This is a genomic window from Methylobacterium sp. NEAU K (assembly GCF_030700285.1).
In the GTDB taxonomy this organism is placed as follows: Bacteria; Pseudomonadota; Alphaproteobacteria; order Rhizobiales; family Beijerinckiaceae; genus Methylobacterium.
In genome coordinates, this window is the sequence record NZ_JAUYZJ010000004.1 from 170400 (window position 1) to 223373 (window position 52974).

Annotated in this window: 50 protein-coding genes, 2 tRNA genes and 1 pseudogene (1 of these 53 cut by a window edge); 20 read left to right on the forward strand and 33 right to left on the reverse strand. The window is 68.3% G+C overall.

The window, feature by feature from the left end:
* On the forward strand, positions 1–90 hold the final stretch of the coding sequence (locus Q8W67_RS05160) for a gamma-glutamylcyclotransferase (protein WP_305541706.1). The gene continues 606 nt to the left of window position 1, outside the view; 90 of the gene's 696 nt are visible here — the last part of the coding sequence; its start codon lies off the left edge, out of view; its stop codon occupies positions 88–90.
* 3 nt (positions 91–93) lie between these two features.
* Here the strand turns inward: Q8W67_RS05160 and Q8W67_RS05165 are convergent, their stop codons facing one another.
* Positions 94–237, reverse strand: a complete 144-nt coding sequence (locus tag Q8W67_RS05165) for a hypothetical protein (protein ID WP_305541708.1) — start codon at positions 235–237, stop codon at positions 94–96.
* Positions 238–412: 175 nt separating this feature from the next.
* Here Q8W67_RS05165 and Q8W67_RS05170 point away from each other — a divergent pair, with 175 nt between their 5' ends.
* Positions 413–1039: a hypothetical protein gene (locus Q8W67_RS05170; RefSeq protein ID WP_305541711.1), complete on the forward strand. Its 627-nt coding sequence runs from the start codon at positions 413–415 to the stop codon at positions 1037–1039.
* Here Q8W67_RS05170 and dnaE read toward each other — a convergent pair.
* Entirely contained in the window at positions 1036–4554 is a 3519-nt protein-coding gene (gene dnaE, locus Q8W67_RS05175; protein WP_305541713.1) for a DNA polymerase III subunit alpha, read from the reverse strand. The two genes, Q8W67_RS05170 and dnaE, sit on opposite strands and share 4 nt — an antisense overlap.
* A gap of 564 nt (positions 4555–5118) precedes the next feature.
* Between dnaE and Q8W67_RS05180 the strand changes: the two genes are divergently transcribed.
* On the forward strand, positions 5119–6363 hold the full coding sequence (locus Q8W67_RS05180) for a glycosyltransferase (protein WP_305541715.1): 1245 nt from the start codon (positions 5119–5121) through the stop codon (positions 6361–6363).
* A gap of 57 nt (positions 6364–6420) precedes the next feature.
* Here the strand turns inward: Q8W67_RS05180 and Q8W67_RS05185 are convergent, their stop codons facing one another.
* The 3 genes from Q8W67_RS05185 to proS form a co-directional block, all read right to left on the reverse strand.
* Complete coding sequence (locus tag Q8W67_RS05185) at positions 6421–7134, reverse strand: ABC transporter ATP-binding protein (RefSeq protein WP_305541718.1); 714 nt, start codon at positions 7132–7134, stop codon at positions 6421–6423.
* Between the two features lie 13 nt (positions 7135–7147).
* Positions 7148–8446, reverse strand: a complete 1299-nt coding sequence (locus tag Q8W67_RS05190) for a lipoprotein-releasing ABC transporter permease subunit (RefSeq protein ID WP_305541721.1) — start codon at positions 8444–8446, stop codon at positions 7148–7150.
* A gap of 101 nt (positions 8447–8547) precedes the next feature.
* Positions 8548–9873, reverse strand: coding sequence for a proline--tRNA ligase (gene proS, locus Q8W67_RS05195; RefSeq protein ID WP_305541724.1), 1326 nt, complete (start codon positions 9871–9873; stop codon positions 8548–8550).
* Positions 9874–10553: 680 nt separating this feature from the next.
* On the opposite strand from proS, the gene Q8W67_RS05200 reads away from it, so the two are divergent.
* Positions 10554–10751, forward strand: coding sequence for a hypothetical protein (locus Q8W67_RS05200; RefSeq protein WP_305541726.1), 198 nt, complete (start codon positions 10554–10556; stop codon positions 10749–10751).
* Positions 10752–10762: 11 nt separating this feature from the next.
* On the opposite strand, the gene Q8W67_RS05205 is transcribed toward Q8W67_RS05200, so the two are convergent.
* From Q8W67_RS05205 to Q8W67_RS05295, 19 genes are all read right to left on the reverse strand, one after another.
* Positions 10763–11089, reverse strand: coding sequence for a DUF1467 family protein (locus tag Q8W67_RS05205; protein ID WP_305541729.1), 327 nt, complete (start codon positions 11087–11089; stop codon positions 10763–10765).
* Positions 11090–11094: 5 nt separating this feature from the next.
* Entirely contained in the window at positions 11095–11499 is a 405-nt protein-coding gene (gene mce, locus Q8W67_RS05210; protein ID WP_305541731.1) for a methylmalonyl-CoA epimerase, read from the reverse strand.
* Positions 11500–11677: 178 nt separating this feature from the next.
* Complete coding sequence (locus Q8W67_RS05215) at positions 11678–13351, reverse strand: ribonuclease J (RefSeq protein ID WP_305541734.1); 1674 nt, start codon at positions 13349–13351, stop codon at positions 11678–11680.
* 16 nt (positions 13352–13367) lie between these two features.
* The gene (locus tag Q8W67_RS05220) at positions 13368–14171 is read right to left on the reverse strand and encodes a biotin--[acetyl-CoA-carboxylase] ligase (RefSeq protein ID WP_305541737.1); all 804 of its coding nucleotides are present in this window, start codon (positions 14169–14171) and stop codon (positions 13368–13370) included.
* 66 nt (positions 14172–14237) lie between these two features.
* On the reverse strand, positions 14238–15683 hold the full coding sequence (gene nuoN / locus Q8W67_RS05225) for an NADH-quinone oxidoreductase subunit NuoN (RefSeq protein ID WP_305541740.1): 1446 nt from the start codon (positions 15681–15683) through the stop codon (positions 14238–14240).
* 113 nt (positions 15684–15796) lie between these two features.
* Positions 15797–17317 carry an NADH-quinone oxidoreductase subunit M gene (locus Q8W67_RS05230; RefSeq protein ID WP_305541743.1) on the reverse strand — a complete coding sequence of 507 codons (1521 nt, stop codon included), beginning with the start codon at positions 17315–17317 and terminating at the stop codon, positions 15797–15799.
* A gap of 1 nt (position 17318) precedes the next feature.
* Positions 17319–19442, reverse strand: coding sequence for an NADH-quinone oxidoreductase subunit L (gene nuoL / locus Q8W67_RS05235; RefSeq protein WP_305541746.1), 2124 nt, complete (start codon positions 19440–19442; stop codon positions 17319–17321).
* Positions 19443–19527: 85 nt separating this feature from the next.
* Entirely contained in the window at positions 19528–19833 is a 306-nt protein-coding gene (nuoK, locus tag Q8W67_RS05240) for an NADH-quinone oxidoreductase subunit NuoK (protein WP_043351891.1), read from the reverse strand.
* 22 nt (positions 19834–19855) lie between these two features.
* Positions 19856–20476, reverse strand: coding sequence for an NADH-quinone oxidoreductase subunit J (locus tag Q8W67_RS05245; protein WP_305541755.1), 621 nt, complete (start codon positions 20474–20476; stop codon positions 19856–19858).
* 120 nt (positions 20477–20596) lie between these two features.
* Positions 20597–21085 carry an NADH-quinone oxidoreductase subunit NuoI gene (gene nuoI / locus Q8W67_RS05250; RefSeq protein ID WP_007560744.1) on the reverse strand — a complete coding sequence of 163 codons (489 nt, stop codon included), beginning with the start codon at positions 21083–21085 and terminating at the stop codon, positions 20597–20599.
* 28 nt (positions 21086–21113) lie between these two features.
* Positions 21114–22136: an NADH-quinone oxidoreductase subunit NuoH gene (nuoH, locus tag Q8W67_RS05255; protein WP_007560745.1), complete on the reverse strand. Its 1023-nt coding sequence runs from the start codon at positions 22134–22136 to the stop codon at positions 21114–21116.
* Positions 22137–22146: 10 nt separating this feature from the next.
* Complete coding sequence (gene nuoG / locus Q8W67_RS05260; protein ID WP_305541767.1) at positions 22147–24228, reverse strand: NADH-quinone oxidoreductase subunit NuoG; 2082 nt, start codon at positions 24226–24228, stop codon at positions 22147–22149.
* 10 nt (positions 24229–24238) lie between these two features.
* A complete protein-coding gene (locus tag Q8W67_RS05265; RefSeq protein WP_305541770.1) occupies positions 24239–24439 on the reverse strand; it encodes a hypothetical protein in 201 nt (66 codons plus the stop codon).
* Positions 24440–24444: 5 nt separating this feature from the next.
* Positions 24445–25746, reverse strand: coding sequence for an NADH-quinone oxidoreductase subunit NuoF (gene nuoF, locus Q8W67_RS05270; RefSeq protein WP_305541773.1), 1302 nt, complete (start codon positions 25744–25746; stop codon positions 24445–24447).
* A gap of 9 nt (positions 25747–25755) precedes the next feature.
* The gene (nuoE, locus tag Q8W67_RS05275; protein ID WP_305541775.1) at positions 25756–27117 is read right to left on the reverse strand and encodes an NADH-quinone oxidoreductase subunit NuoE; all 1362 of its coding nucleotides are present in this window, start codon (positions 27115–27117) and stop codon (positions 25756–25758) included.
* A 12-nt stretch (positions 27118–27129) separates the two neighbouring features.
* On the reverse strand, positions 27130–28320 hold the full coding sequence (locus Q8W67_RS05280) for an NADH-quinone oxidoreductase subunit D (RefSeq protein ID WP_305541778.1): 1191 nt from the start codon (positions 28318–28320) through the stop codon (positions 27130–27132).
* Positions 28321–28335: 15 nt separating this feature from the next.
* Complete coding sequence (locus Q8W67_RS05285) at positions 28336–28983, reverse strand: NADH-quinone oxidoreductase subunit C (protein WP_305541780.1); 648 nt, start codon at positions 28981–28983, stop codon at positions 28336–28338.
* A 9-nt stretch (positions 28984–28992) separates the two neighbouring features.
* Positions 28993–29580: an NADH-quinone oxidoreductase subunit B family protein gene (locus tag Q8W67_RS05290; protein WP_010686017.1), complete on the reverse strand. Its 588-nt coding sequence runs from the start codon at positions 29578–29580 to the stop codon at positions 28993–28995.
* A 41-nt stretch (positions 29581–29621) separates the two neighbouring features.
* The gene (locus tag Q8W67_RS05295; protein ID WP_305541788.1) at positions 29622–29987 is read right to left on the reverse strand and encodes an NADH-quinone oxidoreductase subunit A; all 366 of its coding nucleotides are present in this window, start codon (positions 29985–29987) and stop codon (positions 29622–29624) included.
* A 339-nt stretch (positions 29988–30326) separates the two neighbouring features.
* On the opposite strand from Q8W67_RS05295, the gene Q8W67_RS05300 reads away from it, so the two are divergent.
* Positions 30327–30403, forward strand: a tRNA-Asp gene (locus Q8W67_RS05300).
* A gap of 131 nt (positions 30404–30534) precedes the next feature.
* On the opposite strand, the gene Q8W67_RS05305 is transcribed toward Q8W67_RS05300, so the two are convergent.
* A complete protein-coding gene (locus Q8W67_RS05305; RefSeq protein ID WP_305541790.1) occupies positions 30535–31443 on the reverse strand; it encodes an EamA family transporter in 909 nt (302 codons plus the stop codon).
* Positions 31444–31462: 19 nt separating this feature from the next.
* Entirely contained in the window at positions 31463–31765 is a 303-nt protein-coding gene (locus tag Q8W67_RS05310) for a DUF1127 domain-containing protein (RefSeq protein ID WP_305541792.1), read from the reverse strand.
* A gap of 113 nt (positions 31766–31878) precedes the next feature.
* On the opposite strand from Q8W67_RS05310, the gene Q8W67_RS05315 reads away from it, so the two are divergent.
* On the forward strand, positions 31879–33270 hold the full coding sequence (locus Q8W67_RS05315; RefSeq protein WP_305541794.1) for a PLP-dependent aminotransferase family protein: 1392 nt from the start codon (positions 31879–31881) through the stop codon (positions 33268–33270).
* Between the two features lie 119 nt (positions 33271–33389).
* Here Q8W67_RS05315 and Q8W67_RS05320 read toward each other — a convergent pair whose 3' ends face one another.
* The gene (locus Q8W67_RS05320; protein WP_305541796.1) at positions 33390–34745 is read right to left on the reverse strand and encodes a sensor histidine kinase; all 1356 of its coding nucleotides are present in this window, start codon (positions 34743–34745) and stop codon (positions 33390–33392) included.
* 41 nt (positions 34746–34786) lie between these two features.
* Positions 34787–35452, reverse strand: a complete 666-nt coding sequence (locus Q8W67_RS05325; protein WP_305541798.1) for a response regulator transcription factor — start codon at positions 35450–35452, stop codon at positions 34787–34789.
* 334 nt (positions 35453–35786) lie between these two features.
* Between Q8W67_RS05325 and Q8W67_RS05330 the strand changes: the two genes are divergently transcribed.
* The 7 genes from Q8W67_RS05330 to Q8W67_RS05360 all read left to right on the forward strand — a co-directional run bounded on the left by Q8W67_RS05330 (position 35787) and on the right by Q8W67_RS05360 (position 44748).
* Positions 35787–36464: a DNA-binding protein gene (locus tag Q8W67_RS05330; RefSeq protein WP_305541800.1), complete on the forward strand. Its 678-nt coding sequence runs from the start codon at positions 35787–35789 to the stop codon at positions 36462–36464.
* A 92-nt stretch (positions 36465–36556) separates the two neighbouring features.
* Entirely contained in the window at positions 36557–36838 is a 282-nt protein-coding gene (locus tag Q8W67_RS05335) for a hypothetical protein (RefSeq protein WP_305541868.1), read from the forward strand.
* Between the two features lie 434 nt (positions 36839–37272).
* Positions 37273–39024, forward strand: a complete 1752-nt coding sequence (locus tag Q8W67_RS05340) for an ABC transporter ATP-binding protein (protein ID WP_305541804.1) — start codon at positions 37273–37275, stop codon at positions 39022–39024.
* A 73-nt stretch (positions 39025–39097) separates the two neighbouring features.
* Positions 39098–39973 (forward strand): aldose 1-epimerase family protein, encoded by an 876-nt coding sequence (locus tag Q8W67_RS05345; RefSeq protein WP_305541806.1) that lies wholly within the window; start codon positions 39098–39100, stop codon positions 39971–39973.
* A 3-nt stretch (positions 39974–39976) separates the two neighbouring features.
* Positions 39977–40696, forward strand: a complete 720-nt coding sequence (locus Q8W67_RS05350; protein ID WP_305541809.1) for a uroporphyrinogen-III synthase — start codon at positions 39977–39979, stop codon at positions 40694–40696.
* Between the two features lie 94 nt (positions 40697–40790).
* The gene (locus Q8W67_RS05355) at positions 40791–43010 is read left to right on the forward strand and encodes a translation initiation factor 2 (protein ID WP_305541821.1); all 2220 of its coding nucleotides are present in this window, start codon (positions 40791–40793) and stop codon (positions 43008–43010) included.
* A 226-nt stretch (positions 43011–43236) separates the two neighbouring features.
* Positions 43237–44748: a heme biosynthesis protein HemY gene (locus Q8W67_RS05360; RefSeq protein WP_305541824.1), complete on the forward strand. Its 1512-nt coding sequence runs from the start codon at positions 43237–43239 to the stop codon at positions 44746–44748.
* Between the two features lie 70 nt (positions 44749–44818).
* On the opposite strand, the gene Q8W67_RS05365 is transcribed toward Q8W67_RS05360, so the two are convergent.
* Entirely contained in the window at positions 44819–45076 is a 258-nt protein-coding gene (locus tag Q8W67_RS05365; protein ID WP_305541871.1) for a hypothetical protein, read from the reverse strand.
* On the opposite strand from Q8W67_RS05365, the gene Q8W67_RS05370 reads away from it, so the two are divergent.
* The 3 genes from Q8W67_RS05370 to Q8W67_RS26765 all read left to right on the forward strand — a co-directional run bounded on the left by Q8W67_RS05370 (position 44993) and on the right by Q8W67_RS26765 (position 46981).
* Positions 44993–45448, forward strand: a complete 456-nt coding sequence (locus tag Q8W67_RS05370) for an NUDIX hydrolase (RefSeq protein WP_305541827.1) — start codon at positions 44993–44995, stop codon at positions 45446–45448. The two genes, Q8W67_RS05365 and Q8W67_RS05370, sit on opposite strands and share 84 nt — an antisense overlap.
* An 85-nt stretch (positions 45449–45533) precedes the next feature.
* Positions 45534–45608 (forward strand) — tRNA-Thr (locus Q8W67_RS05375).
* A 446-nt stretch (positions 45609–46054) separates the two neighbouring features.
* Positions 46055–46981: a tyrosine-type recombinase/integrase gene (locus Q8W67_RS26765; protein ID WP_370693816.1), complete on the forward strand. Its 927-nt coding sequence runs from the start codon at positions 46055–46057 to the stop codon at positions 46979–46981.
* A 31-nt stretch (positions 46982–47012) separates the two neighbouring features.
* On the opposite strand, the gene Q8W67_RS05380 is transcribed toward Q8W67_RS26765, so the two are convergent.
* Positions 47013–48272, reverse strand: coding sequence for an STAS-like domain-containing protein (locus tag Q8W67_RS05380; protein ID WP_305541830.1), 1260 nt, complete (start codon positions 48270–48272; stop codon positions 47013–47015).
* A 208-nt stretch (positions 48273–48480) separates the two neighbouring features.
* Between Q8W67_RS05380 and Q8W67_RS05385 the strand changes: the two are divergent.
* The 4 genes and pseudogenes from Q8W67_RS05385 (at position 48481) to Q8W67_RS05400 (ending at position 50677) form a co-directional block, all read left to right on the forward strand.
* Positions 48481–49005, forward strand: a pseudogene (locus Q8W67_RS05385) (recombinase family protein).
* Positions 49006–49121: 116 nt separating this feature from the next.
* A complete protein-coding gene (locus tag Q8W67_RS05390) occupies positions 49122–49745 on the forward strand; it encodes a cyclin-dependent kinase inhibitor 3 family protein (RefSeq protein WP_305541833.1) in 624 nt (207 codons plus the stop codon).
* Positions 49714–50394 carry an ADP-ribosylglycohydrolase family protein gene (locus Q8W67_RS05395; RefSeq protein WP_305541835.1) on the forward strand — a complete coding sequence of 227 codons (681 nt, stop codon included), beginning with the start codon at positions 49714–49716 and terminating at the stop codon, positions 50392–50394. The genes Q8W67_RS05390 and Q8W67_RS05395 overlap by 32 nt, the downstream gene beginning before the upstream one ends.
* A gap of 52 nt (positions 50395–50446) precedes the next feature.
* Entirely contained in the window at positions 50447–50677 is a 231-nt protein-coding gene (locus Q8W67_RS05400; protein ID WP_305541305.1) for a DUF6429 family protein, read from the forward strand.
* A 21-nt stretch (positions 50678–50698) separates the two neighbouring features.
* Here Q8W67_RS05400 and Q8W67_RS05405 read toward each other — a convergent pair whose 3' ends face one another.
* From Q8W67_RS05405 to Q8W67_RS26770, 3 genes are all read right to left on the reverse strand, one after another.
* Positions 50699–52222: an IS66 family transposase gene (locus tag Q8W67_RS05405; protein WP_305541302.1), complete on the reverse strand. Its 1524-nt coding sequence runs from the start codon at positions 52220–52222 to the stop codon at positions 50699–50701.
* A 68-nt stretch (positions 52223–52290) separates the two neighbouring features.
* Positions 52291–52647: an IS66 family insertion sequence element accessory protein TnpB gene (gene tnpB, locus Q8W67_RS05410; RefSeq protein ID WP_305541299.1), complete on the reverse strand. Its 357-nt coding sequence runs from the start codon at positions 52645–52647 to the stop codon at positions 52291–52293.
* A partial coding sequence (locus tag Q8W67_RS26770; RefSeq protein ID WP_370693814.1) for a transposase occupies positions 52644–52974 on the reverse strand: 331 nt, incomplete at its 5' end. The genes Q8W67_RS26770 and tnpB, both read right to left, overlap by 4 nt.

A 52974-nucleotide genomic window follows, 5' to 3' on the forward strand; every position in this document is an offset into this window, starting at 1 on the left:
TGCGAGCGGCTCGGCATCCGCGACCGGCACCTCTGGAGCCTCCAGGCCCTGGTGGCGGCACGGCTCAGGGCCTGCGCGGCGGAAGCGTGAGGCTCAGGCCCAGGCACGCTTCATGGCGATGACGACGCGCCCGCCCGCGTGCTCCGCGTCCGGATTGCGCGGCTCGCGGATGCCGGGCGCACGCCCGGTGGTGACGTAGACCACGAGGGTGAGGACGAGCAGGATTTTCGTGCGCATCGCGACGCTCAAGCTTGAGCGCCGGTGCATAAGATCGATCGGTTTTTATGGAGTTGTGGCAGCGCACATGAGTTCCGGTGCGGTGCACATCCTGCGATCAGGGTGAACGAAGGGTTGCGGAGACGCCGCGATCGTCTATGCCGCCGCCCCGGGATTTCCACAGGGGGAGGACAGGATGCGGCTCCGGATCGGCGTGGCTCTGGCGGTTGCGGTCATCGCGCTCGCCGCGCTCCTCGCGGGGCCCTGGAGCCGCGGGTACCGGCTGTCCGAGATCCTGACGGGAGGCGCCCCGCTGCTGCCCGACGGCACGCGGCCCGCCGGCGGCGCCGCGGATCTCTCCGGCAACGCCACGCTGGGCACGGGCCAGCGCCCGGTGACCCTGCACCTCGCCTGCGATCCAGGCGGCACCGGCCTGTCGGCGGCGCTGACGGTGCCGGGCTTCGCCGAGCTGGCACAGAGCTTCGACTTCGCCGGTCTCGAAGGCTCCGGCAGCGCGACGCTGCTCACCGGTATCCTGGTCTCCAATGCCGGCAGCGTGCGTTCCCTGCGAATGCCGGTGCAGGGCGTGGCGGCGACCGGCCCGGATGCAGGCTTCACCCTGACGGTGACAGCCGCGCGCCGCGGCGAGGATCCCCTGCACGGGGTCGCTCTGGCGCTGGTCCAGCCGGGGACCAAGCTCACCTGGACGCAGGCGAGCCCCCGGGCCGGCGATCCATCCCTGGTGGCGACGTTCACCATAGCCGAGAGCGACGCCGCCGCCCTGAAGACGGCCCTCGGCGGCTGTCTCCCGGCGCCGTTCTAACTCACCTCCACCTGCACGACCCCCGGCACGGTCCGAAGCTGGCCGGCCAGCGCCGGCGTCGCCTGGAACTTGCCCGGCAGCCGGATCTCGACCTCGCGGCCGCCGCCGTCGAGCTTGAGGATCAGCGAGACCTCGCTCTCCCCCCGCATCGACAGCCGCTGCTGCACGGGCCCGACCCCGCGGGGGTCGCTGAGATGGATGCGCATCCCCTTCTGGTGGCGGGCGACCGCCTGGTCGAGGGGCTCCGCGGTGAGGATGCGGGCGCGCACGTCCTCACCCTCCAGGTTCGCCTGGAGCTGGAGCACCAGCGGGCGCCCCGGTTCGAGGATGTCGCGGTACTGGCCCAGCCCCTCGGAGAAGATGATCGCCTCGAAATGCGCGGTCCGGTCCGAGAGGGTCACGATGCCCATCTTGTTGCCGGTCTTGGTGCGCCGCTCCGCCCGGTCGAGGACCGAGGCTGCCACGCGGCCGACGCTGCTGGTCCCGGCCCGCACCGAGCGGCAGAAATCGGCCCAGCTCTGCACCCGCAGCTTGTCGAGCAGGTCGCCGTACTCGTCGAGCGGGTGGCCCGAGACGAAGAAGCCGATCGCCGCGTATTCGCGCTTTAGCGTGTCGGCCATCGGCCAGATCTCGTGCGGCGGAATCCGCAGGGACACGTCGTCCGCGACCACGCCGCCGAACATGTCGGTCACGCCCGTGGAGGCGGCCTCGGCGGCGCTGGCGGCGAGCTTCATCATCGGTTCGACCGCCGCGAAGGCCCGGGCCCGGTCCGGCTCGATGCAATCCAGCGCCCCGGCCTGGACGAGGCTTTCCAGGGTGCGCTTGTTGATCATCCGCGGGTTGAGCCGGCGGGCGAGGCAGGCGAGATCCTTGAACGGGCGGTCGCCCCTCGCCTCGACCAGCGCGCGGACCGCCTCGCGGCCGACGCCCTTGATGGCGGCGAGCGCGTAGAAGATCTTGCCGTTGCGTACCTCGAACACCTCCCCGGAGGTGTTGATCGAGGGCGGCTCGACGGTGATCTTGAGGCGCTGCGCGTCCTGGCGGAATTCGGCGAGCTTGTCCGTGTTGTCGATGTCGAGGGTCATGGCGGCTGCCAGGAACTCGACCGGATGGTTCGCCTTCAGGTAGCCGGTCTGGTAGGTCAGCAGCGCGTAGGCCGCCGCGTGGCTCTTGTTGAATCCGTAATCGGCGAACTTGGCCAGGAGGTCGAAGATCTCGTTGGCCTTGGCCTTGGTCAGCCCGCGCTCGGTGCAGCCCTTGAGGAACCGGTCGCGCTGCGCGTCCATCTCGGCGCGGATCTTCTTGCCCATGGCGCGCCGGAGCATGTCGGCCTCGCCCAGCGAGTAGCCGGCCAGAACCTTGGCGATCTCCATCACCTGTTCCTGGTAGACGATGATCCCGAAGGTCTCCTTCAGCATCGGCTCCAGCTTCGGGTCCGGATACCAGGACGCCTCGTTGCCGGCATCGCGGCCGAGCTTGCGCTCGCAATAGACCGGGATGTTGGCCATCGGGCCCGGCCGGTAGAGGGCGACGAGCGCGATGATGTCCTCGAATCGGTCCGCCTGCATCTCGCAGAGCGCCTTGCGCATGCCGGCGGATTCCACCTGGAACACCCCGACCGTCTCGCCCCGGCCCATCGGTGTGTAGGTATTCTTGTCGTCGAGCGGCAGGCTCGCCAAGTCGATCGCGATGCCGCGCTGCTTCAGGAGGTCGGTGCAGCACCGCAGCATCGTAAGCGTCTTGAGGCCCAGGAAGTCGAACTTCACCAGGCCGGCCTGCTCGACCCACTTCATGTTGAACTGGGTCACTCGCATCCCGGTCTTCGGGTCTCGGTAGAGCGGGACCAGCTCCTCGAGGGGCCGGTCGCCGATCACCACGCCGGCGGCGTGTGTCGAGGCGTGGCGGTGCAGGCCCTCGAGCTTCTTGGCGATGTCGATGAGCCGCGCGACGATCGGCTCCTCCTCCATGGCCTGCTGGAGCTTGGGCTCGCCCTCGATCGCCTGGGCCAGCGTCACCGGGTTGGCGGGGTTCTGCGGCACCAGCTTGGTCAGCTTGTCGACCTGCCCGTAGGGCATCTCCAGCACGCGGCCGACATCGCGCAGCACGCCGCGGGCGAGCAGCGTACCGAAGGTGATGATCTGCCCGACCTGCCGCTCGCCGTAGCGCTGCTGCACGTAGCGGATCACCCGCTCGCGGCCCTCGACGCAGAAGTCGATGTCGAAATCCGGCATCGAGACGCGCTCGGGGTTGAGGAAGCGCTCGAACAGCAGGCCGAAGCGCAGCGGGTCGAGGTCGGTGATCAGCAGCGACCACGCCACCAGCGAGCCCGCACCGGAGCCGCGTCCCGGGCCGACCGGGATGTCGTGGTCCTTGGCCCACTTGATGAAGTCCGAGACGATCAGGAAGTAACCCGGGAACTTCATCTTGACGATGACGTCGAGCTCGAAGGCCAGGCGCTTGCGGTAATCCTCCTCCGAGAAGCCGGGTGCCGTGCCGTGCTGCTTCAGCCGCAGCTCCAGCCCGGCCTCGGCCTGCCGGCGCAGCTCGGTCGGCTCGTCGGCCGCCACCGCCTGCACGGGTGAATCCGACGCTTCCGCCAGCGCGTCCGCCATGGGCGGCGTTTCGCCCGCCGCCACCGAGCCGAAGTTCGGCAGGATCGGCTTGCGGGTCCGCGCCCGGACGGCGCAGCGCATCGCGATCTCGACGGTGGCGGAGAGGGCGTCCGGCAGGTCGCGGAACAGCTCGGCCATCTCGGCCCGGGTCTTGAAGGCATGGCGCGGGGTGAGCCGGCGGCGGCGCTCGTCCGAGACGAGGCGTCCGTCCGCGATGGCCAACAGCGCGTCATGCGCGTCGTAATCGTCGGGCTTGGCGAAGAACGGCTCGTTCGTCGCCGCGATGCCGAGGCCATGGCGGCCGGCGAGGTCGAGGAGCGCCGTCTCGACCCGCCCCTCCTCGGGCAGGCCGTGGCGCTGGATCTCGACGTAGAGCCTGTCCTCGCCGAAGGCCGTCTTGAGCTGCTTCAGGCGGCTCAGCGCCAATTCGGGCCGGCCCGCCCGGAAGGCGGCGTCGAGGGGGCCCGACATGCCGCCGGTGAGCGCGATCAGCCCGTCCCCGCAGTCCGCCAGCGCCGCGGCCTCGACCCGGGGCGCTTCGCCGAGCGCCGTGTCGAAATAGGCGCGGCTCGCCAGCCGCAGCAGGTTGGCGTAGCCGGTCTCGTCCTGGGCCAGCAGCACGACGCCATGGCTTGCCGGTGCGTTGCGCTGGTGCGGATCGGCGGGTTCGAACGCCACGGAGATCTGCGCGCCCGCGATCGGCTGGACGCCCTCCCCCGCCGCCTTCTCGGAGAATTCCAGCGCGCCGAACAGGTTGTTGGTGTCGGTGAGTGCAAGCGCTGGCTGCCGGTCGGCCACAGCGGCCTTGACCAGGGAGCCGACCTTCAGCGCCCCTTCGAGGAGAGAATAGGACGAATGGACGTGGAGGTGGACGAACCCGACCTCCTTGAGTTGGCGCGGCATGGGCTACCTTGTTCAGGGGTCGCCCAGCATCCCCGCTCGACCGCGCCGAGTCGACGTATGGCGGAGGCCAACCGGACGATATCCACCGGTCGTGCCCCGGACGCACCAGTCCGGCTACTCTCTGTGGATAATCGGCGCCGCGGGGCCGAACGCCTGTGTATAACAGGACGGCTGCGGGAGCCGGGCGCCATTTAGCAAAGTCCGGCTAACGAACCGGTGCCAGAGCTATCGCCCAGGCACCGACAGCCGCAAACAGCATTCCGAACGCCATGAACTCGACCATCCCGGTCAGGACCATCCGCTTCAGCATCGCCGTGCCTCCCGTGTTCCGGGACCAGTATGTTCATGTTTTGTTCTAATGATAGGGGGCGCGGGTGATATGCGCCCGCAGCCTCCAATGACAGTAAATAAATCGTGGCTTGATACGTCTCGTTCGGGCTGGCATGCCCCCGCCGAGACGGGTTCGTCATCTGATCGGGGGGTTCGAAGGAGCAGCCCATTCCCGCGCAAAGAACGGTCGGACGGCTCGACATCGCTCTCATCGCCGTCGGGACCCATGGCGACGTGTTGCCGTTCATCGCGCTGGGCCATGAACTCCTGGCGCGAGGCCACGGGGTTTCCCTGGCTGCGCCGGCCCCGTTCGAGCCGATGGCACTGCGGGCCGGCCTCGCCTTCCAGCCCCTCGGTTCGGCCGCCGATTACGAGGCGGTGATCCGCCAGCCCGACCTGTGGCACCCGCGCTGGGGCTTCCAGCTGATGTTCGACTTCGCCGTGCGCGTGGCCGAGACTGCCTGCCTCTGGCTCGGGGCCACGCGGGCGCGCGGGGTGGATCAGGTGGTGGTCGCCTCTCCCCTCGCCTGGGGGGCGCGGCTCGCGCAGGAACTCTACGCCATCCCGACTGCCACGTTGCACGTGATGCCGTTCCTGATCGAGAGCCGGTCCGATCCGCCCCGGCTGCCGGGGCTGCCGCTGCCGCGGATCCTTCCGGCCGCCCTGCGCGCCTACGTGAACCAGGGCGTCGACGCGGTCGCGGTCGGCCCGTTCACGCTGCCGCCCCTGAACGCCCTGCGCGCACGCCTCGGCCTCGATCCGGTCGGCCGGCTGCGGCATTGGTGGAACAGCCCGACGCGCATGCTTCTGATGTTCCCGGACTGGTACGCCGCGCCCCAGGCGGATTGGCCGGCCCAGGCGGTGCAGCTCGGCTTCCCGCTGGTGGACCGGTTCGGCGACGTAGCCGCGATGCCGCCGGAGCTGGAGGCTTTCCTGTCCGCCGGCGACGCTCCGATCGTATTCACCTACGGCTCGGCGATGCGCCAGGGCGCGGATTTCTTCGAGACCGCATTGCGGATCTGCCGCTCGATGGGCCGCCGCGGGGTCCTGCTCGCGCCGCAGGGCGGCCAGATCCCGGAGCGGCTGCCGGCCGGGGTCGTCCACCTGCCCTACGCGCCCTTGAGCGCCTTGCTGCCGCGCAGCGCCGCCTTGGTCCACCACGGCGGCGTCGGCACGGTGGCGCAGGCCCTGGCGGCGGGGATTCCGCAGCTCGTCGTGCCCGTGGCGTTCGACCATTTCGACGAGGGGCGGCGCCTCAAGGACCGGACGCTCGGCGCCACACTGAGCCGCCGCGCCTTCCGGCCCGCCCGCGCCGCCCGCGTCCTGGGCCGGTTGCTGGCCGATCCGGCGGTGGCGCGCGCCTGCGGTCAGGCCAAGGCGCGCATGGCCGAGAGTCGCGACGCGATCACCGAGGCTTGCGAACACGTCGAGGAACTCGCCGCCTCCGAGGCCCGGACCGAGTCTGCAGCGCACCGCTAGGCAGCCGGAGGCCGGTAGGAAACCTGAGACGCGACCGGACCGCCACGAAGGTCGCGCTCAGTCGAGGGGCGTGATCAGCCCGTCGCGGATCGTAACCCGGCGGTCCATGCGGGCGGCCAGCTCCAGGTTGTGGGTCGCCACGAGCGCGGCGAGGCCGGAGGCCCGCACGAGGGACAGCAGCACCGAGAAGACGTGGCCCGCCGTGCCGGGGTCGAGATTCCCGGTGGGCTCGTCGGCCAGCAGCAGCCGAGGTCCGTTGGCCACCGCCCGGGCGATGGCGACGCGCTGCTGCTCGCCCCCCGACAGCTCGGCCGGGCGGTGCGACAAGCGGTCCTTGAGGCCGAGGAAGCTCAAGAGCTCGGCGGCCCGGGCCTTGGCCTCCGCGCCCTTTAGGCCGCGGATGAGCTGGGGCATCACCACGTTCTCCAGCGCCGAGAATTCCGGCAGCAGGTGGTGGAACTGGTAGACGAAGCCCATCTCCTCGCGGCGCAGCCGGGTGCGCTCGGCATCCGCCATCGCGGCTGTCGGGTGGCCGCCGATATAGACCTCGCCCCCGTCCGGCCGCTCCAGCAGGCCGGCAAGGTGCAGCAGCGTCGACTTGCCGGCCCCCGAGGGGGCCACCAGCGCCACCAGCTCGCCCGGCCAGATCGCGAGGTCGGCTCCGCGCAGGATCTCCAGGGCGCCCTCGGCCTGGGGATATCGCCGCTCGACGCGGGCGAAGAACAGGGCCGGCACCGGCGGGGTGCCGGCCGGCTGGCTTGCATCGCTCATGGGGTGCTGACCGTCAGCCGTAGCGCAGGGCCTGCACCGGATCGAGCCGGGCGGCACGCCAGGAGGGATAGACCGTCGCCGCCAGCGACAGCAGCAGCGACGTGATCACCACGGCGGCGATCTCCTTCGGGTTCATCTGGGCCGGGATCTCGGCGAGGAATCGCACCGTCGGGTCCCAGGCGCCGGGAAACAGGACGTGCTGGATCGGCTTGATGTTTAGGGTGATCAGGATTCCGAGCCCGAGGCCGCTCAGGGTCCCGACCAGCCCGATCAGGGCGCCATTGATCAGGAACACCCGCATGATCGTGCCCGGCGTCGCCCCCATGGTCCGCAGTATCGCGATGTCGCTCGACTTGTCGCGCACCAGCAGGATCAGGCCCGAGACGATGTTGAGCGTCGCCACCACGACGATCAGGCTGAGGATCAGGAACATCACGTTGCGCTCGACCTCCAGCGCCCCGAAGAAGGTGCGGTTGCGCTGGCGCCAGTCGGTGAGCAGGATCGGGCGCTCGGCCGCCATCTCCAGCGGCTCGCGCATGTCGCCGACCTGATCGGGATTATCGACGTAGATCTCGATCATGCTGACGTCGCTGTCGCGGTTGAAGAACGCCTGGGCCTCGGTCAGCGGCATGAACACGAAGGTCTGGTCGAACTCGGTCATGCCGACCTCGAACACCGCCTTGACCGCATAGCTCTTGGTGCGTGGCGCGGTGCCGAAGGGTGTGGACGAGCCCTTGGGCGTCACCAGGGTGATGTTGTCCCCCGCCTGCAGGCCGAGGGTGTCGGCCAGCCGCCGGCCGATCAAGACGCCGGTGCCGTCATCGAAGCCCTCCAGGGTGCCGCCGCGGATCGAGCTGGAGACGGCCGCCAGGGCGTCGAGATCGGCAGCGCGCACGCCGCGCACGATCACCCCCGAGCCACCGAACTGAGACGAGGCGAAGGCCTGCCCCTCGACGAGCGGCACCGCCGCACGCACGCCCGCAACCTTCGACAGGCGCTCGGAGAGATCGACCCAGTCGTTGAACGGCCGGTCGATCGGCGTGGCGAACAGATGGCCGTTGATGCCCACGATCTTCGACAGGAGTTCCGCCCGGAAGCCGTTCATCACCGAGAGCACGATGATCAGGGTGGCGACGCCGAGCGCGATGCCGAGAACGGAGAAGAAGGCGACCACCGAGACCCCGCCGCCCCGGCGGCGGGCTCGCAGGTAGCGGCCGGCGATGATCCACTCGAACGGAGCGAAGGGCGCCGTGCCCTCGCGGAAGGACGCCGCGAGGCTCCGGACCCGGTCGATCGCCGCTGCACCCGCCATCGGATTGGCCCTCAGCATCATGCGCCGGAGCGGCCGCCGCTGCGGCGGCGAAGTTGTTGCGCGAAAACGGATCTGAGCAGAATTACCTCCTGCAATTCCGCTCAGACGCGACGGATGCGCGCCAGCAGGTCGACGATGGCGAGGCTCTCGCGCTCGCCCCCGGCCCGCCGCTTCAACTCGATCTTGCCCTCAGCCAGCCCCTTCGGCCCGACGACCACCTGCCAGGGCAGGCCGATCAGGTCCGCGGTTGCGAATTTTGCGCCCGGGCGCTCGTCGCGGTCGTCGTACAGCACCGACAGGCCGGCGGCTTCGAGATCCGACTGGATCTGCGCGCAGGCGGCGTCGGTGCCGGCATCGCCGACCTTGAGGTTGATGAGCGCCACGTCGAAGGGCGCGACCGCGTCCGGCCAGATGATGCCGGCCTCGTCGTGGCTTGCCTCGATGATCGCCGCCACCAAGCGGCTCGGGCCGATGCCGTAGGACCCCATATGCACCGGCCGCTCGATCCCGTCCGGCCCGGCGACCTTGGCGCCCATCGGCTCGGAATACTTCGTGCCGAAATAGAAGATGTGCCCGACCTCGATGCCGCGTGCTGCCATGCGGCTCTCCTCCGGCACCTCCGCGAAGGCCTCCGGCTCGTGCATCTCCTCGGTGGCCGCGTAATGCGAGGTCCAGGAATCGACGATGCCCTGGAGCGCGGCCACATCGTCGAAGTCGACAGTCTCCGGCGGCGACTCGAAGCCGAGATAGGCCCGGTCGCAGAACACCTCGCTCTCGCCGGTCTTGGCCAGGATGATGAACTCGTGGGACAGGTCGCCGCCGATCGGGCCGGTATCGGCGCGCATCGGGATCGCCTTCAGGCCGAGCCCGGCGAAGGTCCGAAGATACGCCACGAACATGCGGTTGTAGGCGTGGCGCGCTCCCGCCTGGTCGAAATCGAACGAGTAGGCGTCCTTCATCAGGAACTCGCGCGAGCGCATCGTGCCGAAGCGCGGTCGCACCTCGTCGCGGAACTTCCACGAGATCTGATAGAGATTCTTCGGCAGATCCTTGTAGGAGCGCACGCTCGCCCGAAAGATTTCGGTGACCATTTCCTCGGCGGTCGGGCCGTACAGCATCTCTCGGTCGTGCCGGTCCTTGAGGCGCAGCATCTCCTTGCCATAGGCGTCGTAGCGCCCGGATTCCCGCCACAGCTCGGCGGACTGCACCGTCGGCATCAGGATCTCGATGGCGCCTGAGCGGTCCTGTTCCCGGCGGATCACCGCGCAGACGCGCTCGAGCACCCGCAGGCCGAGCGGCAGCCAGGCATAAATGCCGGCCGCCTCCTGGCGCACCAGGCCGGCGCGCAGCATCAGGCGGTGGGAGACGATCTCCGCTTCCTTGGGCGTCTCGCGCAAGGTCGGCATGAAGTAGCGGGAGAGACGCATGTCTTCGAGGTCTTACGCGTGGATCCGGCCGGGAGGAGCCTCGGCGCGCGGGCACACAACACGCCGGAGACACAAATTACAAGCACTGCTGGACCACGGCACCGGGTAATCGCGCCGCGTCGTCTGCGCCGATCCGGGCCGGAGGGCCTGACCGACCGCCCTGCCGGCCCAGACCGGCATCGATCTGCCCATTTGCCGGCAAGAAAGCGCAGATTTTTCTCGTGGCCCGGGTGACAACACGAATTGTTGTTCCTATAAGCGGGCGGCGATGTTTGCGACGCCCGCAAGAGGCGCTGCAGGGTCCGAGTCTCGGGAGGAAAACCGACCGCCACGCAGGCAATGCGTAGGACAATTAAAGGTCGAGCCACTGAAGCTTGAAAAGCAAGGCCCCGGGCCTTGCTTTTTTTGTTTTGCCAGATCCATCGCTGCCGCTCCGATGTTCATTGCCGCGCCCGGACGCTGCCGAATAAGGCATTCCGCGCTGCGTCCGTCCGAGCATCGCCGCCTGACGAACCGGACGGTCCGCGCCCCCAGCGTCAATCCGGATGCTGTGAACAGCGGTGAAAGCGCGGAGAAGCCGGTGGTTCGTCGACTATTCGACTTTGCTGCGCCAAGGCATTAACCCGCAACGCCTTTTCGCGGCGCAAGGTGGGGCATGGAACGTATCGGGTGAGCCCGCCATGCATTTTCAGATCCGAAGGGCCGACCATCTCTGGTCCTGGGTCCTGCTCAACGAAGTCCACGAGACGGTGGCCGAATCCCGCCGGACCTTCCCGTCGGCCGCGCAGGCCTCCGCTGCGGCCCTGGCCTTCGCGCATCTCGTAGCCAGGGCGGGCAAGTCGCTGACGGTCCGGTCGTCCTCCGGAACCCTGCTCTGAGAGCGGCCCTGTTACAGCCCGGTCAGCGGAAACACCGCCAGCGCGACCAGGAAGGCGGCGCCGGCCACCAGCGTCGTCCAGATCGCCTTCTCGCGCAGCCGCGGGGACGCGGGCGCCCCCAGATCCTGCCCCGGCACCACGTATCCGGGCCGCTCCTCGGGCTGGTTGCGCAGGGGCAGCACCGCGAAGAGCAGGGTCCACCAGACCACGAAGTAGAGGGCGATCGACCCTCCGACCGTGAGCTTGAACAGGCTCACGCCCGCCGCCACGAAGGCAGCGACCAGCACGGTCACTGCGGCCAGCGTCGCCGGCGTCGAGCGTCCCAGCGCGTTCACCATCCGGCTCAAACCTGCTCCAGCTCGACCAGGGTACCCAGGAAGTCCTTGGGGTGCAGGAACAGCACCGGCTTTCCGTGGGCGCCGATCCGCGGCTCGCCGGTGCCGAGGACCCGGGCACCCTGCGCCTTCAGCCGGTCGCGGGCTGCCAGGATGTCGTCGACCTCGTAGCAGACGTGGTGGATGCCGCCGCCCGGGTTGCGCGCCACGAAGGCTCCGATTGGCGAGCCTTCGCCCAGCGGTGCCATCAGCTCGATCTTGCTGTTGGGCAGCTCGACGAACACCACCGTGACGCCGTGCTCGGGCTGCGGCAGGGGCGGGGTTATCCGCGCGCCCAGAGTGTCGCGGTATACCGCGCAGGCCGCATCGAGGTCCTTAACGGCGATGGCCACGTGATTGAGCCGCCCGATCATTCTGTTCCTCCCTGCCTCACGCCCCCGTCAGAGACCGCGTCTCCGGAACGCCGTCCTCATCCTGAGGCGCTGCCAAGCAGCCTCGAAGGAGCGCTGCTTCGAGGCCCGAAGGCGCGGGCACCGCAGGATGAGGGGGATGGGTGCGGTCGCTCGTGGTACGTCGTCCTGGATTCGTAGCCTAAACTTCCACCACCTGCACGTGACAGGCGGGCTTCTTGCCCCAGGCCTCGTTGACGGCGGTCCGCACGGCCCGGTCGACCGCCTTCTCGACGCCCTCAGAATCCTTGAGCTTGCCGCGCGACAGGCCCGACAGGCTGCGTGAGACCGCATCGACCACCGTCTCGATCAGTGGCTCGCCGGAGCGCCCCCGGTTCGGCAGGCCGATGATGTCCACGGCCGGCTCGCCAAGCACGACGCCGTCCTCGTCGATAGCGATGGCGACTGAGACGAGACCGGCCTGCATGAGCTTGCGCCGCTCGGGGATCGCCCGGTCCTTCTCGTCGATCAGGACGTTGCCGTCCTTGAACAGGCGGCCGGCCTTCACGTGGTCGATCACCTCGGGCCTGCCGGGGCTCAGGCGGACGAGGCTGCCGTTGCGGGCCTTGACCACGTTCTGCACGCCCTGGGCCCGGGCGAAGCGGGCATGCTCGTCGAGATGCAGCGCCTCGCCGTGCACCGGGATGGCGGTGCCCGGTCGCGTCCACTTGTACATCTCGACCATCTCGTCCCGCCGGGGATGGCCGGAGACATGGACCAGGTCGGTGCGGTCGGTGATCACCTCGACGCCCTGTTCGATCAGGTCGTTGATGATCGAGCCGACGTCGCGCTCGTTACCGGGGATCGCCCGCGAGGAGAAGATCACCCGGTCGCCTGCGGTCAGGCTGATATCCGGGTGATCGCGACGGGAGACCCGGGCCAAAGCCGCCCGCGGCTCGCCCTGCGAGCCCGTGAGCAGGGCCACGACGCGCTCGCGGGGCAGGCTCTTCCAGGAATCCGAGCGTCGAAATTCCGGCAGGCCGTCGAGGTATCCGCACTCGCGCGCCACGTCGATCACCCGGTCCATGGCGCGGCCGACCGCGACGACCTCGCGTCCGCACGCCGCGGCGGCCTCGGCCACCGCGCGGATGCGGGCCACGTTCGACGCGAAGGTGGTCACCGCAACCCGGTGGGGCGAGTCCGCGATCATCCTCTTCAGGGTGGCGGCGACCTCCCGCTCGCTCGGGGAAAAACCCTCGCGCACGACGTTGGTCGAGTCGCACACCAGCGCCAGGATGCCCTCGTCGCCCAGCGCCGTGAACGCCTCGGGCGAGGTGACGTCGCCGGCCACCGGCGTCGGATCGATCTTCCAGTCGCCGGTATGGACCACGAGGCCCGCCGCCGTGCGGATCGCGATGGCATTCGACTCGGGGATCGAGTGCGAGACCGGCACGTAGTCGACCTCGAACGGGCCGACGGTCACGCGCCGGCCGGGCTTGATCTCCCGCAGGTCGACCTTCGGGGCGCCCGGCTCGGACAAGCGGCGGGTCTCCAGCAGGTTCTTGGCGAAGCGGGTCGCGTAGACCGGTACCTTGAGCCGGGGCCACAATTCCGAGATCGCACCGATATGGTCTTCGTGCGCGTGGGTGATGAAGATCCCCAGCAGATCCTTCCGCTTCTCCTCGATGAAGGAGAGATCGGGGAACATCAGGTCGATCCCCGGCATCTGCTCCTCACCGGCGAAGCCCATGCCGCAATCGACCATGATCCATTTGCGGCCCTTCTCCGGCCCGAACCCATACAGGGCCGCATTCATTCCGATCTCGCCCACGCCGCCGAGCGGCAGGAAGACCAGCTCCTCCTGTCCCATCACCATCTGTCGTCGTCCAACATCATGCCGCCGTCGCGGCCGTTCCGAAATGCACCTCGCCCGCCGTCACGGTATGCCGGTTCCCGTCGGGGGCGAGGATCACGAGCCGCCCCCCCTCGTCGATTGTCTCGAACACGCCCCGTAAGGTATGCCCGCCGCTGCGAACCGCGATCTCCGATCCAAGACCCGCGGCCCGCGCGAGCCAGTCCTCGCGCAGGTGAGCGAAATTTCGTCCCCGGTCCCAGGCGCGCGCCCGCACGGCCATCCGGTCCGAGAGTTGTTCCAGTAGCGCTTCGGCGCCGCCTGCGTAACCCGTCGCGGCCAAGCATACGGCGCCGAGCCCGTCCGGGGCGGCCGCGACGTTGACGCCGAAGCCGATTACCGCGGCCCTGCGGCCGCCCGGAAGCGTCTCCGCCTCCAGCAGCAGCCCCGCCAGCTTCCCGCCCCCGAGCAGCACGTCGTTCGGCCACTTGAGCCGGAAAGATCGTGTGCGGGTCCCGGCTCCGGTATCCGGCACGGTGCCGCAGGCCGCCTCCAGCGCCTCGATCAGCGCGAGCCCCGCGACGAAGCCGAGTTCGGCGAGGTGGTCCGGCGCCACCCCGCTCACCGGCCAGAGCACGCTTGCCGCGAGGTTGCCCGGCAGGGACGCCCAGGCATTGCCCCGCCGGCCCCGGCCCGACTCCTGGCTATGGGTGATCACCCAGAGCGGTCCCGTCTCGCCCGCCCGCGCCCGCTCCATCGCCTCCGTGTTGGTCGAGCCGAGCCGGTCGTGGACATGGAGGCGGTGGCCCTGGGCGCGCGCCTCTGGCCCGAGTCGGTAGCTCAAGGCGAAGGTTTCACGTTGTGCCGCATTCCCGTCCCGCGCGCCGGAGGCCGCCCGTCCGAGAATGACCTAGAACAGCGACCGGGCCGCCCGGCCGGCGGCGCCGACCAGCGGTCCGGGCAGCAGGAAGAACAGCACGACCACGATGCTCGACAGGGCCAGAACTACGCGCAGGCCCGGCGCCATCGCCTCGTAGGGCTCCTTCGGCTCGTCGAAATACATGATCCGCACGATGCGCAGGTAGTAGTAGGCGCCGACCACGCTGGTCACGACCCCGATCACCGCCAACGTCACGAGGCCCGCCTTGATGGCGGCGGCGAACACGTAGAACTTTGCGAAGAACCCCGCGAGCGGCGGGATGCCGGCCAGCGAGAACATCATGGCGGCGAGGCAGAAGGCCAGCCACGGATGCGTGCGCGAGAGGCCGGACAGGTCCTCGATCGACTCGAACATCACGTCCCGGCGCCGGAGCGACAGGATGATCGCGAAGGTGCCGAGCGTCATCGCCAGGTAGATGATCATGTAGGTGACGAGCCCGCTGATCCCCTCCTCCGAGCCGGCGGCGAGCCCGATCAGCGCATAGCCGATATTGGCGATCGACGAGTAGGCCATCAGGCGCTTGATCGAGCGCTGGCCGATGGCCGCGAAGGAGCCGAGCGCCATCGACACCACGGACACGAAGATGAAGATCTGCTGCCAGACCGCCGTCACGTCCGGCAGAGCGCCGATGAACACCCGCACGGTCATCGAGACCGCCGCCATCTTCGGTGCGGAGGCGAAGAAGGCGGTCACTGGGGTCGGCGAGCCTTCGTAGACGTCCGGCGTCCACATATGGAACGGCACCGCCGACATCTTGAAGCAGACGCCCGCCGCCACGAACACGATCCCCAGCACGATGCCGAGCCCAACATTCTCGTTGAGCGCCGAGACGATACCCGGGAACGAGACGGTGCCGGTGAACCCGTAGATCAGCGAGGCGCCGTAGAGCAGCATCCCGGAGGAGAGCGCCCCGAGCACGAAGTACTTGAGGCCGGCCTCCGTCGACTTGGCGTCGTCCCGGTGGAACGCCGCGATCACGTAGGCGGCGAGCGATTGCAGCTCCAGGCCGAGATATAGCGCGATCAGGTCGTTGGCCGACACCATCACCATCATGCCGATGGTGCAGAGAACGATCAGGACGGGGAATTCGAACCGGTCGATGCGCTCACGCTTGAAAAAGTCGTGCGCCAGCAGGATCGTCGCGGCCGAGCCCAGCAGCACCAGCGACTTCATCACCTTGGAGAAGGCATCCGAGACGAACGCCCCCGACAGGGTGGTCACGCGGCCGTGCGCCGGCTGCGACAGCACCACGAACAGGGCCAGCAGCAGAAGGATCAGGGCGCCGATGCTCACGGTCTCGGCCGAGCGCTCGCCGCGCCAAGCGCCGTAGAGGATCAGGATCATCACGCCGACGCCGAGGATCAACTCGGGCAGGAGCGGTGCGAGCGAGGGCAGGACGGATTGGACGGTGGGCATCGGTTCCGCCTTAGAGCATCTTCCGCCGAAGTGGTCGCCGGTCCGGCGCGCGAAAATGCGATACGACAAGGGACGAGACGTCCGGCCCTGATCAGGGGATCAGGGCCAGGCTTCTAGCGCGGGAGCGGCAGCGCGGCGGCCGCAGTCTGGGTGTTCGCGAGTGCGGCCTTCATGCCCGTCATCAGCGCCTCGGTGGAGGGCGCGAACACGTCGAGCACGGGGGCCGGATGCACGCCGTAGTAGATTGTCAGCGCCACAAGCGGCGCCAGGATGATCTTCTCGCGGGTGTCCAAGTCGAGGATGCCCTGGAGGTTGGGCTTCTCCAGCTTGCCGTAGATCACCCTGGCATAGAGCCACAGCGCGTAGCCAGCCGAGAGGATGATCCCGAAGGTCGAGAAGAAGGCGACGTTCGGGTTCGCCTTGAAGGCCCCGAGCATCGACAGGAACTCGCCGACGAAGCCGGAGGTGCCGGGCAGGCCGACATTGGCCATGGTGAACACCATCATGGCCACCGCGTAGAGCGGCATGCGCTTCACGAGGCCGCCATACGCGGAGATCTCGCGAGTGTGCATCCGGTCGTAGACGACGCCGACGCAGAGGAAGAGCGCTCCCGAGACGATCCCGTGCGAGATCATCAGGAACAGGGCGCCCTGGATGCCCTGCTCGTTCAGGGTGAACAGGCCGAGCGTCACGAAGCCCATATGGGCCACCGACGAGTAAGCGATCAGCTTCTTGATGTCGGTCTGCATCATCGCAGTGAGCGACGTGAAGATGATCGCGATCACCGAGAGGGCGAAGACCAGCGGGGCGAAATCCTGGCTCGCCACCGGCAGCATCGGCAGCGAGATCCGGATGAAGCCGTAGCCGCCCATCTTCAGCAGGATGCCCGCCAGGATCACCGACCCTGCCGTCGGCGCCTCCACGTGGGCGTCGGGCAGCCAGGTATGGACCGGCCACATCGGCATCTTCACCGCGAACGAGGCGAAGAAGGCGAGCCACAGCCAGGTCTGCATCTGCACCGGAAAGCGGTACTGCAGCAGGGTCGGGATGTCGGTGGTGCCGGCCTGCCAGTACATCGCCATCACGGCGAGCAGCATCAGAACCGAACCGAGCAGGGTATAAAGGAAGAACTTGAAGCTCGCGTAGATCCGGCGCTGCCCTCCCCAGATGCCGATGATCAGGAACATCGGGATCAGGCCCGCCTCGAAGAAGAGGTAGAACAGCAGCAGATCGAGAGACTCGAAGACGCCGATCATCGTGGTCTCGAGGACCAGGAATGCGACGAAGTATTCCTTCACCCGGAAGTGGATCGAGTTCCAGGATGCGCCGATGCAGAACGGCATCAGGAACGTGGTCAGCAGCACGAGCGGCATCGAGAAGCCGTCGACGCCGAGCTTGAACCGGATCGTCTCGGCGAGCCAGGTGTGGTTCTCGACGAGCTGGAAGCTCGACGAGGACGCGTCGTAGCGCCCCCAGGCCACCAGGGAGAGGATGAAGGTGATGATCGTGGTGGCGAGCGCGGCCCAGCGGCTGTTGCGCGCGACCGCCTCCTCCTCGCCGTTCAGGGTGAGGATGAAGGCCGCGCCGCAGAGCGGCACGATCAACAGGCCGGAGAGGATGCCGAGGCCGAGCATATCAGTGGGCCCCCTTGGGCAAGCCGGACATCAGGTACCAGCTGATCAGACCGGCGACGCCGATGAGCATCACGAAGGCATAATGGTAGAGGTAGCCGGTCTGGAGGCGGACCACCCCGCGGGTGACGTCCGCGACGCGCGCCGCGATGCCGTTGGGCCCGAGGCCGTCGATGATCCGGCCGTCGCCCTGCTTCCACAGGAACAGCCCGAAATCCTTGGCCGGGCGCACGAAGATCCGGTCGTAGAGTTCGTCGAAGTACCACTTGTTGAGCAGGAACCGGTACAGCGACGGCTGCTGCGCGGCGAGCGCCCCCGGCAGCTCGGGGCGACGGATGTACATCCAGAAGGCCAGCACGAAGCCGAGGATCAGCATGATCAGCGGCGAATAGGAGACCAGCGCCGGGACTTCGTGGATCTCGTGCATGATGTGGTTGTCGGGGCCGTGCGCCAGGGCATGGCCCCAGAACGCGTCCATGCCGGAGCCGATAAAGCGGTCGTGGAAGATGATTCCGGCGAACAGCGCCCCGAAGGCCAGCACTGCGAGCGGGATCGTCATCACCAGCGGGCTCTCGTGGGGCGTGTGATCACCGTGGTGGCCGTGCCCGTGATGGTCGTCGGCGACCAAATCGCTGTTGTGGGCCGGCTCGACATCGTGGCCGTGATCGTCGTGGGCCGCGCCCTCGGTATGGCCCCGAGCGCCGTCGGCTTCGTGCGCCATCGCGGAATGCGCCACCGCCGGCGCGGCGTGGTGATCGTGCGCCGCGTGATCCTGTGAGCCATGGACGCCCCAGCGGGCCGGACCCTCGAAGGTCATGAAGAACAGGCGCCAGGAGTAGAACGACGTGAAGAACGCGGCCACCACGGTGCACAGGAAGGCGAGCGTGTGCCCCGGCCGGGTGGAGGCGTAGGCCGCCTCGATGATCGCGTCCTTCGAGTAGTAGCCCGCCGTGTAGGGGAAGCCGATCAGCGCCAGCGACCCGATCGCCATCATAGCGCTGGTATAGGGGATGTAGCGGCGCAGGCCGCCCATGTTCCGCATGTCCTGCTCGTGGTGCATCGCGTGGATGACCGAGCCTGCGCCGAGGAACAGCAGCGCCTTGAAGAAGGCGTGAGTGAACAGGTGGAACACGCCGGCCGAGTAGGCACCGACACCGAGCGCTACGAACATGTAGCCGAGCTGCGAGCAGGTCGAGTAGGCGATCACCCGCTTGATGTCGTTCTGCACCAGCCCGATCGTGGCGGCGAAGAAGGCCGTGATGCCGCCGATCACCGTGACGACGATCAGGGCGTTCGGCGCCTCCTCGAACAGCGGCGAGAGCCGGGCGACCATGAACACGCCGGCCGTGACCATGGTGGCCGCGTGGATCAGCGCTGAGACGGGGGTCGGGCCCTCCATGGCGTCCGGCAGCCAGGTATGCAGCAGGAACTGAGCCGACTTGCCCATGGCGCCCATGAACAGGAGCAGGCAGGCGAGGGTCAGCGCGTTCCAGTCATAGCCGATGAAGTGGAAGCTCAGCGTCTTGATCGCGTCGACCTTCGAGAAGATCGTGTCGAACGCCACCGAACCGGTCAGGACGAAGACCAGGAAGATGCCCAGCGAGAAGCCGAAATCGCCGACCCGGTTGACGATGAACGCCTTCATGGCGGCGGCGTTGGCCGAGGGCTTCTCGTACCAGAAGCCGATCAGCAGGTAGGACGCCAGGCCGACCCCTTCCCAGCCGAAGAACATCTGCACCAGGTTGTCGGCGGTCACCAGCATCAGCATGGCGAAGGTGAACAGCGACAGGTAGGCGAAGAACCGCGGCCGGTGCGGATCCTCCTCCATGTAGCCCACGGAATAGAGGTGCACGAGGGTCGACACCGTGGTGACGACCACGAGCATCACCCGGGTCAGGGTGTCGACCTTGAAGGCCCAGTCGACCTGGAGGTCGCCGGCCGAGAACCAGGACGCGACCTGCACCCGCTCGGCGTGGCCGCCGTCGAGGAACACCCCCCAGGCGATCAACGCCGTGAAGGCCAGGAAGGCCGTGGTGATGTACTCGCAGGCCCGCGCCCCGATGTACCGGCCGAACAGGCCGGCGATCAGGAAGCCGATCAGCGGGAAGAAGACGATCGCGTGATACATCGCTCTCTTGCAGTCCGTCCTCCGGCCCGGCCGCCTGGCGGCGGCGTCCGGATGTCAGTCGGGGCGCGCGAAGAAGAAGGAGGCCCTAGCCCTTCATCATGCTCACGTCCTCCACCGCGATGGAGCCGCGGTTGCGGAAGAACACCACGAGGATGGCGAGGCCGATCGCCGATTCGGCGGCCGCGACGGTCAGCACGAACAGGGCGAAGACCTGTCCGGTGATGTCGTTGAGCTGCGTCGAGAAGGCGACCAGATTGATGTTGACCGAGAGCAGGATCAGCTCAATCGACATCAGGATGACGATGATGTTCTTGCGGTTGATGAAGATGCCGAGAACGCCGAGCGTGAACAGAATCGCCGCGACGGTGAGGTAGTGGCTCAGGCCGATCATCGTTCGAGTTCTCCGGCGGGCATCAGACCTCGACCCCCTGGCGGGAGGGAACCTTGCGGGTCTCCACCGCCATGCCCTGGGTGCGGGCGTTCTGGACCGCGATGTTCTGGCGCTTGACGCCCGGACGGTCGCGCAGGGTGAGCACGATCGCGCCGATCATCGCCACCAGCAGGATCAGGCCCGCGAGCTGGAAGAAATAGGCGTATTCCGTGTAGAGCACCCGGCCCAGCGCCTGGGCGTTGGTCAGGTTCTCAGCCGACGCGACATTGCCGAGCGGCGCCTGCACCAGACCCGGATCGATCGTCCAGGACCCGACGACGAGCAGCAGCTCCACCAGGAAGATCGCCCCGATCAGGCCACCGATCGGCAGGTATTGCTGGAAGCCCTGGCGCAGCTCGGCGAAGTCCACGTCGAGCATCATCACCACGAACAGGAACAGGACCGCGACCGCCCCGACGTAGACGACGACGAGGATCATCGCCAGGAACTCGGCGCCCATCAGGACGAACAGCCCGGCGGCGTTCACGAAGGCGAGAATCAGGAACAACACCGAGGCGACGGGATTGCGCGAGGCGATCACCATGAACCCCGACGCGACCGTGACACTCGCGAACAGGTAGAAGAAGGCGGCTGCTGCGGTCATGCGCTCGTCGGGATCGGCCGCCGGAGCGGCCCCTTCTGCCTTGCGTGGGAACGGGCCGCAGCGGGCGGCCCGTCTATAGAACCCGGTCGGCGGGGGCACAACAGCGCCCCCGTCATCGCTTCAGCGATACGGCGCATCCATCGCGATGTTGCGCGCGATTTCGCGCTCCCAGCGGTCGCCGTTCAGCAGGAGTTTCTGCTTGTCGTAGAGCAACTCCTCGCGGGTCTCGACCGAGAACTCGAAGTTCGGCCCCTCCACGATGGCGTCCACCGGGCAGGCCTCCTGGCACATGCCGCAATAGATGCACTTCACCATGTCGATGTCGTAGCGCGTCGTGCGGCGGGTGCCGTCGTTGCGCCGCGGCCCCGCCTCGATGGTTATGGCCTGCGCCGGGCAGATCGCCTCGCAGAGCTTGCAGGCGATGCAGCGCTCCTCGCCATTGGGATAGCGCCGCAGCGCGTGCTCGCCCCGGAAGCGCGGGCCGCGATGGCCCATCTCGAAGGGATAGTTGATCGTCGCCTTCGGCTTGAAGAAGTAGCGCATGCCGAGGATCATCCCCGACACGAACTCCTTCAGCAGCAGGCTCTTTGCGACCTGATCGAGCTTCATGCCCGGATCTCCGATTCGGCGGGTGGGCTCAGGCGCCCGGCGCGAGGCCGGTCAGCTTGAGCACGAAGGCGACGACGACGACCGAGACCAGCGAGATCGGCAGAAAAACCTTCCAGCCGAGGCGCATGAGCTGATCGTAGCGGTAGCGCGGCACGATGGATTTCACCATGGCGAACAGGAAGAACAGGAAGCTCGCCTTCAGGATGAACCAGATCACGCCGGGCACCCAGGTGAACGGCGCGAACGGGATCGGCGAGAGCCATCCCCCCAAGAACAGCACGGTGCCGAGCGCGCACATGCTCATGATGGCGACGTACTCGCCGAGCATGAACAGCAGGTAGGGCGTCGAGGAGTACTCGACCATGTAGCCGGCCACCAGCTCCGATTCGGCCTCCGGCAGGTCGAAGGGCGGGCGGTTGGTCTCGGCCAGCGCCGAGATGAAGAACACCACGAACATCGGGAACAGCCAGAGCCAGTACCAGCCGAACAGGCCGAGGCTGGTGTCCTGCGCCATGACGATGCGCGAGAGGTTCAGCGAGCCGGCGCAGAGCAGCACGCAGATGATCACGAAGCCGAGCGACACCTCGTAGGAGATCATCTGCGCGGCCGAGCGAAGGGCGCCCAGGAAGGCGTATTTCGAGTTCGAGGCCCAGCCGCCCATGATGACGCCGTAGACGCCCAAGCTGGAGATCGCGAAGATGTAGGTGATGCCGACGTTGATGTCGGCGATGGCCCAGCCGTCGGCGAGCGGGATCACCGCCCAGCTCGACAGGGCCAGCATCGCGAAGACCAGCGGCGCCAGCAGGTAGATCGCCTTGTTGGCGCCAGCCGGGATTACCGGCTCCTTCAACACGAACTTGAGCAGGTCGGCGAAGGACTGGAACAATCCGAACGGCCCGACCACGTTCGGGCCGCGCCGGAGCTGTACCGCCGCCCAGATCTTCCGGTCGGCGAGCAGCGCGTAGGCGATGAAGACGAGCAGGGCTGCGAGCAGCACGAAGCTCTTCAGCACGATCAGGAGCACGGTCCCGAGGATCTCGAGGGGCGTCATCGTGTGTTCCCTACTCTGCCGCCGCCAGAGAGCGCGCCTCGGCGGCGCGCTCATGGGCAAGGCGCGAGCACTCGGCGAGCACCCGCGACGCGCGGGCGATCGGGTTGGTGAGGTAGAAGTCGGTCACCGGCGAAGCGAAGGCCGGGCCGCCCGTCGCGCCGCCGAGGCCTGCGAGCCGCTCCACGGCTTGCGCCGTATCGCCGGGCTCCACGGTCCCGATCGCCGCGAGATGCGGGTGGGCGGCATAGAGCGCCCGGCGGAGCGCGGCGAGCGAATCGAACGGTAGGCGCTCGCCGAGCACGTCCGACAGGGCGCGCAGGATCGCCCAATCCTCGCGGGCATCCCCCGGCGGGAAGCCGGCGCGGTTGCCCATCTGCACCCGCCCTTCCGTGTTGACCCAGGTCGACGACTTCTCGGTATAGGCCGCGCCCGGCAGGATCACATCGGCGCGGGAGGCGCCCCGGTCCCCGTGGGTGCCCTGGTAGATCACGAAGGCGCCCGGGGCGACGTCGCGCTCGTCGGCGCCGAGGTTGAACAGCACGTCCACACCGCCCGCTTCCAGCATGGCCGAGAAGCCGAGGCCGCCCTCCCCCGGAACGAAGCCGAGATCCAGAGCCCCGACCCGGGCGGCTGCCGTGTGCAGCACGCCGAAGCCGTTCCAATCGGCCGAGACCGCGCCGATCTCCTTGGCCAAGGATGCCGCAGCCGCCAGGATGCCGGGCCCCGCGTCGGCACCGACGATGACGAGGGGCGCTTTGGCCTGCTTGAGGATATCGAGGAAGCTGTGCTCCCCGCGTGCCAGCGCCGCGAGGGACTCGGGGCCCGCGCCGATGTAGTGGCTCGGATAGGTGAGGTCGACCGGCTCGCCGATCAGCCCGACCGCCAGCGGCGCCAGGCGCCAGCGCTTGCGGATGCGCACGTTGAGGAGCGAGGCTTCGGTGCGCGGGTTGGCGCCGACGATCAGGATCGCGCCCGCGGCCTCGATGCCCGGGATGGTCGGGTTGAACACGTAGGAGGCGCGGCCGAGTGCCGGATCGAGGCCGGCGTCCGTCTGGCGGCAATCGAGGTTCGGCGAACCCAGCGCGCGCATCAGCTCGCGCAACGCGAAGATCTCCTCGACGCCGGCGAGGTCGCCGACCACCGCGCCGATGCGCTTCGGGTCGGTGCCCTTCACACGTGCGGCGATGGCCCGGAAGGCCTCGGCCCAGGAGGCGGGCCTGAGCCGGCCGTTCTCCCGCAGGTAGGGGCGGTCCAGGCGCTGCATGCGGAGCCCGTCGATGACGTAGCGGGTCTTGTCCGAGATCCACTCCTCGTTGATCTCTTCGCTGACCCGCGGCTCGATCTGCATGACCTCGCGGCCGCGGGTGTCGACGCGGATCGCCGAGCCGACCGCGTCCATCACGTCGACCGATTCGGTCTTGTTCAGCTCCCAGGGCCGCACGTTGTAGCTCTGCGGCCGGTGGACAAGCGCGCCCACCGGGCAGAGATCGGCGACGTTGCCCTGGAGCTCGGAGGCCATCGACTGCTCGAGGTAGCTGGTGATCTCCATGTCCTCGCCGCGGCCAATGGCGCCGAGGTCGGGCACGCCCGCCACCTCCGCCAGGAAGCGCACGCAGCGGGTGCAGTGAATGCAGCGGTTCATCGCGGTCCGCACCAGCGGGCCGATATGCTTCTCCTCGACCGCGCGCTTGTTCTCCTGGTAGCGGGTCGAATCGACCCCGTAGGCCATCGCCTGGTCCTGCAGGTCGCAATGGCCGCCCTGGTCGCAGATCGGGCAATCGAGGGGGTGGTTGATGAGGAGGAACTCCATCACCCCTTCCCGGGCCTTCTTGGTCAGGCCGGAGCGGGTGAGGACCTCCGGCGGCTCGCCATTCGGCCCGGGGCGGCAATCCCGGACGGCGTAGGCGCAACTCGCCACGGGCTTGGGCGCACCCTTCAACTCCACCAGGCACATGCGGCAATTGCCGGCGATCGAGAGCCGCTCGTGGAAGCAGAAGCGCGGGATCTCGGCGCCCGCGGCCTCGCAGGCCTGGAGCAGTGTGTATTCGGCCGGAACCTCGACCTCGGTGCCGTCGACGAGGATTTTTGTCATCGGTGCAATCTCAGTGCGGGGCGTCGGCGAGATCGAGGCGCCGCTCGATGCGAAGCTCGACCCTATCGATCCGCCGGTGGACGCCGGCCAGGTTTTCCACGACCGCGCCCATCCGGCCCTTCAAGTCACGGACATCGTCGCTGAGGCAATCGACTGTCTCGTCGATGCGCCGCAGATCACCGAGCCTCGGGTTGTCCGGCTGGCCCGGCATCCGCCCTACTCCGCCGCCATCGGGATGGGGTCGGAATGCGGGTTGGCCGTGTAGCGGTCGATCCGCTTCTCGATCTCGGGGCGGAAGTGGCGGATGAGGCCCTGGATCGGCCAGGCCGCCGCATCGCCGAGCGCGCAGATCGTGTGGCCCTCGATCTGTTTGGTGACCTCGAACAGCATGTCGATCTCGCGCTTCTGCGCCCGGCCTTCGGCCATGCGCACCATCACGCGCCACATCCAGCCGGTGCCTTCCCGGCAAGGCGTGCACTGGCCGCAGGATTCGTGCTTGTAGAAATACGAGATGCGGGCGATCGCCGCGACGATGTCGGTGGATTTGTCCAGCACGATCACCGCCGCCGTGCCGAGGCCCGAGCCGAGGTTGCGCAGGGTGTCGAAATCCATCTTGGCGTCGATGATCTGCTCGGCCGGCACCAGCGGCACCGAGGAGCCGCCCGGGATCGAGCACAGGAGATTGTCCCAACCGCCGCGCATGCCGCCGCAATGGCGGTCGATCAGCTCGCGGAAGGTTATGCCCATCTCCTCCTCGACGTTGCACGGCTTGTTGACGTGCCCCGAGACGCAGAAGAGCTTGGTGCCGGTGTTGTTCTTGCCCCCGAAGCCCGCGAACCACGCGCCGCCCCGGCGCAGGATCGTGCCGGCGACCGCGATCGACTCGACGTTGTTGACCGTCGTCGGGCACCCATAGAGGCCCATGTTGGCCGGGAACGGCGGTTTGAGCCGCGGCATCCCCTTCTTGCCCTCTAGGCTCTCGATCAGCGCGGTCTCTTCGCCGCAGATATACGCCCCGGCGCCGTGGTGGACGTAGATGTCGAACGGGTAGTCGTGCACGTTCGACTGGCCGACCAGACGGGCCTCGTAGGCCTCGTCCACCGCCCTCTGCAGGGCGTGCTTCTCGGCCACGTACTCGCCGCGGATGTAGATGTAGCAGGCATGCGCGCCCATGGCGAAGCAAGCCAGCATGCAGCCCTCGATCAGGAGATGCGGATCGTGCCGCATGATCTCCCGGTCCTTGCAGGTGCCCGGCTCCGACTCGTCGGCGTTGACCACGAGGTAGTGCGGGCGCCCGTCCGACTTCTTGGGCATGAACGACCACTTCAGGCCGGTCGGAAAGCCCGCGCCGCCGCGCCCGCGCAGGCCCGACGCCTTCATCTCCTCGATGATCCAGTCGCGGCCTTGGCTCAGCAGGAACTTGGTCCCGTCCCAGGCGCCGCGCTTCTTGGCGGCCTCCAGGCCCGGCGAATGCAGCCCGTAGAGGTTGGTGAAGATGCGATCCTGATCCGACAGCATGTCAGGTCCTCACTGAGCCGGCGCGGCGAGCGCCTTGGCCTGCCCTACCCAGTCCTCCCGGTCGATGCGACCGGGGAACGCGAGGTAGGTGCCGACCCAGGCGATCTCGTCGCGGGTCCAGGCGGCGATCTGGTCGAAATGGTAGATGCCGAGCCCGTTCAGGCGCTGGCTGTTGCCCGGACCGATCCCCTTGATCCGGGTCAGGTCGTCCGGTCGACCGGCGCGGGCGGCGTCGAGCCCCGGGGGCCGGCTTCCGACCGCGTTCGCCTTCTGCTCCGGGCTCGCGTCCTTCGGGAGGGCCGCCAGTGCACCGGCGACGCGCGCCTCCTCGGCCTCCGCGGCAACCTCGCCCTCGCTCGCGCCGGATGCCTCCGGCTGCTGCGGAACCTCCCCGCGGTCGGGCGTCTCCTGGTTGCCCTGCTCGCCGGCCGCCGGCTCACCCTCGGCAACCCGCTTGGCCGGCGAGTCGAGCACGTCCGCATCGCCCTGGCGCGCCGCGCCGTGCTTGGCGGTCGAGCGCCCGCGTTCGGCGGCATCCGCGCTGTCCTCGGGCTTGATCGGCGTCTCGCCGGCGGCGGCGCGCTGCGCCGGCGCGTCGGTCACGGTCCGCTCGACCGGGCGCCCGGCATCGGGCCGGGCGGGCTTCGGCTGGGTGGCGGCCCGCTGCTCGCTCGAGGCGGCCTCATCGGATTTCGCGGCTTGGTCTTCCGCCTTGCCGGTGTCCTCGAAGCGCTGGCGCCAAGCGCCGACGCGCGAACCGTCGAACAGGGTCGGGTCTGTTAGCGTTTCGGCTCCGCCCAGCGGCTCGGAGGATGTGCGCCCTGTCTGCGAGCCGACCTTCACGGGGCGGCCGGCGGCGAGGTCGTCCATCAGCTGACCGAGCGATTCCGGCGTCAGGTCCTCGTAGTAATCCTGATTGATCTGCACCATCGGGGCATTGCAGCAGGCGCCCAGGCACTCGACCTCGAGCCAGGAGAAATTGCCGTCGGCCGAGACGTGGCCGGGCGGCCCGAGGCGCGTCTCGAGCATCGCCTTCAGCCCGCGGGCGCCGCAGGAATCGCACGGCACCGTGCCGCAGACCTGGATCCAGTAGCGTCCGACCGGCTCCAGCGCGAACATCGTGTAGAAGGTCGCGACCTCCAGGACGCGGATGTTGGGCATGCCGAGTTCGGTGGCCACCGCCTCGATGGCCGCGCGCGGCAGCCAACCGCCGTTCTGCTCCTGCGCCTTCCACAGGAGCGGGATCACCGCGGAGGCCTGGCGGCCCTCCGGGTACTTGGCGATCTGGGTCTTCGCCCAGGCGGCGTTCTCGGGGGAGAACGCGAAGCTTTCGGGCTGCTCAGAGGCCGGCGCGAGTCTGCGGTTTGCCATCCGTCTAACGCCTTACCGATCCACTTCGCCGAACACGATGTCCAGGGTGCCGAGCACGCAGGACACGTCGGCCAGAAGGTGCCCCCGGCACATCCAGTCCATCGCCTGAAGATGCGCGAAGCCCGGTGCGCGGATCTTGCAGCGATACGGCTTGTTGGTCCCGTCTGAGACCAGATACACGCCGAACTCGCCCTTGGGCGCTTCCACGGCCGCGTAGACCTCGCCCTCCGGTACGTGGAAGCCCTCCGTGTAGAGCTTGAAGTGGTGGATGAGCGCTTCCATCGAGCGCTTCATCTCCCGGCGCGGCGGCGGTGCGAACTTGCCGTCGAGGGACGCGACCGGACCCTGCCCGGCGGGCTCGCGCAGCTTGGCGCAGCACTGCTTCATGATCTTAACGGATTCCCGCATCTCCTCCATGCGGATCACCTGCCGGTCGTAGGTGTCGCCGTTGCGACCCACCGGGATGTCGAACTCCATCTCCTCGTAGCACTCGTAGGGCTGCGCCTTGCGCAGGTCCCACGGGATGCCCGAGCCGCGCAGCATCACGCCCGAGAAGCCCCACGCCATGCACTCGTCGACCGAGACGATCCCGATGTCGACGTTGCGCTGCTTGAAGATGCGGTTGGCCATGACGAGGTCGTCGAGATCCTGGACGACCTGCAGGAACGGGTCGCAGAACGCGTCGATGTCATCGATGAGCTTGGGCGGCAGGTCCTGGTGGACGCCGCCGGGGCGGAAGTAGTTGGCGTGGAGCCGGGCGCCCGAGGCCCGCTCGTAGAAGATCATCAGCTTCTCGCGCTCCTCGAAGCCCCAGAGCGGGGGCGTGAGGGCGCCGACATCCATCGCCTGCGTGGTGACGTTGAGGAGGTGCGACAGCAGCCGGCCGATCTCGCAGAACAGCACCCGGATCAGCTGCGCGCGCCGGGGCACTTCGATGCCCGCAAGCCGCTCGATCGCCAGGCAGAAGGCATGCTCCTGGTTCATCGGCGACACGTAGTCGAGCCGGTCGAAATAGGGCGTCGCCTGGAGATAAGTCTTGTGCTCGATGAGCTTCTCGGTGCCACGGTGCAGCAGCCCGATATGCGGATCGACCCGCTCGACCACCTCGCCGTCGAGCTCCAGAACGAGGCGCAGCACACCGTGCGCCGCCGGATGCTGCGGGCCGAAATTGATCGCGAAGTTGCGGATGTTGTGTTCGGTCACGGGCGGTTCCGCTCCTCAGGCCGACGTCTTCTCGTCGCCCGGCAGCACGTAGTCCGTGCCTTCCCAGGGCGAGAGGAAATCGAAGTTCCGGAATTCCTGCGTCAACTGAACCGGCTCGTACACGACACGCGCCTCGTCCTGGTCGTAGCGGACCTCGACGAAGCCGGTGAGCGGGAAGTCCTTGCGCAGGGGGTGGCCCTCGAAGCCGTAATCGGTGAGCAGGCGGCGCAGGTCCGGATGCCCCGAGAACAGGATGCCGTAGAGGTCGTAGGTCTCGCGCTCATACCAGTTGGCGGCCGGGAAAACCTCGATCACCGAGGGAACCGGCGTCACCTCGTCGGTCTGCACCTTCACCCGGATGCGAGCGTTATGGCGCAGGGACAGCAGGTGGTAGACTACGTCAAAGCGCTTCTCGCGCTGCGGGTAATCCGCCCCGCAGATGTCGATGAAGCTGCGGAACGCGCAGGCTGCATCGTCGCGCAGGTAAGTCAGCGCGTAGACGATGTCGGAGGCCTGGACCACCAGCGTCAGCTCGCCGAACGCGAGGGTGTGCGACAACACCGCCGGACCGAGCGCGCCGACGATGCGCTCAGCCATCGTTGTCAGAGCGGCGTCGCCGCTCGCCGGCTGCGTGTGAGGCAGGATCGAGATGCCGTTCGACATGGCCCTTCCTCAGCGCTCGATCGTGCCGGTGCGGCGGATCTTTTTCTGAAGCAGCAGCACGCCGTAGAGCAGCGCCTCGGCGGTGGGCGGGCACCCGGGCACGTAGATGTCCACCGGCACCACTCGGTCGCAGCCGCGCACCACCGAATAGGAGTAGTGGTAGTAGCCGCCGCCATTGGCGCAGGAGCCCATCGAGATGACGTAGCGCGGCTCCGGCATCTGGTCGTAGACCTTGCGCAGGGCCGGGGCCATCTTGTTGGTCAGGGTGCCGGCAACGATCATCACGTCGGACTGGCGGGGCGAGCCGCGCGGCGCGAAGCCGAAGCGCTCGCAGTCGTAGCGCGGCATCGACATCTGCATCATCTCGACGGCGCAGCAGGCGAGTCCGAAGGTCATCCACATCAGCGAGCCGGTGCGGGCCCAGTTGATCAGCTCGTCCGTGGTGGTGAGCAGGAAGCCGCGGTCGGCCAGCTCGTCGCTGATCGACAGGAAGGTCGGGTCGTCCGCGCCGATCGGGCGGCCGGTGTTGGGATCGATGATTCCCTTCGGCTGGGGCGCGATCGCGGGGGCGCGGTTGGTATCGGTGATCAGGGCCATCGGCGACTCGGGATGCGGTGCGGACAGGTGGCTGGCGCGAATCAATCCCACTCGAGGGCGCCCTTGCGCCACTCGTAGATGAAACCGACCGTCAGCACGCCCAGGAAGACGATCATCGACCAGAAGCCGAACCAGCCAAGATCCCCGAAGGTGATCGCCCACGGGAACAGGAACGCAACCTCAAGATCGAAGATGATGAACAGGATCGCGACGAGGTAGAAGCGCACGTCGAACTTCATGCGGGCATCGTCGAAAGCATTGAAGCCGCACTCGTAGGCCGAGAGTTTCTCCGGGTCCGGACTCTTGAAGGCGACAAGGAAGGGCACGACCAGCAGAGCGGTGGCGATGAACAGCGCCACGCCGATGAACACGATGAGCGGAAGGTAGTCCGCCAACAGTCCGGTCATGCCAGGGCCTCGCGAGAGCGTCTCGATCGACATGGGAAACCGCGGTGCGACGCCGAACCGGATTCGCCCGTGGAATTGTTCTTATGCCAGGATGCGCGCGGCCGGAGGCTTAGTCGAGCCGCCGACCCATGACAATGGCTTGTCGCGTCGCACAAAGCGCTGTGCCTGTCTCGCCTGGAGATGGGTCCGGGCGGCGCGGCTGCAACACGACGCAAGCGCGCAGCCCTCGTGGCCGGGCGCGGGGTAAAACCGCGACGGACGCGCTTGACAGCCCCCGACGCGGCCCATAAACCCCGCCCCGTCGCCGGGCGAAACGCCCCTTCTAGGCGACCACGCCGTGCGGGCGTAGCTCAGTTGGTTAGAGTGCCGGCCTGTCACGCCGGAGGTCGCGGGTTCGAGCCCCGTCGCCCGCGCCACGTCCTCCTCTACATTTGTGAATTCGAGCTCGGAGCGCGACCTTGTAGGTCGTTTGCATCGTAGGTCGTTTGCATCCCTGCGCGGTCGTGTCGTGGCCGACATGCGAGCGACGCCGGGCCGAGCCTGAACGTCAGGCCGCTTTTTGCGGCGGAGAATCGGTGTCCGCGAGCGTCGCGCCGGCTGTGTTCCTGCGACCGCCGCGGATGCTCAAGGCGATCCCGGCGAGAATCATTCCTCCACCCGCCAGGATATCGGCGCTCAACGGCTCGCCGAGCACCACATGCGTGCTCAGGATGCCGGCCACCGGCACCAGAAGGGCGAACGGCGTCACGGCCGCTGCGGGATAGCGGGTCAGGAGGCGGTTCCAGAGACCGAAGGCCAGCAGGGTCGTCGGGTAGGCCTGGAAGGCGATCGACGCGACGGCGAGCCAGCCCGGATGCGCCAGGGCGGCGAGGGCGGCGGGTCCTTCCACGACCAGCGAGAGGGCGATCAGCGGGAACGTGGTGGCGAGGCTGCCCCAGACCATCAGGGCCAGCATGTCGACCCGCCCGATCCGCTTCGCGATGACGTTCGCGCACGCCCAGGCGAGCGCGGCGCCGACCACCATCAGCAGCGGTCCCGGCGGCGCGCCCCCGGCCCGTCCGAGCGCCACCGTGGCGACCCCGAGGAGGGCGACGGCGCCTCCCAGCCCCTGGAGCCCGCTCGGGCGCTCCCTCAGCAGCAGCCAGGCGAGTGCCACCGTGAAGGGCACCTGGACCTGGATCAGCAGTGACGACAGGCCGGCCGGCATGCCGAGCCGAAGCGCCATGAACAGCAACCCGAACTGACCGACCCCGAGCGCCAGGCCGAACCCCAAGACCAGGGACGCGGGGGCCCGGGGCGGCTTGATCACCAGCATGGCCGGCACGGCCGCGAACGCGAAGCGCAGCGCGCACAGCATCAGCGGCGGCACCGTCTCCAGCCCGATCTTGATGGCCACGAAGTTCGCGCCAAGGATCGTGACCACAAGGATCGCGCTCAGAACGTCGCGCGCCGTCATCCGATCGTCCCCGCCCGCCTTACCACGACAGAGGCACTCCCACCCGAGCGCGGCGCCGCGCATCGCGCCGGTCGATCAGCAGATCGGCGGCGTCGCCGGTTCCCCGCACGGCTGCATCCGCCACGTCCTGCGGTGTCAGCCCGATATCCTTCAATTCCCGCTCGGACAGCATCGAGAGCCGGTGCAGCACGCGCCGGTCCATCGCGGCGCGCGACAGACCGGCGCCCACCTCCGCGGCGGCTGCGGCGACCACCCGGAGCGTGCGGGCGATCCACGGCGGCCGGCCTTCGGCGCCGGCGGTTTCGGGACGGCAATGCTCCATGGTCTCGTCCTCCGCTTTTCTTGAACGGCGCGACCATGCCGCCCCGGGGCTGGCGGCGACAGGAACGGTTCGGTACGATTCGTAAGAATTGTCCGGTCGAAAAGGCAGTACGGATGCAGATCGCCCATAAGGCAGCCGGGACGCGGGTCGAAGCCGTGGCCGCCGAGATCCGCGAGCGGATCGCGGCTCGGCGGCTCGTCCCCGGTGTCCGGATCCCGTCGGTGCGCGCCTTCGCGGACGCCATGGGCGTGTCGAAATCGACCGTCGTGGAGGCCTATGACCGGCTGGCCGCCGAGGGCACGCTGGTGGCGCGCCCGGGCTCCGGCTTCTACGTCGCCGGCAAGACCCGGCCGCTCTCCCTCCAGGCGATGGGGCCCCGGCTCGACCGGATCGTCGATCCGCTCTGGATCACGAGGCAGGCGCAGCAGGCCGGCTCCGACCAGCTCAAGCCGGGAGCCGGCTGGCTGCCGGATTCCTGGATGCCGCACGAGGCGATCCGGCGCGGCCTGCGCCGGGTGGCGCGGGGGGATCTCGCCGCGATGACTGACTACGACCGGCCCCTCGGCTACGAACCCCTGCGGGTCCAGATCGCCCGCAAGGTCGGTGAGAAGGGCGTCGGGGCCGAGCCGGACCAGATCGTACTGGTCGAATCGGCCACGCAGGCCCTCGACCTGGTCTGCCGTTTCCTGCTCCAGCCCGGCGACACGGTGCTCGTCGACGATCCCTGCTACTTCAATTTCCTGGCGCTGCTGCGGGCGCACCGGGTCGCGGTAGCCGGCGTGCCGCTGACCCCGGAGGGGCCGGACCTGCGGGCGCTGGCGGTCCTGCTCGAACGGCACCGGCCGCGGTTCTACCTCACCAACGCGGCGCTCCAGAACCCGACGGGGGCGAGCCTCGCCCCGGCCCTGGCCCACCGGCTGCTGAAGCTGTGCGAGGCGCACGACACCCTCATCGTCGAGGACGAGATCTTCGGCGACCTCGAGCCCGAGCCGGCTCCCCGGCTCGCGGGCTTCGACGGTCTGGAGCGGGTGATCCAGATCGGCAGCTTCTCGAAGACCCTGTCGGCGGCCGCGCGCTGCGGCTGGATCGCGCTCCGGGCCGACTGGGTGGAGCCGCTGGTTGATCTCAAGCTGGCGCTGAGCCTCGGCAACGGCCACGTCACGGCGGCGCTGGTGCACAGCCTGATCACCGAGGGCGCCTACCGCCGGCACCTCGCCGAGACCCGCCGCCGGCTCGCCGGCGCGATGGTGGCCGCTTCCGCTGGCCTGCGCGCCTGCGGGTTGGAGCCCTGGGCGCAGCCCCGGGGCGGCTTCTTCCTGTGGATGCGCCTGCCTGACGGGCGCGACGGGGCCGAGGTGGCGCGCCGGGCGCTCGCCCAGGGCATGGTGCTGGCGCCGGGGACCGCCTTCAGCCTGTCCGACGACTGGAACGGCTACATGCGCTTCAACGTCGCCCATTGCGCCGATCCGCGCATCCGCCCGATCCTGCGCGAGGCGCTGGCTTGAGCGAGACCCGCCGAGCCATCCGGTTTCCGAATGATCGATTCGTAGCCGTTTCGTCTTCGCCCCGCTCGCGATGGCGGTGCGCGGCGAAGCCGACCGGAGCGTTCATTTTGGAACCGGCGTCACGCCGGCAGGAGCAGTTCCGCCCGCAAGCCTCCCAGCTCCGAGCGTCCGAGTGTCAGGCTGCCGCCATAGAGTTCGGCGAGTTCGAGCGTGATCGGCAGCCCGAAGCCGTGGCCCGGCACGCCCTCGTCGAGGCGGCGCCCCCGGGCCATCACGGAAGCGGCGGCCTCGGCGTCGAGGCCCGGCCCGTCATCCTCCACCCGCATGCGCACGCCGCCGTCCCACGCAGCTGCCGACACCCGTACCCGGGCCCGGCACCAGCGGCAGGCATTGTCGACGAGATTGCCGAGCATCTCGTCGAGATCCTGCCCCTCGCAGGGCACCGTGAGGTCGTCCGGCACGGCGAGGTCGATCGCCAGACCTTTCTCGGCGTAGAGGCGCAGGAGCGCATCGCGCAGGTCCGCGACGCGAGGCGCCAGGGGCGTCCGCCCCCGGGCCGAGCCGGCAAGGGCTGCCGCCCGGGCCCGGCGCAGGTGATGGCGCACGCGCCGGTCCATGTCGTCGACCTGACGGCGCAGCGCCCCGCCAGGATCGCGGGCGGGCTCGGCCAGCGCCATCGACAGGGTGGCCAGCGGCGTCTTGAGGGCGTGGGCGAGGTTGGCGACGTGCCCGCGGGCCCGTTCCAGGTTCTGTGCGTTCTGGTCCAGCAGCGCGTTGAGTTCCGCCACCACCGGCTCGATCTCGGCGGGCTGCTCCGCCGGCACCCGATCCCGCCTGCCGGCCCGCACCGCTGCGAGATCGGCCCGCAGGCGCTTCAGCGGCGCCAGCCCGAGGCGGACCTGGAGCGCCAGTCCGGCGATCAGGCAGAGGCCCAGCACCCCGAGAGCGAGGGCGAGGCTGGTCAGGGCCTCGCGCAGCGGGCCGAACAGAGCCACCCGCGGTGCCGCCGCGATGAGCGTCGCGGGTGGGCTTCCAGGTACGGTGAGGATGCGCAGGATCAGCGGCTCGCCCCGGGGCCCGGTGCCTTCGGCGGGGTGCGGGCGGCCGGGCTCGTCGTCGGGCCCCGGGTCCGACACGGCGATGTCGTGGCCCCGCAGGGAGCCCGAGCGAACGATTTCGACCCCGCGGCGCACCTCCCAGGCCCAGCCCGGGCCTTCCCGGTCGAATGGCGGCGCGTCGAGGTCCCGGGCGAGGAGGCCCGCTTCGAGCCCGGCCCGCAGGGCGACGATTTGCGCGTCGAGACGTCCCTCGATCTGCCCCCGGACGAAGCGGTGCAGGATCACCCCGATGGCGAGCCCGGCCACCACCAGGGCCGCCAGGACCAGCGCGAGGGCGGCCGCGAGCAGGCGTGTGCGCAGGGACCGGCGCGGCGGCGGCGGTTGAGGCCTTCGGGGTCCAGGCCCTTCCCGGCGCACAATCGGGATCCCCTTCGGGCGAGAACGCTCCGGCGGTGGCATCAGGCGGGATCTGCGTGCAGGCGGTAGCCGTGACCACGCACGCTCTCGATCCGGGCGGGGGCGATCTTCCGGCGCAGGCGGGTGATGATCACCTCCACGGAGTTCGAATCGACATCCGCGTCGCCCTCGTAGACCCGCTCGATCAGGTGCGCGCGGGGCACGACCGCCTCGCGGTTCCGCATCAGGCAGGACAGGACCCGCCATTCCAGCCCGGTGAGCTTGAGCGGCAGGCCCTCGTGCTCGAAGGCGCCGAGCCCCGTATCGAAGTCGAGTGGGCCGCAGGTGATCCGGCTCGCCCCGCCGCCCTGTGACCGGCGCACCAGGGCGCGCAGGCGGATCACCAACTCCTCCACCCGAAACGGCTTGACCACGTAGTCGTCCGCCCCGGCCTTGAAGGCGGCGACCTTGTCGCTCCAGCCGTCGCGGGCCGTGAGCACCAGGACAGGCATCGTCCGCCCGGCTCCCCGCCAGGCCTGCAGCACCGAGACCCCGTCGCCCTTCGGCAGCCCGAGGTCGAGCACCACCGCGTCGTAGCCCTCGGTCTCGCCGAGATGCTGGGCGTCCTCGCCGTCCGAGGCCCGATCGAGGACGAAGTTCTCCGCGCGCAGCACCTTGGCCACCGCGTCGGCCAGGGCTCCGTCGTCCTCAACCAGCAGGATCTTCAACCGTCCATCCCCCCTGTCCCGGCCTGTCGGCGGAAAACGTGCCGCACCAGGATCTTGCAGTCGTATCCTCAAGCGACGCATCCGCACGCCGCCGCCGGGGCGGCACTTGGCGGCATGGATCGAGATCCCGCCTCCAAGCCTTTGTGACGGCGCGCCTCTTACGTCTTGTTCCGAAGCGCTCGTGTTGTCAGACGCGTGGCCGTTCCGGCCAGGAGCGCTCTACGGCCGCGGGTTTAACCGGGCCTGAACCGGGTGGTTCAGTCCGGATTTGAGGGGGAGCCCTACGAAGGGGTCACGGATCGTTCGGGTCCGGACCCTTGAGAGGCTTCAGCAGATGAGCGACGACAAGACCATCGACGGCACCGCGCGGGCGATCCGGGAGCCGGCCCCCGGCGCCGTCCCGACGGTTGCCGAGAGAATCCCACGGCGGACCTGGGTGGTGGGTGCCGTTGCGGTGCCGCTGGCTTTGGGGGCGGCGGGCCTGTCCCTGGCGCAGGGCACGGCGTTCCAGCCGACCCCGGTCGAGCCTGTGGCGATCCGGGCGCTGGCTCCTTCGAGCGCGACCGCCATCAAGGGCGAGGTCGCCGAGATCTTCGGCAACAAGTTCGTGGTCCAGGACCCCACCGGCCGGGTGCTGGTCGAGACCGGCCGCGAGGGCGAGGGCGGCACGCTCGTCGCCAAGGGCGAGGCCGTGACCGTGCAGGGCCGTTACGAGACCGGCTTCCTCCGTGCTGGCGTCCTGACGCATGGCGATGGGCGCAAGGTCGTGCTCCGGCCTGCGGGCGGCCCGCCGATGGGCAGCCTGGACTGGGCCAAGGACAGGCTTGGCCTCGGTCCGACACCCGACGTGGCCGCCCTCACCGCCGCCGTCCAGGCGGCCGGCTACGGTGACGTGCGCGTCACCGGCCGCGGCCCGCGCCATCTCGAAGTAGCGGCCAAGGACCGGGACGGGCGCGAGCACCAGCTCCATGTCGGCTTCGACGGGCAGGTCCGCGAGCGTCCGCTGCTGTGAGCCCGGTGCCGGCGGGCACAGCATGCAACCGTTTCCGCCCTGCCGCGTCCTCCTGTCTCTCACCCGGTCAGGAGGCGCGCACCGTGGAACCGATGAAGCCGATGGAACCCATGAAGCCGATGAAGGGCATGGAGCCCTGGTGGCCGAAGGACCTGGGCGACCCCGCGACAAGCGGTGCCCAGAACGGGATGAAATACGCGTTCTTCCCGGACAAGCACCGTCTCCTGATCGAGCGCGACGACCAAGTCTCGACCTACGATAGCGGCGACCACCGGATCGGCGGCGTCTCGCAATCGGATGGCGCCTCAAAATCGCTGACCTTCGCCAGCCAGAGCGGCGACGTGGATCTCGCCTCCCTCAAGAAGCTCGGCTGAGCAAGTAGCTCGGCTGAGATTGTGTTCGACGCAGCCGTTCCCATGCTCGGGATCTGCCCGCCTCGACCTCATCGCGAGGCGCGTCCGCTGAGCGGGTGCCGCTAAGGAGCCCTCCATCTGCCTCCGGCTCTTGATGGGAGATCGGTCTATGAAATTTCGCGATTTCTCAAATCTGTACTCCTGTCGCGACGTGGCGGAATTCCCATAGGCGACCCCGTCGTTCCGGACCCGCCTGCGGCGCCCCGGAACGACGGGGTGGATGCTTGGCCGTCCGTGCAAGTCTCGAGCGCTCGCGTGAGTAGGATGTCCAAATGGGATTGCGCCGGGACAGGTCGGGAGCGAGCCCTCTTTGTCCCAGCCGGCTTCCCCTTCGACAGAGAGCCCTCTAAGCCCGGGCCGGCCATGCAAGCCCTCTCGCCGATCTGTGTAAGACCATGCGCGCGCTGATCGACCTCGTTCTCGCCATGCGGGTGCGCGATCGACACCGCCTCGCGTTGATCGCACTCGGGCTCGCGGTCGCGGCTCTGTTGGAGGTGGTCGGCGTCGCCTCGGTGATCCCGTTCCTGACGCTGGTCGGCGATCCGTCGGCCGCGACCCGAGTCCCCTATCTCGCCCAGGCCCGAACGTTCCTCGGGCTCGCCGACGAGCGCAGCTTCCTGCTGGTGACCGGTGCGGCGGCGCTCACGGCGATTCTGACCACCGCGGTGGTCAATGCCGGACTGACCTACGCGCAGCTCCGGTTCACGCATCTCGCCGGCTACGGCTTCAGCCGGCGCCTGCTGTTCCGCTACCTCGACCGCGAGCGGCTGTTCTTCACCCGGGCCAACAGCGCCGAACTCGCCAAGAACGTGCTCTCCGAGACCGACCGGCTGGTGGTGGGGGCGCTGACGCCTGCTACCGTGCTCGCCTCGCGGGCGACCTCGGCGCTCGCCGTGATCGTGTTCCTGCTGGCCTACGCGCCGCAGCTCGCGCTGATCCTGGGCGGCGGCTTCGGCGGGCTCTATGTCGGGATCTACCTCGTGATGCGAGCCCGGCTCGCCCGGCTCGGGAGCCGCTCGGTAGCCGACAACGAGGCGCGGTTCCGGATCGTGCAGGAGACCTTCGGGGCGCTCACCGAGCTGAAGCTCTACGGCCGCGCGGAGGCCTTCGCGGGCCGCTTCGACGGCCCCGCGCGCGCCTACGCCGTCGCCACAGCGGCGAGCCTGCTCACCGGCCAGATGCCGCGCTTCGTGATCGAGGCCCTGGCGTTCGGCGGCGTGATCGTGGTCGTGCTGTTCGCGCTCGCCCAAGGTCTCGACGTCGCGGGGATCCTGCCGCTGCTGGGCCTGTTCGCCTTCGCGGGCTACCGCATGCTCCCGGCCTTCCAGAACATCTTCACGTCGGTTGCGCTGCTGCGCTTCACCATGCCGGCTGTGCGGGTGATCGTCGATGAACTCGCCGACGAGCGGAGCCCCGTACCCCGCACGGACCGGCGCCTCCCGTTTGCGAAGGCCATCCGGCTGGAGGGGGTCGGCTTCGATTATGCCACCGGCCAGCCGGCGCTCGCCGGCATCGACCTGACAATCCCGGTCAACACCACGGTCGGGCTCGCCGGCCGCACTGGCGCGGGCAAATCGACCCTCGCCGGGCTGCTCCTCGGGGTGCTCCGCCCGAGCGCGGGCCGGATCACCGTCGACGGGCGGGTGCTCGATGCCGGCGCCCTCCCCGCTTGGCAGAACCGCATCGGCTACGTCCCGCAGGACGTGTTTCTGGTGGACGGCACGGTCGCCGAGAACATCGCACTCGGCCTCAACACGCCGGACCTCGCCGCCGTAGAGCGGGCCGCCCGGCTTGCGGGCGCCCACGACTTCGTGGCGTCCCTCCCGCACGGCTATGCGGAGCGGGTCGGCGAGCGCGGGGCGCGACTCTCGGGCGGCCAGCGCCAGCGCATCGGAATCGCCCGGGCGCTCTACCACGAGCCCGACGTGATCGTATTCGACGAGGCGACCTCGGCCCTCGACGACGAGACCCAGGCAGCGGTGATGCGGGCGCTGCGGGCGCTCTCGGGCCGCCGCACGCTGATCCTGATCGCCCACCGGCTGTCGACCCTGGAGGGGGCCGACGCGATCCACGTCCTGGAAGCGGGCCGGCTCGTCGCCTCCGGGCCGCCGGACACGGTCCTGCCGGGGCTTGGGACGGCGGCGTGAGGCGACGCCCTCCCCTTGCGCTCCGGCCTGCGTCCGTTACCTCGGTGCTCCGAGGACCGACCGGGAGCCCCGCTTGAGCACGCGCATCGACCTCACCGCCCCGGACGGCACGGCGGCCGTACTCTCCACCCACGGGGCCGAGCCGGTGTCCTGGCAGGTCGGCGGCACCGAATACCTCTGGAGCGGCGACCCGGCACACTGGAACCGCCACGCCCCATGGCTCTTTCCGGTGGTCGGCGCCTCGGCGGGCGGCCACGTGACGGTCGGGTCCCGCAGCTACCCGATGGCGCAGCACGGCTTCGCCCGGGACCTGCCGTTCTCGGTGGTGGAACGCAGCGCCGATGCGGTGACGCTGCGGCTCGCCGACGGGCCGGAGACCCGGGCGCATTACCCCTTCGCGTTCCGGCTCGACGTCGCCGCCCGGGTCCGCCCGGCCGGCCTCGACCTCGACGTGACCGTGGTCAACCCCGGTGCCGATCCGCTGCCCTACGCCCTCGGGTTCCATCCGGCCTTCCCATGGCCCTTCGCGGGCGGCAGGCGCGCCCGCGAAGGCGGCTACGCGGTGGACTTCGAGCACCCGGAGCGCCCGTCCGCGCCCCAGGTGGGCCCCGGCGGCCTGCTGCTGCGCGCGGAGCAGCCGATCCCCATCGCGGGCGACACCCTGCCCCTCGATCCCGACATGTTCACCGAGGCGCTGGTGTTCCGGAACGCGCGGAGCCGCCGGATGCGCTTCGCGGGCCCCGGCAAAGCGATCCGCATGGAGGTCGAGGATTTCCCGCATCTCGCGGTCTGGACGAAGCCCACCGCGCCGTTCCTGTCGCTCGAATGCTGGACCGGCTACGCCGACTGGGCGGATTTCTCCGGCCCCCTCCAGGAGCGCGATTCCCAGCGCCTGCTGCCGCCGGGGGCCGAGGCGCGCCACGGCATCCGCCTGACGCTGGAAGGCTAGGGGTTGCGCGTCTGGGTCGCCCGGCCCGAACCGGGGGCTGCCCGGACCGGCGCAGCGCTCGCGGCCTGCGGGCATGTGCCCCTGGTGGCGCCCGTCCTGGTGGTGCGGCCGACCGGCGAGAGGCCCCCCGACGGTTCCTTCGACGCGCTGTTGCTCACCAGCACCAACGCGGTGCCGGCACTCAAGGACGCGGCGTCTCTGCGCGGCCTGCCGGTCTTCGCAGTCGGTCCCCGAACCGCCGCGGTTGCGATCCGGGCCGGGCTCGGGCCGGTGTGGGAGGGGCCGGGCGACGCGGGCGGGCTCGCCGCCCGCGTCGCCGAATCGCTCCCCCCGGGCGCACGCCTGCTCCACGCGGCCGGGGCCGAGCGCAAGCGCGAGCCCGCGGCGGCTCTGGCGGCGGCCGGTTTCCGGGTGACGGTCTTCGTCGCCTACGCGGCGGAAGCCGTGCCCGCCCTGCCCGGACCGGTGGCGGATGCGCTGGCGGGCGGGAGCCTCGACGCCGCCCTACATTATTCCCGGCGCAGTGCCGCCGTGGCACTCGCGCTCGCGGAGGGATCGGGCCACGGCGGAGCTTTCCGCCGCCTGAGGCATTACTGCCTGTCGGCGGATGTTGCATTCCCCCTGGAAGCGGCCGGCGTCGCGGTCCATTTCGTGGCTGTTCGACCGCGGGAAACGGACCTGCTCGATGCCCTGACGCCGCGCCTCGGCGACGGCGCGCGGTGACAGGGGAAGACAGTCGCCGTATCTCGCCCTCGCGCCCGGTGCCGCCGTGGTGCTAGGGGGGCGCGGCGACGCCGAAGAGTTGGAGGACTTGCCCGTGACGCCACCACCCAGCGACGCCGACAAGCCCGGACCGGGCGGTCAGAAGCCGGGCGCTGCGCCGTCCATGCCGCCGCAGTCCGATTCCGCGCGGACGGATGCCAAGCCCGGGGACGTCAAGTCCGCCGAAGCCAAGCCCGTGGACGCGAAGCAAGGCGCGAAGTCGCCTGCGCCGGCTGCCGGTGGTGCGAAGCCTGCGTCGACGGCTCCGATCCCGACTCCGAAGCCCGCGCAGGAGGCCGCCTCCGGCGCCCCCGCGGGCACGCCGCTGAAGCCCGCGACCGATCCGGGCGTGCCCACCAAGCCGGGGGCGGTCGACGCGAAGCCCGAAGCCAGCAAGCTGGGTGCCGCGGACGGTCCGAAGCCGTCGGTGAGCGCCACCGGCCGGCCGGTCGACGCGAAGGTCGAGCCGTCGCAGGCCGGCGGCCCGGCACCGTCGTCACCAGAGCCGGCGAAGACGGCTTCGGCGACCGCGGGCATGAAGTCCGAGCCCGGCAAGATCGAGCCCGGCAAGATCGAGCCCGGCAAGATCGAACCCGCGAAGTCCGAGTCCGGAAAGCCAGAAGCCGCGCAGCCCGGCCGACCGGGCCCCGCGCCACAAACCGGCGCGGGGCCCCGTCCCGGCGACACCGCGGCCGGAGTCGCGGCCGCCACGTTGACGGCCGGGCCGATCATCGACCTGAAGGCCAAGCGCATTCCCGACCCTCCGGTGTCCGGAAAGGAGCCGACGAAGGACGGGCTGAAGGATCCCGCGAAGGAGCCGGCGAAGGGCCCGCTCCCCGGCGCGGCCTCGGGTGAGGCCGCGAGGGCCGCCAACCCGCCGGCCGCGCGGGCCCGGGCCGGTTTTGGCTCCGTGGCGGCCGCCGGTCTGCTCGGCGGCCTGATCGGGGCGGGCGTTCTGTTCGGCGTCGAGAAGGCCGGCATCGGCGGCGATCCGCGCCTGAACGCTCTCGACCAGAAGCTGTCCAGCCAAGTCGCGTCACTCGACAAGCGTCTCGACGGGCTCGCCCCCCGGGACGCCCTGGCCGCCCTCGACAAGCGCGTCGCCACCGCCGAGTCGACGGCCAAGCAGGCGCTGGACAAGTCCTCCGTCGCCCCTGCCCCGGCGGCGGGGGCGACGGAGGGGCAGTCCCCGGGGCAGGCCTCGGCCGTGCCGGCCGATCTCGTGGCCCGCCTCGACAGCCTCGACCAGCGGGTCGCCGCGCTCCAGGAGGAGCCCGGCCGCGACCAGACCGGCGATTCGAAGCTCGGGGCTGTTCAGGCCGGCGACACCAAGCAGCTCTCCGACCTCGACGCGCGTCTCAAGGCGATCGAAGCGGACGCCGCGAACAAGGGGGACGCGGCCGACGCGTCCAAGCGGCTCGCCGCTCTGCAGAGCGAGGTCGAGCAGCGCACCAAGGCCAATGCCGATGCCGACGCGGCCCTGGGCCAGCGCCTCGACACGCTGCAGCAGGCTCTCGACGCCCGGGTGAAGGCCGCCACTGAGGCGGTCCAGGCGGCGGCCCAGGCGAGCCGCAGCGCCGCCGAGGCCGGCCAGACCCAGGCCGCGGAGGTCTCGAAGGCCGTCGATCGCCGCCTGCAGGAGCAGGGCGACAAGATCGCTGCCCTGGACAAGAGCGTGGCCCAGCGGGCCGAGACCACCACCGTGCAGGCGGCACTCCGGGTCGTCGTGGCCGACCGTGTGGCCGCCGCCCTGTCGGCGGGCATGCCCTACGCCGAGCCGCTGGCGACTCTGCGCAAGCTCGACCCGGGCGCCGAGGCCCAGGCCGCGGCGCTCGCGCCCTTCGCGGAGACGGGTGCGCCGACCACGGCCCAGCTCGCGGACGCGTTCCGCCCGATCGCCGAGCAGATCGCGGCCAAGCGACGCGCGCAGCGGGCCAGGAGTGCCGCCGAGACCGGCGACTTCCGAGCGAAACTCCTGAGCATGGCCGACGGCCTCGTGCAGGTCCGAAAGGTCGACGCGCCCCCCGCCCCGGAGGCGTCGGACGATCCCGAGGCCAAGGTCCAGGCGGCCCTCGACCGCGGCGATCTTCTGGGGGCCTCCGCGGCCTTTGCGGCGCTGCCCCCGGAGGCCCGGGACCAAGCCGGCGATTTCGGTGCCAGGCTCAAAGCCCGGACCTCGACCGAGGAGGCGGTGCGGAGCCTGCTCGCCGATGCCTTCAAGGCCCTGCCGACGGGTGCCGGTCCCGGCGCCGCCGCGGCCGCCCCCGGCCGCTAGCCGGTGACGGCCGCGCCCCGAACACTGCGTGGCTGCGTCCCCTTCGGGGGGGCGCCTCTGCAATTTTCGCGAACCGGCACCGCGGTCTTGCGTCGAAAACCTGTGATCGCTCAAAACCCTGAGCGGATGAAGCGTTGGCGCGCCAACGCCGGTCCGCTCAGGCGCTCCGCCCCTTCCGCACCCAGCGGCGACCGTCCGGCGGCCGCCGACAGGAGACACTGATCCCATGTGGCGCGCCCTCGCCTTCCTGGCCCTGCTCGCACTCGCCGCCTTCGGAGCGGTCTGGATCGCCGATCGGCCCGGCACCGTCACCGTCGTCTGGAACGGCTACCAGATCGGCACCAGCCTCGCGGTCGCGCTGGTCGGCGTGATCGCGGCGGCGATCGTCCTGGGCCTGCTTTGGGCGATCGTGCGGGGCGTGATCGGCCTGCCGGAGGCGCTGGTGCGCGGCTCTGCCGAGCGGCGCCGGGCCAAGGGCTTCTCCGCCCTCTCGCGCGGGATGGTGGCGGTGGGCTCGGGCGATCCCCTGGCCGCCCGCCGCTTCGCCGGGGACGCCGAGCGCCTCCTCGGGCCGGAGCCGCTGACCCTGCTGCTCAAGGCCCAGGCGGCGCAGATTTCCGGGGACCGGGACGCGGCCGAGAGTGCCTTCCAGCGCATGGTCGATGACCCCGAGACCCGGGTGCTCGGCCTGCGCGGGCTGTTCGTGGAGGCGCGCCGCCGCGAGGACGAGACCGCCGCCCGCGCCTACGCGACGGAGGCCGCCCGCCTCGCCCCGAGCGTTACCTGGGCCAACGAGGCGATGCTGGAGGCCCAGTCGGCGGACGGCGACTGGGTGGCGGCGCTGGAGACCATCGAGCGGCGTTCCTCGCTCGGGCTGATCGACAAGGCGAGCGCCCGCCGCCAGCGGGCCGTGCTGCTGACGGCGATCGCGGGCGAGCGCGAGGCCGGCGAGCCCGACCTCGCCACCGAGCGGGCGCTGCAGGCGGTCAAGCTCGCCCCCGAGCTGGTTCCGGCAGCCTGCATCGCGGGCCGGCTCCTGTCCCGCCGGGGCGATCTCCGGAAGGCTGCCCGGGTCGTCGAGGCCGCCTGGAAGGCCAATCCGCATCCCGACCTCGCCAAGGTCTATCTCGGCCTGCGCCCCGGCGATTCGGTCCGCGACCGCCTCGCCCGGGCCGAGACCCTGGCCAAGCTCTCCTCCTGGGATCCGGAGGCTCGCCTCGCGGTGGCGCAGGCGGCCCTCGACGCGCGGGATTACGGCCGGGCCCGGGAGGCCGTGAAGCCTCTGCTGGTCGACCGTCCGACCGTGCGCGCCAGCCTGATGATGGCGGCGATCGAGGAGGCCGAGCACGGCGCGGCCTCCGGCCAAGCGCGCCAGTGGCTCGCCCGGGCGGCGCGCGCGCCCCGCGACCCGGTCTGGATCGCCGATGGGATCGCCTCCGACACCTGGGCGCCGGTCTCGCCGGTCACCGGGCGCCTCGACGCCTTTGCGTGGCGCGAGCCGCCGAACACGTTGGCCGCTCCCGTCCCCGCGGCGGAGCCGGAACCAGAGGCGACGGCACCCGTCCTCGTCCCGCACGGTGCGGACTCGTCCGCGCCGCTCCCGACAGTCCTGCCGGCACAAGCGGGCGGCCCGGCGTCCGCGCCGCCCGGCGGCGCGGATCCGGTTTCGGCCGGAATGGCCGCAGCCGCACTACCGGCCTCCGGCGCCGCCGCGCATGCGGTGCGGCGGGCCGGGTGACCGGCCGCGGGGCGCAGCCTTCGGGCAGTCGGCGGAATCCGGCGCCCGGACAAGTGAGGCGTTGATAGAACTATTCCTCGTGTCGCGCCGTTTCGCTGCCGACAGTTGCTGATACTGGCAGACCCTGTAGCTTGTGCGCGCCGCTGCCGACCGAGGATCCGACCATCTGCTGCTCCGTACACCTTCCCGATACGCTCCTGACCCGGCCGGGGCCGACAGCGGTCCCGGAACGCCCGGTGCGGTCGTGACGGTTCTGATCGAAGACGACGCCGAGCCGCGGCGGCAGGTCGGGGCTTTGCCGTTCCGGCATGAGCGAGACGGCGGGCATCGGATCCTCCTCGTGACCTCACGGGAGAGCCGGCGCTGGGTCATCCCGAAGGGATGGCCGATGAAGGGCCGGAAGCCGTTCCAGGCCGCCGCTCGCGAGGCCTACGAGGAGGCGGGGCTGCGCGGCGAGGTCGGCAAGCGACCGCTCGGCTACTACATCTACCAGAAGCGCCTGAAGAACCTCGACGCGGTCTTGTGTCAGGTGAAGGTGTTCCCGCTTCAGGTTCGCAAGCAGTTCAAGGAGTTCCCCGAGGCACACCAGCGGGAGCTGCGTTGGTTCACGCCCGCGGAAGCCGCCGAGGCGGTCTCCGAACCGGGGCTGGCGGCGATCATTCGTGCCGCATGCCGGAAGGTTAAGGCCACAGACGCGTAACCGGCGTTGCCAAGTCGGCGACGATCCGTTATGGCCCCACTCGGCCGGATGGACACGCCCCCCCGCGGGGTCGCCACGGCCGCTTGCTGCGGTAGCTCAGTGGTAGAGCACTTCATTGGTAATGAAGAGGTCGAGAGTTCAATCCTCTCTCGCAGCACCATCTTTATCCTAACGATCAGAATAGGTTAGGGTACGACGATACTCTGAGGATGACCGACTCTCACACAGCGGTCTCATACATTGTCCCTCAGAATCGCCCGACCGTGGAAGGACCCGAAATCAGGGGTCTACCATCTTCGCCAACGCACCCCCTCCGACCTTTTCCCACGGTTGAAGGGTCAAACCGTCTCACTTCCTATCGGTCTGGTTTGGGCGTCCGTCACGGTAGGTCCTATCGTCCAGGCATCACTTCGGACGAAAGAGCCACGGGAGGCACGGCTTAGGCATTCGATTGCCGATGGTGTTCTCAAGGGATTCTGGCACACTCAACGATCTGGAAGCCCATCAGGCACTCAGATTGAAGCGTATGCGGTCCCCTCCCCTAGACCCATCGCCACCGCGCCTGTAGCCCCCTCGCCTACGCCTCCGAGCGGTCCACCGCTGACCGTGGGTGCCTTATTCGAACGTTGGGCTACTGACAGAGCGGACAAGCGGGCGCCGAACACGATTAAGCGTTACCGTGGGAGCATCCGGTCGTTCGAAGCCTTCGCCCATGCTCGGGACGTTCGGACCCTCACTGAGGATGATGTGTTCGCCTGGGCTGTGCGGAGGCGTGATGTGGAAGGGATCAGCCCTCGGGCCATCAACAAAAACGATCTGGTAGCCCTCAGTTCGATCTTCCGATGGGGCGTTGGGCGTGCCTCGGGCCAACTCCTGTCCACGAACCCAGCCGCCGGCATAGCCTTGGATGAGCCCAGGATCATCGCAGAGCGGGAGCGGACGTTTCGGGATGGGGAAATAGCATCCATCCTATCAGCAGCGTCAGCGGTCCAACCAGACGCCCAAAACCCGACCCGGAGTTCAGCGCGGCGATGGTGCCCTTGGCTCGCGGCCTACAGTGGCGCACGCATAGCCGAACTGATGAACCTTCACCGTGGGGACATTCGAACCGAAGGCGGCATCACATTCATGCAGCTACGGGTGACAAAGACCGGTGAACCCCGAACGGTGCCCCTACATCCCCATCTCATCGAACAGGGCTTCCTATCGTTCGTGGAAGCATCCCCGTCCGGTCCGCTGTTCTATGACACCAAACGCCGCCGGGAGGGATCGACAGCTTCTCAAGCCGAAATCCAAGGGCGTCAGGTAGGCAAGTGGGTGCGCGAAACTGTCAAGCTAGACCCTGGCGTCGATCCTAACCACGGCTGGCGACACACTTGGAAGACGCGCGCGCTTGGGGCTGGAATCGAGGAACGCCTACGAGATGCGATCACTGGCCATCGTGTTGCGTCAGTGGGTCGGCGATACGAGACACCGACACTGACGATGCTAGCCGGAGCTATGAGCCGCTTTCCTACTTACTGGATGCGATAGATTGCTATGCTACCCTAAAGTTGTTGATTTTTTAAACGCCTGATATATCGATTTCTTTCTCATTACTAGATTTTTTACGAAGTCTAATCGATCTGTTGATAAGTATCATCACAGTTTCCTCGATATTCATGAAACTGAAGATCTTCGCAAATCGACTCTCACCTATTTCCAAGAATATCTTTGCAAACACTTCGTCGGCAAAGCTGCTTGAAATGACGTGCACACCCATAAAATCAAAGTTTAGCTTTTCCTTGTAACCATCTGTTATGTTCATTATATTGATGCGCACTGATTTACCGGCCTCTCTGCTGCGAAATGAAGCCGCCTCCCGAATCATAACAAAGTGTATATCATCGGTCTCCCTGCGATATACTTTATCAATGTAGTCATGTGGAAAATCATATTTTACGTTTTTAAAAACGAATGCTTCCTCAAGAAGACGCTCCATACTGTAGTTGATGCACGCTCGTATGAAAGTGCCTCGCGCAGGAATGCCGGTTTTACTTACACGAAGCGTTCCTGCGGCTCGCCTGAGATGAGCGTTACCCGAATAGATTTCAAATTCGCCCCCACTTAGGCTACTGCATCGGTATGCCCCGAAAAGCCCATTTCCCTGATTGGTAGTTTTGTTGCGGGTGACGCCTTCTTTAATAGCTTCACGAAGAGCGGTCACATGATCCGTGAGGTCGGGTTGGCCCATACGGAGGCTTCTAGGTATTCCCATTCCGGCATCACAAACGTAGATTTCAATGAGTTTTCTCTTTGGAAAGGTCATAACCTGCAAGATACCACCAATATGACTTTCGGCATGATTTAGAACATTGTCAGTAATCTCGCTTAATGACCATTCTAGCGCCCTGACCGCTTTCCTATTAACTCCTGGGATTGACCTAATGATTGTTTGAAGGCATCTATCTACGGCACTATATTGCTCGTCCCCAGTGCGATACTGAATGGCCGACAAATGCTTTAGGTTCTTGTCATCGCGAGGCTCGTATTTTTCGGGCGCTATTAGATGAGACCAGTTAGCATTATGGAACAGTTCGCGAAGCTTGCGATCTTCTGGCGTGATAATCTCAAAATGAACGTTCTCTATCCGATATGAACGGGCAATGGTAATCAGAGGAACAACAATACGGGGCTCAAGGTAGCTGACCTGCGAAAAATCGAATATAACTTCGGTATTGTTCGACTTGTGAACTATGTTGTAAAGGGCCGCCGACACAGAAAGAAAGTTTGCGTCAGGGCCATCGCTAAATATGAACCGGTGTCCTTCGGTGTGAAATCTCATGACCGAGTAAGCTCTGTAAGTCTTGAGGTTACATGATGCACTAGCGCGGACTTGATCGCGGCCCATACCCGTCGCATATCGGTAAACTCATACGAGACAGCGAGGCGAGACAGTCCCATGTCGCACCAGCTGTATTTTTAGGATCGACATAAGCATTATAAGACGATATTGTGAGAGGGTCTAGAATCTAACGAGACAGGAGAGACACATAGCTACCTACGGTTATGCCAGGGTATCGAGTTCATCGCAAAGCCTAGCCATTCAGTAAGAGGCGCTGCGTGTTGCCGGTTGTGAGGTGATCCGATCCGAGACGCGCACCGGAACCAAGATCGAGGGGCGGACCGAACTCGAAACGATCATCCAGTTCGCCAGGGCCGGGGATTCCATAACTGTTACAAGGATCGACAGACTCGCACGCTCAGTCGGAGACCTCGCCTCCATCGTGAAGCGGCTTGAGGCCAAAGGCGTGTCCCTGAAGGTGATCGAACAGCCGGTGGATACGTCAACGGCGGCCGGACGATGTTTCCTACAGATGCTCGGGGTTTTCGCTGAGTTTGAGACGGCGATTCGGCGTGAGCGTCAGATGGAAGGTGTGGCTAAGGCAAAGGCCGAAGGCGTCTACAAGGGTAGGAAGCCGTCCATCAATCCTGAACGGGTGAAGGCCCTTGCGGCACAGGGTATGGGTGCGACAGCCATAGCGCGAGAACTGAACGTGGCGCGAGCGTCGGTCTAACGCTTGATGGACGGACGGGCACCTACCCTCATGAAGCCTGCAAAGGTCGAATAATAATAGGCGCGGGCGTTTTCTGCGATTCCCCGGTGTGTTATGATAACAACATCGGAGGCATCATGACTAAAGACGATATATGGCACGTTGGACAAGCAGTTTTTGGATCACACAGCTTACCTAGATCGCAATCCCCAGTCCGAACATCACTCACTCATCCACTACAGATCGCGAGCATTCCTGTAGGTGATAACGGTGGACTAATCGGTATCACGTTTTGCCCCGGGAAGAAGGATCCATCGTCTGTCGGCGGTCCTTGGGAGCGTGACCTGGGCGCCGATATAACAGTTATATGCGAGTGGGGTGCATCGTCCGTCCTTACTCTGATTGAGCCGCACGAGTTCGACTTCCTGTCCGTGCGAGGCTTACCTGACGCTGTGAGGGACGCTGGTCTCGTATGGCACCACGCTCCAATCCCCGACGTGAGCGTTCCAGGACCAGCGTTCAGAGCAGCATGGCGAACGATAGGCCCTCGCATCTCGGAACAGTTACGTGAGGGTGGATCCGTCGTGGTCCATTGTCGTGGCGGTCTCGGTCGTGCGGGTATGGTGGCGGCCAAGCTTCTCGTGATGATGGGTGAGGATCCGAGACGGGCGATTGAGCGGGTCAGAGCGGTGAGACCCGGAGCAATCGAGACGCGCGAACAGGAAGCCTATGTTCTCGGACAGGGGGCTTCGAATGTCTGAGGCCGTTCGTGACCGAGCCCTTGGTGCCCTCATCGGTCTCGCTATCGGGGACGCTCTCGGGACGACGCTTGAGTTTGAGGCAAGGGACACCAAGCCATCCCTATACGACATGATGGGTGGAGGACCTTTCGACCTTCAGCCGGGCGAGTGGACCGACGATACGTCCATGGCTTTGTGTCTCGCTGATTCGCTGATCGCCGGTAATGGCCTGGACGAACGCGACCTGATGGAGCGGTTTTGCCGCTGGTATGAGGCTGGCGAAAACTCCTGCACGGGTGGATGCTTCGATATCGGCATCACGACCCGAAACGCCCTGGAACAGTTCCGACGGACGGATGACCCGATAGCCGGGCCTACGGACGCGCGGACCGCCGGGAATGGTTCCATCATGCGCCTTGCTCCAGTGGCCCTGCGCTACTGGAACGATTCCGAACGCCTGAGGGATGTGAGCCGACGCCAGAGCTACACGACCCACGGAGCAGAAGAGGCCGTAGACGCTTGCGATGCCTTGGCGATGGTCCTTGCTGACCTAATAGGGGGAAAGCCCCTCACGCACGTTCTCTCTGCCTCCTACGGTCCCTCCTCCGGTGGCGTGCGGGCGGTCATGGACGGTTCGTGGAAGGGAAAGGCACGTTCCGATATCCGGTAACCGATCGGCTGGCACCACGCCCGGTCTGAGCGCGGCGTGCTAATCTGCTCAGATGGCGGTCGACGAGGAGCGCATCGACGAGGCGGTGCTCGCCCTTTTGTGGCTGACGCTCCACGATGGGCGTCGGGCCTGGAAGGGCTTCGACTGGGCTGTACTTGGCCGTCTCCACGCCAAGGGGCTCATCGCCGATCCGGTCGGACGCGCCAAGTCGGTGGTGCTGACAGACGAGGGATTGCGCCAATCCGAGGCGCTGTTCCGGAGCCTGTTCACACGCCCTGACTGACGCGTCAGGGCCGTGGCGTTCTCAGGCCACGGCTTGGAGCGTGGGTGTGCTCGGGTAGGCCCAGGGCAGAAGCTCGTCGAGGCGCCGCTGCGGATGGCCGTCGACGATGCGGGTGATGACGTCGGCCAGGTAGGCCTGCGGCTCGACGCCAACGAGTTTGCAGGTCTCGACCAACGAGGCGATCACCGCCCAGTGCTCGCCCCCGCCGTCCGAACCAGCAAACAGGGCATTCTTCCGATTCAAGGCCAGGGGCCGGATCGCGCGCTCGACGGTGTTGGAGTCGATCTCCACGCGCCCGTCGTCGAGGAACAGGCTCAGCCCCGCCCAGCGGCTCAGGGCGTAGCGGATCGCATCCGCCAGGTTGCTCTTGCGGCTCAGGAGGCCGAGCTTCTCGCGCAGCCACGGCTCCAGCGCCTCGACCACGGGCCGGCTTCGTTCCTGCCGGGCCGCCCGTCGCTCCTCGGCCGGGCGACCGCGGATCTCGGCCTCGATCCGGTAGAGCATGGCGATGCGCGACAGCGTCTCCGTCGCGATCGGCGAGGCCGCGGCTAGGTCGTAGAATTGCCGACGCACATGGCTCCAGCAGTAGGCCAGCCGCACCGCGCCGCCCTTGGCCAGCGTCTCGTAGGCTGCGTAGCCGTCAACCTGGAGCACGCCTGCAAACCCACTGAGATGCGCGATCGGCCGTCCGGCCGTGCGATCCGGGGCGTAGACGTAGGCAACTCCCGGCGGATCAGTCCCGCCCCAGGGCCGGTCGTCGCGCGCATACGCCCAGAGCTGGCCGGTCTTGGTGCGGCCGCGACCCGGATCGAGCACCGGTGCCGTGGTCTCGTCGGCAAACAGATTGCCCGAGCGCTTCAGCGTCTCCAGCAGCCGCCCGTGGACGGGCCGGAGAAGGAAGGCGGCGCGCCCGACCCAGTCGGCCAGCGTCGAGCGGTCGAGGCTGACGCCCTGGCGGGCGAAGATCTGCGTCTGTCGATACAGCGGCAGATGGTCGGCGTATTTGGAGACGAGGACCTGCGCGACGAGAGCGTCGGTCGGTAGACCGCCCTCGATCAGCCGCGCCGGTGCCGGGGCCTGCACGATCGCGTCCCCGCAGGCGCGGCAAGCGTAGCGCGGACGGCGGATCACCAGCACCCGGAACTGCACCGGCACCACGTCGAGGCGCTCGGACACGTCCTCGCCGATCCGGTGCAGGGCACCCGAGCAGCACGGACAGGCGGTGCGGTCGATGTCGACGAGGCACTCGACCCGCGGCAGATGGGCGGGCAGCGCCCCACGGTTCGTGCGCCGCTTGACCCTCCGGGCCTCCTTCCTGGCGGGCTCGCCCTCCTCGGCGGCAAAGCCCGCAGCCTCGACCTGCTCGGCCTCCTCCAGCCCGAGCAGGAGTTGATCCTCAGGCAGGCTCTCGGCGCGGCGGCCGAAGCGGTGGCGCTGCATGGCCAGGATGATCTGTCGCAGCCGCTCGTTCTCGGCGCGCTCCTCGGCGAGCAGCGCCTTGAGCGTCTCGGGGTCGTCGGACGAGGGCGAAGCAGGCGCCACCATGAAGCGGATTAGAGCAGATCCGCCAGTGACTTACCACCGCGACGAAGCCCGTCCGCCGGGCTTTTTGCTCAGCCTGCAACCGCCGGCGTGCTCACGGGACGCGCTGCATGGACGCGCTTCCAGTCCAAGCCTTCGACGAGCGCCGCGAGCTGCGCCGCGCTCAGCCGAACCACGCCGTCCTCGATCTTCGGCCAGCAGAACTGACCAGCCTCCAAACGCTTGGTCGCGAGGACCAGCCCGCTTCCATCCCAGACCAGGAGCTTCACCCGGTCGGCCCGCTTCGAGCGGAACACGTAGACCGTGCCGGAGAACGGATCCGCGCCCATCGCGTCCCGGACCAGAGCGGCCAGTCCGTCCATGCCCTTGCGGAAGTCCACCGGCCGTGTGGCCAGCATCACGCGCACCGCGCCGGAGGGCCCGATCACAGGGGAGCCTTCAGCGCCCGGATCACCGCGGCGATCTGAGCCGCGCTCGCGCCCTGAGCGATGCGGACCGTGGCGCCTGCGATCTCAACTTCGATACCGTGACAGCCGCGCGGCTCACGCAGCGCGGAGCTCGTCTGCGCTGACGCCGGCTCTTGCCGGCCCACACTCAGCACGGCCGGCACGAACTGCAGTGGGGTCTGGTCGTCGTGCCTCCCAGCCTGACGCGCCAGGCGCCGCCACGTGAACAGTTGCGAGGCGCTCAGTCCGTGTCGGCGTGCCACCGCGCTGATCGAGGTGCCCGGCCCATCACTCTCGACGACGATGGCG

Excerpts from the sequence above, each read along its gene's own strand:
- Q8W67_RS05165 (WP_305541708.1), bottom strand. The coding sequence starts at position 237 with ATGCGCACGAAAATCCTGCTCGTCCTCACCCTCGTGGTCTACGTCACC.
- Q8W67_RS05170 (WP_305541711.1), top strand. The coding sequence starts at position 413 with ATGCGGCTCCGGATCGGCGTGGCTCTGGCGGTTGCGGTCATCGCGCTC.
- dnaE (WP_305541713.1), bottom strand. The coding sequence starts at position 4,554 with ATGCCGCGCCAACTCAAGGAGGTCGGGTTCGTCCACCTCCACGTCCAT.
- Q8W67_RS05185 (WP_305541718.1), bottom strand. The coding sequence starts at position 7,134 with ATGAGCGATGCAAGCCAGCCGGCCGGCACCCCGCCGGTGCCGGCCCTG.
- Q8W67_RS05190 (WP_305541721.1), bottom strand. The coding sequence starts at position 8,446 with ATGGCGGGTGCAGCGGCGATCGACCGGGTCCGGAGCCTCGCGGCGTCC.
- proS (WP_305541724.1), bottom strand. The coding sequence starts at position 9,873 with ATGCGTCTCTCCCGCTACTTCATGCCGACCTTGCGCGAGACGCCCAAG.
- Q8W67_RS05200 (WP_305541726.1), top strand. The coding sequence starts at position 10,554 with ATGCATTTTCAGATCCGAAGGGCCGACCATCTCTGGTCCTGGGTCCTG.
- Q8W67_RS05205 (WP_305541729.1), bottom strand. The coding sequence starts at position 11,089 with ATGGTGAACGCGCTGGGACGCTCGACGCCGGCGACGCTGGCCGCAGTG.
- mce (WP_305541731.1), bottom strand. The coding sequence starts at position 11,499 with ATGATCGGGCGGCTCAATCACGTGGCCATCGCCGTTAAGGACCTCGAT.
- Q8W67_RS05215 (WP_305541734.1), bottom strand. The coding sequence starts at position 13,351 with ATGGTGATGGGACAGGAGGAGCTGGTCTTCCTGCCGCTCGGCGGCGTG.
- nuoN (WP_305541740.1), bottom strand. The coding sequence starts at position 15,683 with ATGCCCACCGTCCAATCCGTCCTGCCCTCGCTCGCACCGCTCCTGCCC.
- Q8W67_RS05230 (WP_305541743.1), bottom strand. The coding sequence starts at position 17,317 with ATGCTCGGCCTCGGCATCCTCTCCGGCCTGTTGATCGTGCCGCTCTGC.
- nuoL (WP_305541746.1), bottom strand. The coding sequence starts at position 19,442 with ATGTATCACGCGATCGTCTTCTTCCCGCTGATCGGCTTCCTGATCGCC.
- nuoK (WP_043351891.1), bottom strand. The coding sequence starts at position 19,833 with ATGATCGGCCTGAGCCACTACCTCACCGTCGCGGCGATTCTGTTCACG.
- Q8W67_RS05245 (WP_305541755.1), bottom strand. The coding sequence starts at position 20,476 with ATGACCGCAGCAGCCGCCTTCTTCTACCTGTTCGCGAGTGTCACGGTC.
- nuoI (WP_007560744.1), bottom strand. The coding sequence starts at position 21,085 with ATGAAGCTCGATCAGGTCGCAAAGAGCCTGCTGCTGAAGGAGTTCGTG.
- nuoH (WP_007560745.1), bottom strand. The coding sequence starts at position 22,136 with ATGACGCCCCTCGAGATCCTCGGGACCGTGCTCCTGATCGTGCTGAAG.
- nuoG (WP_305541767.1), bottom strand. The coding sequence starts at position 24,228 with ATGACAAAAATCCTCGTCGACGGCACCGAGGTCGAGGTTCCGGCCGAA.
- Q8W67_RS05265 (WP_305541770.1), bottom strand. The coding sequence starts at position 24,439 with ATGCCGGGCCAGCCGGACAACCCGAGGCTCGGTGATCTGCGGCGCATC.
- nuoF (WP_305541773.1), bottom strand. The coding sequence starts at position 25,746 with ATGCTGTCGGATCAGGATCGCATCTTCACCAACCTCTACGGGCTGCAT.
- nuoE (WP_305541775.1), bottom strand. The coding sequence starts at position 27,117 with ATGGCAAACCGCAGACTCGCGCCGGCCTCTGAGCAGCCCGAAAGCTTC.
- Q8W67_RS05285 (WP_305541780.1), bottom strand. The coding sequence starts at position 28,983 with ATGTCGAACGGCATCTCGATCCTGCCTCACACGCAGCCGGCGAGCGGC.
- Q8W67_RS05290 (WP_010686017.1), bottom strand. The coding sequence starts at position 29,580 with ATGGCCCTGATCACCGATACCAACCGCGCCCCCGCGATCGCGCCCCAG.
- Q8W67_RS05295 (WP_305541788.1), bottom strand. The coding sequence starts at position 29,987 with ATGACCGGACTGTTGGCGGACTACCTTCCGCTCATCGTGTTCATCGGC.
- Q8W67_RS05305 (WP_305541790.1), bottom strand. The coding sequence starts at position 31,443 with ATGACGGCGCGCGACGTTCTGAGCGCGATCCTTGTGGTCACGATCCTT.
- Q8W67_RS05310 (WP_305541792.1), bottom strand. The coding sequence starts at position 31,765 with ATGGAGCATTGCCGTCCCGAAACCGCCGGCGCCGAAGGCCGGCCGCCG.
- Q8W67_RS05315 (WP_305541794.1), top strand. The coding sequence starts at position 31,879 with ATGCAGATCGCCCATAAGGCAGCCGGGACGCGGGTCGAAGCCGTGGCC.
- Q8W67_RS05330 (WP_305541800.1), top strand. The coding sequence starts at position 35,787 with ATGAGCGACGACAAGACCATCGACGGCACCGCGCGGGCGATCCGGGAG.
- Q8W67_RS05335 (WP_305541868.1), top strand. The coding sequence starts at position 36,557 with ATGAAGCCGATGGAACCCATGAAGCCGATGAAGGGCATGGAGCCCTGG.
- Q8W67_RS05340 (WP_305541804.1), top strand. The coding sequence starts at position 37,273 with ATGCGCGCGCTGATCGACCTCGTTCTCGCCATGCGGGTGCGCGATCGA.
- Q8W67_RS05360 (WP_305541824.1), top strand. The coding sequence starts at position 43,237 with ATGTGGCGCGCCCTCGCCTTCCTGGCCCTGCTCGCACTCGCCGCCTTC.
- Q8W67_RS05365 (WP_305541871.1), bottom strand. The coding sequence starts at position 45,076 with ATGCCCGCCGTCTCGCTCATGCCGGAACGGCAAAGCCCCGACCTGCCG.
- Q8W67_RS05380 (WP_305541830.1), bottom strand. The coding sequence starts at position 48,272 with ATGAGATTTCACACCGAAGGACACCGGTTCATATTTAGCGATGGCCCT.
- Q8W67_RS05390 (WP_305541833.1), top strand. The coding sequence starts at position 49,122 with ATGACTAAAGACGATATATGGCACGTTGGACAAGCAGTTTTTGGATCA.
- Q8W67_RS05395 (WP_305541835.1), top strand. The coding sequence starts at position 49,714 with ATGTTCTCGGACAGGGGGCTTCGAATGTCTGAGGCCGTTCGTGACCGA.
- Q8W67_RS05400 (WP_305541305.1), top strand. The coding sequence starts at position 50,447 with ATGGCGGTCGACGAGGAGCGCATCGACGAGGCGGTGCTCGCCCTTTTG.
- Q8W67_RS05405 (WP_305541302.1), bottom strand. The coding sequence starts at position 52,222 with ATGGTGGCGCCTGCTTCGCCCTCGTCCGACGACCCCGAGACGCTCAAG.